49 protein-coding genes are annotated in these 57,671 nt (G+C 42.7%); 9 read left to right on the forward strand and 40 right to left on the reverse strand.

Annotated elements, in window-relative coordinates:
* The 5 genes from ACKI5J_RS02665 to ACKI5J_RS02685 all read left to right on the forward strand — a co-directional run.
* Positions 1–197 (forward strand): hypothetical protein (locus ACKI5J_RS02665; protein WP_407426236.1); only part of this gene is annotated, 197 nt, incomplete at its 5' end.
* Positions 188–448: a hypothetical protein gene (locus tag ACKI5J_RS02670; RefSeq protein WP_407426238.1), complete on the forward strand. Its 261-nt coding sequence runs from the start codon at positions 188–190 to the stop codon at positions 446–448. The genes ACKI5J_RS02665 and ACKI5J_RS02670, both read left to right, overlap by 10 nt.
* A 261-nt stretch (positions 449–709) precedes the next feature.
* Positions 710–3,082 (forward strand): ATP-binding protein, encoded by a 2,373-nt coding sequence (locus ACKI5J_RS02675; protein ID WP_407426240.1) that lies wholly within the window; start codon positions 710–712, stop codon positions 3,080–3,082.
* Between the two features lie 93 nt (positions 3,083–3,175).
* The gene (locus ACKI5J_RS02680; protein ID WP_407426242.1) at positions 3,176–3,592 is read left to right on the forward strand and encodes an organic hydroperoxide resistance protein; all 417 of its coding nucleotides are present in this window, start codon (positions 3,176–3,178) and stop codon (positions 3,590–3,592) included.
* A gap of 87 nt (positions 3,593–3,679) precedes the next feature.
* Complete coding sequence (locus ACKI5J_RS02685) at positions 3,680–4,456, forward strand: leucyl/phenylalanyl-tRNA--protein transferase (RefSeq protein WP_407426244.1); 777 nt, start codon at positions 3,680–3,682, stop codon at positions 4,454–4,456.
* Between the two features lie 10 nt (positions 4,457–4,466).
* On the opposite strand, the gene ACKI5J_RS02690 is transcribed toward ACKI5J_RS02685, so the two are convergent.
* From ACKI5J_RS02690 to ACKI5J_RS02840, 31 genes are all read right to left on the reverse strand, one after another.
* Positions 4,467–5,480 (reverse strand): GNAT family N-acetyltransferase, encoded by a 1,014-nt coding sequence (locus ACKI5J_RS02690; protein ID WP_407426246.1) that lies wholly within the window; start codon positions 5,478–5,480, stop codon positions 4,467–4,469.
* A gap of 157 nt (positions 5,481–5,637) precedes the next feature.
* Positions 5,638–7,545, reverse strand: a complete 1,908-nt coding sequence (locus ACKI5J_RS02695; RefSeq protein WP_407426248.1) for a polysaccharide biosynthesis protein — start codon at positions 7,543–7,545, stop codon at positions 5,638–5,640.
* A gap of 255 nt (positions 7,546–7,800) precedes the next feature.
* A complete protein-coding gene (locus ACKI5J_RS02700; RefSeq protein ID WP_407426250.1) occupies positions 7,801–8,952 on the reverse strand; it encodes a glycosyltransferase family 4 protein in 1,152 nt (383 codons plus the stop codon).
* A gap of 96 nt (positions 8,953–9,048) precedes the next feature.
* Entirely contained in the window at positions 9,049–10,293 is a 1,245-nt protein-coding gene (locus tag ACKI5J_RS02705) for a polysaccharide lyase family 1 protein (RefSeq protein ID WP_407426252.1), read from the reverse strand.
* A 429-nt stretch (positions 10,294–10,722) separates the two neighbouring features.
* Entirely contained in the window at positions 10,723–11,820 is a 1,098-nt protein-coding gene (locus tag ACKI5J_RS02710) for an NAD-dependent epimerase (RefSeq protein ID WP_407426254.1), read from the reverse strand.
* A gap of 76 nt (positions 11,821–11,896) precedes the next feature.
* Positions 11,897–13,729 carry an asparagine synthase (glutamine-hydrolyzing) gene (gene asnB, locus ACKI5J_RS02715; RefSeq protein WP_407426256.1) on the reverse strand — a complete coding sequence of 611 codons (1,833 nt, stop codon included), beginning with the start codon at positions 13,727–13,729 and terminating at the stop codon, positions 11,897–11,899.
* 10 nt (positions 13,730–13,739) lie between these two features.
* Positions 13,740–14,843, reverse strand: a complete 1,104-nt coding sequence (locus ACKI5J_RS02720; RefSeq protein WP_407426257.1) for a glycosyltransferase family 4 protein — start codon at positions 14,841–14,843, stop codon at positions 13,740–13,742.
* A gap of 24 nt (positions 14,844–14,867) precedes the next feature.
* Positions 14,868–16,706 (reverse strand): asparagine synthase (glutamine-hydrolyzing), encoded by a 1,839-nt coding sequence (gene asnB / locus ACKI5J_RS02725; protein ID WP_407426259.1) that lies wholly within the window; start codon positions 16,704–16,706, stop codon positions 14,868–14,870.
* Positions 16,707–16,766: 60 nt separating this feature from the next.
* Positions 16,767–17,819 (reverse strand): glycosyltransferase, encoded by a 1,053-nt coding sequence (locus ACKI5J_RS02730; protein ID WP_407426261.1) that lies wholly within the window; start codon positions 17,817–17,819, stop codon positions 16,767–16,769.
* Positions 17,820–17,836: 17 nt separating this feature from the next.
* On the reverse strand, positions 17,837–18,610 hold the full coding sequence (locus ACKI5J_RS02735) for a glycosyltransferase family 2 protein (protein ID WP_407426263.1): 774 nt from the start codon (positions 18,608–18,610) through the stop codon (positions 17,837–17,839).
* Positions 18,611–18,620: 10 nt separating this feature from the next.
* Positions 18,621–19,820 carry a hypothetical protein gene (locus ACKI5J_RS02740; RefSeq protein WP_407426265.1) on the reverse strand — a complete coding sequence of 400 codons (1,200 nt, stop codon included), beginning with the start codon at positions 19,818–19,820 and terminating at the stop codon, positions 18,621–18,623.
* 31 nt (positions 19,821–19,851) lie between these two features.
* Positions 19,852–20,445 (reverse strand): sugar transferase, encoded by a 594-nt coding sequence (locus tag ACKI5J_RS02745; protein ID WP_407426267.1) that lies wholly within the window; start codon positions 20,443–20,445, stop codon positions 19,852–19,854.
* Positions 20,446–20,460: 15 nt separating this feature from the next.
* Entirely contained in the window at positions 20,461–21,756 is a 1,296-nt protein-coding gene (locus ACKI5J_RS02750; protein ID WP_407426268.1) for a DegT/DnrJ/EryC1/StrS family aminotransferase, read from the reverse strand.
* A gap of 50 nt (positions 21,757–21,806) precedes the next feature.
* A complete protein-coding gene (locus ACKI5J_RS02755) occupies positions 21,807–22,901 on the reverse strand; it encodes a glycosyltransferase (protein ID WP_407426270.1) in 1,095 nt (364 codons plus the stop codon).
* A gap of 44 nt (positions 22,902–22,945) precedes the next feature.
* Complete coding sequence (locus ACKI5J_RS02760) at positions 22,946–23,806, reverse strand: glycosyltransferase family 2 protein (protein ID WP_407426272.1); 861 nt, start codon at positions 23,804–23,806, stop codon at positions 22,946–22,948.
* A complete protein-coding gene (locus ACKI5J_RS02765) occupies positions 23,807–24,976 on the reverse strand; it encodes a DegT/DnrJ/EryC1/StrS family aminotransferase (protein ID WP_407426274.1) in 1,170 nt (389 codons plus the stop codon).
* Entirely contained in the window at positions 24,973–26,415 is a 1,443-nt protein-coding gene (locus tag ACKI5J_RS02770) for a lipopolysaccharide biosynthesis protein (protein ID WP_407426276.1), read from the reverse strand. Before ACKI5J_RS02770 ends, ACKI5J_RS02765 begins: the two co-directional genes overlap by 4 nt.
* 15 nt (positions 26,416–26,430) lie before the next feature.
* Positions 26,431–27,477: an SDR family oxidoreductase gene (locus ACKI5J_RS02775; protein WP_407426278.1), complete on the reverse strand. Its 1,047-nt coding sequence runs from the start codon at positions 27,475–27,477 to the stop codon at positions 26,431–26,433.
* 16 nt (positions 27,478–27,493) lie between these two features.
* Positions 27,494–28,795, reverse strand: coding sequence for a nucleotide sugar dehydrogenase (locus tag ACKI5J_RS02780; protein ID WP_407426280.1), 1,302 nt, complete (start codon positions 28,793–28,795; stop codon positions 27,494–27,496).
* A gap of 202 nt (positions 28,796–28,997) precedes the next feature.
* On the reverse strand, positions 28,998–31,289 hold the full coding sequence (locus ACKI5J_RS02785) for a GumC family protein (RefSeq protein WP_407426282.1): 2,292 nt from the start codon (positions 31,287–31,289) through the stop codon (positions 28,998–29,000).
* Between the two features lie 43 nt (positions 31,290–31,332).
* On the reverse strand, positions 31,333–32,103 hold the full coding sequence (locus ACKI5J_RS02790; protein ID WP_407426284.1) for a polysaccharide biosynthesis/export family protein: 771 nt from the start codon (positions 32,101–32,103) through the stop codon (positions 31,333–31,335).
* Between the two features lie 264 nt (positions 32,104–32,367).
* Positions 32,368–33,024 carry an acetyltransferase gene (locus ACKI5J_RS02795; protein ID WP_407426286.1) on the reverse strand — a complete coding sequence of 219 codons (657 nt, stop codon included), beginning with the start codon at positions 33,022–33,024 and terminating at the stop codon, positions 32,368–32,370.
* A gap of 321 nt (positions 33,025–33,345) precedes the next feature.
* The gene (locus ACKI5J_RS02800; protein ID WP_407426288.1) at positions 33,346–34,932 is read right to left on the reverse strand and encodes a sodium:solute symporter; all 1,587 of its coding nucleotides are present in this window, start codon (positions 34,930–34,932) and stop codon (positions 33,346–33,348) included.
* Positions 34,933–34,972: 40 nt separating this feature from the next.
* The gene (locus ACKI5J_RS02805) at positions 34,973–36,127 is read right to left on the reverse strand and encodes a four-carbon acid sugar kinase family protein (RefSeq protein ID WP_407426290.1); all 1,155 of its coding nucleotides are present in this window, start codon (positions 36,125–36,127) and stop codon (positions 34,973–34,975) included.
* A gap of 3 nt (positions 36,128–36,130) precedes the next feature.
* Positions 36,131–37,165 carry a 4-hydroxythreonine-4-phosphate dehydrogenase PdxA gene (gene pdxA, locus ACKI5J_RS02810; RefSeq protein ID WP_407426292.1) on the reverse strand — a complete coding sequence of 345 codons (1,035 nt, stop codon included), beginning with the start codon at positions 37,163–37,165 and terminating at the stop codon, positions 36,131–36,133.
* Positions 37,166–37,167: 2 nt separating this feature from the next.
* Complete coding sequence (locus tag ACKI5J_RS02815; RefSeq protein ID WP_407426294.1) at positions 37,168–38,088, reverse strand: dihydrodipicolinate synthase family protein; 921 nt, start codon at positions 38,086–38,088, stop codon at positions 37,168–37,170.
* A 1-nt stretch (position 38,089) separates the two neighbouring features.
* Positions 38,090–39,247 carry an iron-containing alcohol dehydrogenase gene (locus tag ACKI5J_RS02820; protein ID WP_407426296.1) on the reverse strand — a complete coding sequence of 386 codons (1,158 nt, stop codon included), beginning with the start codon at positions 39,245–39,247 and terminating at the stop codon, positions 38,090–38,092.
* A 75-nt stretch (positions 39,248–39,322) separates the two neighbouring features.
* A complete protein-coding gene (locus tag ACKI5J_RS02825; RefSeq protein WP_407426298.1) occupies positions 39,323–40,324 on the reverse strand; it encodes a LacI family DNA-binding transcriptional regulator in 1,002 nt (333 codons plus the stop codon).
* Positions 40,325–40,410: 86 nt separating this feature from the next.
* Positions 40,411–42,252, reverse strand: coding sequence for an exo-alpha-sialidase (locus ACKI5J_RS02830; protein WP_407426300.1), 1,842 nt, complete (start codon positions 42,250–42,252; stop codon positions 40,411–40,413).
* Positions 42,253–42,261: 9 nt separating this feature from the next.
* Positions 42,262–43,677, reverse strand: coding sequence for a RagB/SusD family nutrient uptake outer membrane protein (locus ACKI5J_RS02835; protein WP_407426302.1), 1,416 nt, complete (start codon positions 43,675–43,677; stop codon positions 42,262–42,264).
* Between the two features lie 47 nt (positions 43,678–43,724).
* A complete protein-coding gene (locus ACKI5J_RS02840) occupies positions 43,725–47,012 on the reverse strand; it encodes a SusC/RagA family TonB-linked outer membrane protein (protein WP_407426304.1) in 3,288 nt (1,095 codons plus the stop codon).
* Between the two features lie 24 nt (positions 47,013–47,036).
* Between ACKI5J_RS02840 and ACKI5J_RS02845 the strand changes: the two genes are divergently transcribed.
* Positions 47,037–47,207 carry a hypothetical protein gene (locus ACKI5J_RS02845; RefSeq protein ID WP_407426306.1) on the forward strand — a complete coding sequence of 57 codons (171 nt, stop codon included), beginning with the start codon at positions 47,037–47,039 and terminating at the stop codon, positions 47,205–47,207.
* 187 nt (positions 47,208–47,394) lie between these two features.
* Here ACKI5J_RS02845 and ACKI5J_RS02850 read toward each other — a convergent pair whose 3' ends face one another.
* The 3 genes from ACKI5J_RS02850 to ligD all read right to left on the reverse strand — a co-directional run bounded on the left by ACKI5J_RS02850 (position 47,395) and on the right by ligD (position 51,366).
* Positions 47,395–47,775, reverse strand: coding sequence for an SPW repeat protein (locus tag ACKI5J_RS02850; RefSeq protein ID WP_407426308.1), 381 nt, complete (start codon positions 47,773–47,775; stop codon positions 47,395–47,397).
* A gap of 94 nt (positions 47,776–47,869) precedes the next feature.
* The gene (locus ACKI5J_RS02855) at positions 47,870–48,628 is read right to left on the reverse strand and encodes a DUF72 domain-containing protein (protein ID WP_407426310.1); all 759 of its coding nucleotides are present in this window, start codon (positions 48,626–48,628) and stop codon (positions 47,870–47,872) included.
* A gap of 11 nt (positions 48,629–48,639) precedes the next feature.
* Positions 48,640–51,366, reverse strand: coding sequence for a DNA ligase D (gene ligD / locus ACKI5J_RS02860; protein ID WP_407426312.1), 2,727 nt, complete (start codon positions 51,364–51,366; stop codon positions 48,640–48,642).
* 90 nt (positions 51,367–51,456) lie between these two features.
* On the opposite strand from ligD, the gene ACKI5J_RS02865 reads away from it, so the two are divergent.
* Positions 51,457–52,473: a TIGR03885 family FMN-dependent LLM class oxidoreductase gene (locus tag ACKI5J_RS02865; RefSeq protein WP_407426314.1), complete on the forward strand. Its 1,017-nt coding sequence runs from the start codon at positions 51,457–51,459 to the stop codon at positions 52,471–52,473.
* 65 nt (positions 52,474–52,538) lie between these two features.
* Here the strand turns inward: ACKI5J_RS02865 and ACKI5J_RS02870 are convergent, their stop codons facing one another.
* Genes ACKI5J_RS02870 through ACKI5J_RS02880 form a run of 3 tightly spaced genes read right to left on the reverse strand, consistent with a single transcriptional unit; the run spans position 52,539 to position 53,744 of the window.
* Positions 52,539–53,195: a hypothetical protein gene (locus ACKI5J_RS02870; protein WP_407426316.1), complete on the reverse strand. Its 657-nt coding sequence runs from the start codon at positions 53,193–53,195 to the stop codon at positions 52,539–52,541.
* Between the two features lie 38 nt (positions 53,196–53,233).
* Positions 53,234–53,419 carry a DUF3606 domain-containing protein gene (locus tag ACKI5J_RS02875; protein ID WP_407426318.1) on the reverse strand — a complete coding sequence of 62 codons (186 nt, stop codon included), beginning with the start codon at positions 53,417–53,419 and terminating at the stop codon, positions 53,234–53,236.
* A gap of 37 nt (positions 53,420–53,456) precedes the next feature.
* Positions 53,457–53,744 (reverse strand): hypothetical protein, encoded by a 288-nt coding sequence (locus ACKI5J_RS02880; RefSeq protein ID WP_407426320.1) that lies wholly within the window; start codon positions 53,742–53,744, stop codon positions 53,457–53,459.
* Positions 53,745–53,893: 149 nt separating this feature from the next.
* Between ACKI5J_RS02880 and ACKI5J_RS02885 the strand changes: the two genes are divergently transcribed.
* On the forward strand, positions 53,894–54,634 hold the full coding sequence (locus ACKI5J_RS02885) for a YqjF family protein (protein WP_407426322.1): 741 nt from the start codon (positions 53,894–53,896) through the stop codon (positions 54,632–54,634).
* On the opposite strand, the gene ACKI5J_RS02890 is transcribed toward ACKI5J_RS02885, so the two are convergent.
* A complete protein-coding gene (locus ACKI5J_RS02890; RefSeq protein WP_407426324.1) occupies positions 54,622–55,500 on the reverse strand; it encodes a DUF1080 domain-containing protein in 879 nt (292 codons plus the stop codon). The genes ACKI5J_RS02885 and ACKI5J_RS02890 overlap by 13 nt on opposite strands.
* 89 nt (positions 55,501–55,589) lie before the next feature.
* On the opposite strand from ACKI5J_RS02890, the gene ACKI5J_RS02895 reads away from it, so the two are divergent.
* Complete coding sequence (locus tag ACKI5J_RS02895; protein ID WP_407426326.1) at positions 55,590–56,183, forward strand: HPP family protein; 594 nt, start codon at positions 55,590–55,592, stop codon at positions 56,181–56,183.
* Between the two features lie 120 nt (positions 56,184–56,303).
* Here the strand turns inward: ACKI5J_RS02895 and ACKI5J_RS02900 are convergent, their stop codons facing one another.
* Both ACKI5J_RS02900 and ACKI5J_RS02905 read right to left on the reverse strand, forming a co-directional pair.
* Complete coding sequence (locus ACKI5J_RS02900) at positions 56,304–56,582, reverse strand: hypothetical protein (RefSeq protein ID WP_407426327.1); 279 nt, start codon at positions 56,580–56,582, stop codon at positions 56,304–56,306.
* 100 nt (positions 56,583–56,682) lie between these two features.
* Positions 56,683–57,666 (reverse strand): alpha/beta hydrolase, encoded by a 984-nt coding sequence (locus ACKI5J_RS02905; protein ID WP_407426329.1) that lies wholly within the window; start codon positions 57,664–57,666, stop codon positions 56,683–56,685.
* Positions 57,667–57,671 lie beyond the last annotated feature (5 nt).

Below are 57,671 nucleotides of genomic sequence, written 5' to 3' on the forward strand. Positions count from 1 at the left end.
CACTTAGCCTTGCGCTTTGCGTTCCCTTGTTCGTTTTGGGACTGCAAAGATGGGAACTTTTTGCAGTCCCTGCAAGTCTTTGGGGCTTTTATTTTCACCTGAAGGCACTTTTTAGCGATACTGCGGCAGCAGCACCTTTGAAATCAGAAGCTTACAAAGTGAAACGGGCGAAAACAATTTTTAGGGCATGTTTGTAAAGGGTGCCAAAAGGCAGGATAAGGTGGCCATAAGGCTACATCGTTTCTGCCTGTCCGCCAGGCTGCCTTTCTACAGGTTGGTTACCCGCATGCCTTTCTCACAGCTTATGCCTTCCTTTACTCAAGCTCCTATCCGTCCCGCCCTAAGTCCATACCAGCTCCCTACCAACTTCGCCTCTTCTTCGGATTTTCCCGAAGCTGGTACGAAACTGGTACGAAGTTGGTACGAAGTTGGTGCGTTACTGACTTAACCATGATCCGAACATGTCCCGCCCTTATATAGCTATGTCCCGCCCCGATATCGCTATGGTCATACCCGTGACCTCATCAAAGCTCTCCGTACCAAGCAGAATTTAGTGCAACTCACAACGTGTGTGAAAGAGTTAAAAACACCCATTTGGGCTAAATAGCTTCCCTATCGGGCCGACATCTGGTAATCAATTGATTATAAACATTATTATGAGAACTAAATTTGCATTAAGTATCACACAATGGTATTTTTACCCACAACAATGATACGTGCCTTCTTGTCGTCACTTCGCTCTCTAATCATCCTTGTAGTTCTCCTTGTTTCAACAACAGTATACGCAGGTAAACCTGCAAGAGCTGTTGACGGTCTCCTCGACTTAAGGAAGGAGAAATTTGACTCATCGGTTGAACTAAAGGGTCAATGGAGATTTTATTGGAAAAAACTCGTATCCCCCGAAACCAATGCGAACCCCGACAGCTCAACGCTTGTTGAGTTCCCGTTCCTTTGGCATGGATACTTTCTAAAAGGCGAAGAACTTCCTTCTTTCGGATACGCTACGTATAAGCTGACCATACTCCTACCTGAGTCCTCTTCCCCTTTAAGCATAGCCGTCCCGGATATGTACTCCGCTTACCGACTATACTTAAATCAGCATCTTGTTGCTGAAAATGGCCAAGTCGGAACTACCAAAGAAGATTTTATTCCTTACTGGCAAACGCATACCGTCAACATTCCCCCAAATGCTGATACCATCCATCTTACCTTACAGATTGCCAACTTTGAGCATAGCAAGGGCGGAATCAGTAATGATATCGAGATCGGAAAAGCCGACTTCATGGCGCTGCGGAAATTACAATTTACAGCTATAGATCTTCTCTTAACGGGATGCCTGCTGATGAGCGGGCTTTACTTTCTTGGCCTTTTCATTATGGGCAACCGAGACAAAGCCATTCTCATGTTTGCCCTTTATTCGATTGTGTTCAGTTACAGGATCCTGGGAATCGGTGACTATACGCTGCACTCTATTTTACCGGGAATTAACTGGCACATCACTATTCGACTAGAGTACATCAGCCTGTTCGCGGGGATAGGAATCTTCTCACTTTATACCTGCTACCTATATCCAGAAGCTTCGAATTTACGAATGGTGCGTTTTATATACATTCTGTGCTTTTTATTTGCCTTTGCGTCTCTGGTTCTGCCGCCGCTCTATTTTACTCAACTAATAAATCCATTTCTGTTGCTGATGGCGTTTTGCCTTGTATATGTACCTTATATATATACGAAAGCTTATCTGAAAAAATTACCAGGGTCGGTTTATGCGTTAATGAGCACTATTGCCATTGTTACTGTGTTTGGCATATCCCTGCTCTTCTACTGGGGCCTGGCTCCCAAACTACAGCTGCTCAATTTTCTGTGTTATATAGCCTTTTTCTTTTTGCAATCCCTGGTTCTGTCGCACAGAGTTTCTTTCCAATTGAAGAAAGCCCGGGTTGAAGCCGAACAAGGGCTCGTTTCCAAATCTGAGTTTCTGAGCACGATGAGTCATGAAATCAGAACTCCTTTAAATTCGGTGATAGGAATGAGCCATCTGCTGTTGAAGACCAAGCCAAGAAAAGATCAAATCGAGCATTTAGATGTGATGCTGTTCTCGGCAAACAATCTTCTTTCGATTGTGAACGACATCCTGGATTATAGCAAGATTGAGGCGGGAAAGATTTCCTTCGAAGAGATTGAAATGGACGCCCCCGCCATCGTTAAAAATATTATTATCAGTCTTCAGGCTTCAGCACAGGACAAAGGCATTGAATTGACCCTGGACTGTGATCCAGACCTGCGCCATAAATTGATCGGCGACCCCACTCGCCTTTCTCAGGTAATTACGAACCTGGTTCATAATGCCATCAAGTTTACGCATGTTGGTACCGTTCAGGTAAAAATTGGCGTAAAGGAACAGAATGAAACCAGTATGACTTTGAAGTTCCAGGTGAAAGACAGCGGTATCGGGATTTCGAAAGAAAAGCATAAGTTGATCTTTGAGCGCTTCACCCAGGCCGATTCATCAACCTCCAGAGGATTTGGAGGAACCGGGCTTGGTCTGGCTATTACAAAGAGAATTTTGGAACTGCAAAATTCCTCGCTTGAACTGAAGAGTGAAGAAGGAAAAGGATCTGAATTTTATTTCGTTCAAACATTTAGCAAGAGCTCGCTGAAGGAAACAGCTTTAATGAAAGGAACGCTTCCAAATGAAAGCCATAAACCGCTCAACGGAATTCATATCCTGCTCGTGGAAGATAATCAGATGAACGTGTTGGTTGCTCAATCGTTTCTAAAACGATGGGGAGCCACCATCGATGTTGCAGCCAACGGACTCGAGGCATTGCATAAATTAGACGAAGAAAAGCACCGCCTGATTTTAATGGACCTCCATATGCCCATCATGGACGGTTACGAAGCCACCACCAGGCTACGAAAGCGGGGTATTCAAATACCAATAATTGCACTCACCGCAAATTTGCCCAACGAAATTGACGAAAAGGTAAATGAGGTCGGTATCAACGACGTGGTAGTAAAGCCATTTCTTCCTGATGAATTATACCGTATTATACTACATCATATCAACCCATTGAATTAATACACATATTATAGTGCTCGTTATGTTTTGAAAGAAGCAAACAATTTCCACCTAAAATCTATATATTCTTATATCACATGATGAATATAAGAAATGGAGAAATTGTATACAGCGAAAGCCACAGCAACCGGAGGTCGAAACGGCCATGTCACATCTGCAGACGGAGCGCTTGACGCTGATGTGCGCCCCCCTAAGAGCATGGGTGGACCCGATGGTCATTATCTGAATCCTGAAACGATGTTCGCGGCGGGATATGCAGCCTGTTTTGACAGTGCGCTCAATCTGATCATAAGAGGCGAGAAGGTGCAAACCGGAACGACTTCAGTGACGGCGGAGGTTAGCATAGGAAAGCTTGATCAGGGAGGCTTCGGACTTTCAGTCGTGTTGGTTATCGGAATACCTGGAGTGGAAAAGTCTCTTGCTGAAGATCTTGCAAATAAGGCACATCAGGTTTGTCCTTACTCCAATGCGACTCGCGGAAATATAGAGGTTCAGCTGTCTGTTAAATAACAGCGTTACGGATTTTTCTCTCGATAACGCGAAAGATAACGCTGTTATTCAACATTTTTATTTTCCAAATTAACCCCAGGCTATCTGATGACAAGCTATTCGATTTCTGCGGCATTACGGTCTTCAGTAACCGGACCTGCCAGGGACCTTATTAGGCAATTCTTCGCTACAGGTTTGACCAAGGTGTTGAAAAACAGGGAAAACGTTCTCTTATGGTCATACAGTCAGTTCGAACTATCACCATTCCTTATTTATCAGGGTTATGTGCAAGGTAAGTATCCGTTACCTAGTACCCGACACAAAAATCAGGTCAATTGGTACGATCCGGAAGTAAGGGGTATTATACCAGTTGATCATTACAAAATCCGGAATGACCTGTTGAGAAGGTTGAAAAAGGAAAAGCGGTCTTCGGATGAAGAGAGAATTCAGATTAAGGTTAACGCCAATTTCAGAGACACCATTCTTTCATGTACCAAGCCGAGAGGCGTTAAGAATAATACATGGATAAGTAACGAGTATGTTGAAGCTGGGATTGTGCTTCACGATATGGGAATAGCACATAGTGTAGAAGCCTATCAGAATGGCATTCTTGTTGGCGGACTTGTCGGATTGTCTATAAACGGTTTTTTTGCGACGCTTAGCTTATTTCATACGGTTGATAATGCCAGTAAAATTGCATTTTGCTATCTATTGCAGAAACTTAAAGACGATGGCTTTAAGTTGCATCATTGTGGTGACGTAGATTCCTGGTTTACGCAATATGGTATGATTCCTATAGCGCGCGAGCCTTACAGAAAGGAGTTGATGCTTGCGGTTACACAGCCCGTAAGGTTTACTTCAAGCGTCCCGGCGCTTGTATTTTGAAGGTGCTTGCTTACCAATGTAGCAAGCATAAATTCGATATAAAGCCAATAAAAGTTTGGGCTCCGTTAAATGGACTGAATGTCCACTTGTTACTGTTTAGACATAGACGGGAAAAACCAAGTTTCCAATGGAATAGCTGATCCTGCTCAAAGTTAAGTCCTCCCCCAAGATTGTAATATCTCATGCCATGCTCTCTTCCGAATACACTCACTTGATCGATAAGAAACTTAGCTGGTGATTCGGAAAGATACTGTTCACGCGTTCCAATGAGATATCCCTGAATGACCCCATTAGTGAAGGTAACCATGCTTGCACAAATTGGTTCTGTACCCGAAAAAACGAAAAACAATTTAACATCGAAATCTTCTGACGCCATAAAGTCGAAGAAGTATTGTTCATTAAAAAGATATACATCGTCTGCACCTATCCGTCTCATGTTCTCCCAATATATCGAGATAAAAGTGTGGATGTCATCTGCTCCCCCTTCTTTTACATAGCATCCTTTTCGACGTAGCTTCTCAATACCTGCCCAGAGGCTTCGTCTATAGCTCTTTCGCTGTTCGTCAATGGAGATGGAAAGATCGATGGCCACCGACTTACCCTCTTTAAACTCACCACCAAGCCTCTCCAGTAGCCGTGTCTGATCGATGAATGGATGAAGTCTTGTTGTAACCGAGTGATATTCGCCATCCCGCAAAAATGTTAAAAACCCGGCATCAAAGGTTTCTAGTTCTTTAACGTCCCAGTCCTGAAAACGCTTGCTAGACACGGGGCCGGTGTAACCATAAGCCGCGCCGAGGGACTTATCGGAGAGGCCTTTCCTTCTTTTAACAAAAGGAAAGGCGATAAAGTCTCCCCCGTTTTCATAGATAAGCAGAATGGGTTCGCCACTTTTATCCAGTGAATGATAATACCAGGTATGATAAAAATCGTAGTGAAAAGAGCGATTGATTACATCTCTCCATTCGCTCTTTTGATCAATAGTTAATACATGGAGCCTATTTGATGCGGGATAAAAAAGCATGTGGTCCGTTACGTGTCCAACGTTAATTCATGACTAAGATCTACAGCAAATGTTAACTTATCAAGAACAAATAAGCCTTATTGACTATTTGGTTATTTAAGCATCACAGATTACCCATTATAAGAACGAAGTAAAAAAACATTTGGGGAAATGGATATTATTGAAGGAGTGCTTCCTCAGATTCTTTGTACAAGGAGTTTGTGCTTTTAAACTCCGGAACAATATCCTTCATTTTTCGAACTACAGCCTGATTAGTGGAGCTCCTTGAAGCCAATAATATCAATTCTTCCAATTCGTTTCGAATGTAATCGAACTCGTGATGTATTACTTTTGATATTTTGATCTTAACATTGTCCGTGGGGATATTGTGTTCTTCTTTATTGAGCAACTCTTCGTAGAGCTTTTCTCCCGGACGTAAACCGGTACATACTATTTGCACATCTTTTTCTGGTACGAGTCCTGCAAGCTTTATCATATTCACGGCCAGATCAAAGATTCTGACGGGTTTGCCCATGTCAAAGATGAATATCTCACCACCATTTCCAATAGCAGATGCCTCCAGTACGAGCTGTACAGCTTCGGGGATGGTCATGAAATAACGAGTGATATCCGGATGAGTAATTGTTATCGGGCCTCCATGTTCTATCTGGCTTTTAAAACGCGGCACCACTGATCCGTTTGATCCCAAGACATTTCCGAACCTCGTGGTGATGAATTTGGTGGTTGGTTGCCAATGACTAATTGATTGCGTGTACATTTCTGCAATTCTTTTTGAGGCACCCATAACATTCGTGGGGTTCACTGCTTTGTCTGTCGAAATCATTATAAATTTATCGACTCCGTACTCCACTGCCATATCAGCCAACATTTTCGTACCCAAAACATTCGTTATGATGGCTTCCATGGGATTAGATTCCATCATGGGAACATGCTTGCAGGCAGCTGCATGAAAAATCATTTCCGGTTGATACAAATCGAACATCTGCCTTAAACGCTTCTCATTTTGTATACTTCCCATACATACTCTGGTAAGTCCGCCCAGATAATTATCTTCTAACTCCATCTGTAGCTCATGGAGAGGGGTTTCTGCCTGATCAAATAATATGACGTATTTGGGATTGTAGGACAAAACTTGTCTTACAATTTCAGATCCGATGGAGCCGGCCGCACCGGTAACTAAGACGCGTTTCCCTCTCAATTGCTTGTATATATTGCCTTTGTTAAGGACAATGGGCTCCCTCTCAAGCAAATCCTCGATACGTAACGCCCTGAACTGATTTAAACTAAGTCTGCCATCTAGCCACTGTCTGGAGGGAGGAACAGATACTACCTTTATACCTTCTTCTATACATCGCTCTATGGCCTTATGCATGCCTTCCACATCCGGGTGATTTTCCATTACAACGAGCTTGCCTACCGAAAACTTCAATTTCAAAAGTCCTATTTGTGAAGATGCATAAACCTTTTTTCGCTCAATGGATTTGTTCACCTTATCCAGTTTGTCATCAACAAAGCCCAAAACTTTCAAGTCAGACTCAGCACCCGACTCTAAAGCATTTTTGATGAGTATAGAGGCACTATCCGAACCATAGATCAACACAACTTCCTTCCTCTGCTCCAACTGAAAGTCCTTTCTCAAAAATTCAAACAGGTGCTTTATGCTGATACGGAAAATGATCAGCAGCGATGTCGATATGAAAAAATTGAAGATGAGCGCTACATCCAGCCACTGTTCAATCAGATACAGTTTCGGCAGCACAAGCAGTTTACTCGTTGCCCCAAAAAGAGTACTCGTTATGGTGACAGCCATAAATACCCGAAATATATCGTCAGTGCTTGAGTATCGGATGATCCCTGTATGTACACGCATTGTGACGAAGACCAGAATAGCGATTAAACTATACAACCCTACATACGATATGGATGCTGAGGTGAATATCTCCTTATACTCGAACCTGTTAGCCATGAGGAACGAAACTAAAAGTGCCCACGTAACGATGAGTTGGTCTACCATCAAAATGAGCCAGCGAGAGTACGCTTTCTCTGAGAGAAACATTTTTTTCATAATCTTGTAAGATTTCGTCGTGATTACTAGAAAAGGTATAAATCCTCTCCCGGAGGTCATTGAATATGACTCCTCCTGGCGGACAGTTTATGTAGGATTGGTTATTTAAATGGATGTGAGAAGGATGTACTTCAAGGAGTACCTGTGTTATTTTCAATAGAAAGAGAAACAGCCGATCGCTGCGACGTCTACTTTGCACCCTTTAGAATACCTGATGTTTCATTGGTGCTAAACTGTTAACCTAAATGAGGTTAGTCAGGCATCGGTTAGTATCTTGAGCATTTGTTGATTAACAATGTCAACGTCAAATTTTTCCTGTGCGTATTTCCTCCCGTTTAGGCCGAACCTTAAAATGTCGTTCTTATTTTTTATAAAATGCTCCATTCTTTGTACGAGAGAATTAACATCCTTTACCGGAATCAGAAATCCATTAGGAAATTCTTTGTCATTAGACACCGTTTCACGGCATCCTACTGAGTTAGTGGTTATCACAGCCCTGCCCATGGCCATTGCTTCCAGGATACAACGGGGTACCCCTTCACCATAATATGAGGGTAAGACTACAACAGATGAATCCCTTATACACCCTCTTATGTCGTTTACCTCTCCAAGATATTCCAACACTTCACCTGCCTGTATTTTGCTAAACAGCTCTTCGTCTATGGAATCGATATTATTATCGAAAGGCCCCACCAATCTGAATCTTACATGTGGATACCGAAAGCCGATCTCTTTGGCGGCCTCATAGAATTCCCTTATGCCTTTGGCATTGATCAGCCTTGAAACCATTAGAAAACTGACGTTGCCTTCCCCTGGCTCTGAATAATCATAATGAGCCAGATCAACTCCGGATCCGTTTACAATAAACACCTGTCCGGCATACTTGTTATTAATGATCTTGAAGTTATGAAGTGTATGACGGTCGTCTGGATTTTGAAGAATAATCCGAATCTTTTCACTGTGCTTCAGTGCCTGCTTAAGAAGGTTTCTAGTGATTTTATTTACAAGCGTCTTTGTACCATTATTATCGAAATTGTTTCCTAACCCCGTTAACATAGGTGCGATACGCTTAATTCCTAAATATCTTGCCATTAAAGAGCCGTAAATAACAGGTTTGAAAGCATAAGGAAAGAATACAGCAGGCTTGACTTTTTTTAAAACGGTAAACAGACTGGAGATATACTTTATATCTGACCAGATTGAAACATTACTCGACTCTAGTTCATTTTCGTAGACCGTTACTCCCATGTTAACTAATCTGGACTTGATATCCTTATTTTGGATTTTAGGAGTAAAAACATGCACCTCATTCTGGACCATCAGCGCTTCCATTAGCTTTCCTCTGAAGTCAAGCAGTGATCGCGAAGAATCACATGCTATTAAGACCCTGTTTTTATTGTGTTCCATAATAAATATCAGACGCGAGTTAACTGTATAAGCTATTAAAGCTACCTGATATAGATAAGGCAGCTTTAATAGCAAGAAAAAATCTCAGGTTATGGTTTATAATGTAGCACCGGCGCCTTTTGAAACAACAGCAGGCACGCTGGATGCAGGTATTAGTGCAGATTTATATTCGTACGGTGGAAGCCATTTAGATTCATTTGTCGTCAGGTTATTCTTACCGGAATTTACATAAACATTTGTTGCTGCTCCGCTTATGTATCCTGCTGTATAACCATTGTATGTAGTTGTAATCGGCTTATTGCAATTGCTAAAGTAATTGTTATCGGTACGTACAGTTCCCTTTTCTAAGGCAGAAATAGAGTATCCATTATTATTCTCGTTATAATTATTGAAGTAATGAACGTGGCCGTATCTCATATCAGGTGAACGCTCGCTGATATTATAAAAATGGTTATTGTACATTGTAACACGCAGGTTGTCATAATCCGCGCTGTTCCAACCAATCAAACATGCGACATGATTATCATGAAATTTGTTCCAGGATATGGTGACATAATCTGCCTTTTTTCCTACATCTAATAGACCATCGTAATATTCCCACCCGTGATTCCTGTCAGACGACAAATCACAATGATCTACCCAGATATGGTGCGCCTTTTCTTTTATAATTATATTGGAGTACCCCACAACTTTTCTGATAGTCATATTGCGTATGATAACATTACTCTCACCATAAATCAATAAGCTCACTCCTTCAAGGGAGGATCCCCTTAATCCTGTTATCGTTTTATTAGATCTAACATTAATATACCCTGTTCCTTTTATGTTTCCGGAGACCTGAATAATAAGGGGATTATAATCGGCCACCGCTTTCTTCAAATCGCTGAAGCTAGATACTGTGACAGTCCTTCCACCTTTTCCTCCTGTTGTTTTTCCATCTACAGAGGCGTACCCTATGATAGTTGAATTACTGACCGGAGAATCAGCGCCTTCGGACGGCATGGGTAAAGCTGCAACCGTGTTTCCGATAGAATACGTGTATTTTCTTCCATTCGTCTGGGGGTTGCTGTTATCAGAAGTAGAAAAATATAACGTATTTCCCCAATGGCTGAACATCCCCTTCCCTGTATTTCTGATATTTCTATGCAAGGAATGAGCTGGACCGAGTTCCTTACCGTCTTCAAAAATTCTCAATATGGAGACATTCGGCTGAGAATCAGAATCTCCTGGCGTTTTGAAATCACGGTCTAAAGCAATAGCATATCCGCCATCCGAATAAGCTTTAGCTAAATCTAGAGCTAGTACACTTGATCCCCCGGTGGCATTAACCGCAGATATCATTGCCTTCTCTGTTGAAACCGGAGTACTGACGGACTCTTTACTGCATTGGCTGAATAGTAAAACTGCTAATAAAAGACAGCTCATTAGTAATTTGCTCTTTAAATTTAATTTGTTTTTCATTTTTCGTAAGTACATTTCTTTTAACGACTCTTTAAACGAGCGCTACGAGAAAAAGATACTTACGAAAGATTTGGTTATTTCGGCTTAGTTTTTAAGGAGTATATTAATGCTTAGGAAAGAAAAAAATAACTATAGATTAATCACTATCAATATTGTAACAAAATGCCCACATATTATAGTATATGTTTGAGAAGTAAAATTTGTTAATCGGACACTTCCCTGACATTGCCTAATCTGAAATATTATTTTTTTTCATTTTCAAACCAGTTTACTGGAAATTTAACACTTTTTAACATCTCCGAACAGCGTTTAGTGGGCATTGGCAAATGTGTCAGACTTCTTTGTTAGGATGGGAACACCACCATAAAAGCTATTGTACCATCTGATAAAGCGGCCGACGCCCTCTTCAACAGATACCTCAGGCTTATAGTGTAAACTTTGCTCCAGATTTGTGATATCGGCCCAGGTATCCGCTACATCACCATCCTGGAGAGGTAGAAATCTTTTGACGGCTATCTTTCCCAGATTTTTTTCAATCTCATTTATAAAAGTCATCAGGCTAACCGACTTCCCCCTACCGATATTGAATATTCGATAAGGCACTGAATTGCTGCATGAAAGCCCTTTGTCATCGTTATCTTGTCCCCTTCTTTTTTCTGGGTTGTCAATCACCCGAACCACTCCCTCGATAATATCATCAATAAAAGTAAAATCCCTTTTCATATCCCCGTGATTGTATACATCAATAGGCTTGCCCTCGGTAATCGCCTTTGTAAATCTGAAAAGCGCCATATCCGGCCTTCCCCAGGGGCCGTAGACCGTAAAAAACCTTAAGCCTGTTGTTGGCAGATTAAATAAATGGCTGTATGAATGAGCCATTAATTCGTTGCTTTTTTTAGAGGCCGCATATAAAGATACAGGGCTATCAACTTGATCGTTCTCTGCAAAAGGCATTTCTTTATTCAACCCGTAAACACTGGAAGAACTTGCATATACCAGATGCTTTATAGCATTAAACCTACAGCACTCTAAGACATTCAGAAATCCTTTGATATTAGATTCTACATAAGCAAATGGGTTAATCAGACTGTATCTGACTCCTGCTTGTGCCGCGAGGTTAGCTACTACATCGAAGTCGTAAACCTCAAACAAAGCTGCTAACTGCCTACTGTCGGTCAGATCCAGTTTCAAAAATTGATAATTGCCGTTGGTTTGACTTACCTGCGCTTTTCCATATTCAATCTGATTTTTCGATATGCCATGCTCGAGAAGCCTTCCATATTTCAGGTCGACGTCGTAATAATCATTTATGTTGTCTATTCCGACAACTTCATCACCACGATCAAGCAATCGTTTAACTAAATGAAACCCAATAAATCCGGCAGAGCCCGTTACTAAAACTCTCATATTATTTTATGTTATCTGAACTTATGCATGATGAGTCGTTGCAAAATATTTAGCTGCATCAGCCTTTAGCTGTTCGTTAAAGGTTGGTGTGCCATACCTCCAAAGAAAAAATACAAAAGAGAATTTTAGCCCTTTTTTCGTCAGATATCTTTACCTTTCTATCGACTAGCTTTTCAACAAACGACCTGCTGATAAACTCCGGATATAAAGCCCCTGGCGAGCGCAAATATGAATGTACTATGTCCTTTAGTTCATTATCCATCCAACCCTTTAATGGCACTTCAAATCCCCGCTTTGGCTGATTTATGAGACTTTTTGGCAAGTATTTCTTCGCCAGGTCACGAAGAAGGCTCTTTGTTCTTATATTTCTGATCTTAAAGTCGTCGCAAATGGAAGGGGCAAATTCTAATATGTCCTTAGAAAGAAAAGGACTCCTCCCTTCAAGAGAATGGGCCATCGTTGCAATGTCCATCTTCGGAAGCAGCCCGCTAAATAATATAGTTTGAAAATCCATTAATAACAGCTTCTTCAGCGACGAAATGGGAAGACCTGTGATACGTAAAAGATCAGTACTGATATCAGATAGCGGTGGCCTTCTAATAAATTCTGATTCAAAACCTACCATCATATCAGATGAGGCTGAACTATACATCTGCAACGAGTTCTTAAAGCTGCCGAATTTCAAAAGCCTGTACAGATAATTGTAGTTGCTCATTTTCTCATTGGCAAGCGGCAACAGCTGCAATAACCCATTTGACAATCCCCTGCTTAAATCACTTCTATTAAAGAAATTAATATGTTTAAATGGTACGTACCTCCTGTATCCACCGAACAGTTCGTCGGCGCCATCGCCGTTCAGGACAACAGTAATATGTTTTTTTGCCGCCTTTGCAACGTAATAACTAGGAATTGCTGAATTATCACAATAGGGTTCTCCGTAATTAATCAGGATAGATTCAATATCGTTCCTGAGATCCGAGAAAGAGATATCGACAACGGTATGGTTAGTATTATATTTTTCGGATACCTCCCGGGCCAGGCACGACTCATCATAAGCGCCCTCCATTCTCACGGTAAAGGTTTTTAACCTGGAAGAGTATCCTGAGGCAATTGCAGTGACCAGGCCACTGTCGATTCCTCCACTTAAAAAAGAGCCCACGTCCAGATCAGAACTATAAATTCGCCTTTTTATGCCTAACTGTAGTCGCTCATCTACCCCCCTAATAGCATCCTGATAAGACAAGTGGTTTTCATTTTTATAATAATCAGAGATATCGAACCATTTAGTAACAGAGCTTTCAAATGTCTGGGTGTCGATTTTTAAATAGCTTCCGTTCTCTACTTCGGTTATGTCTTTGTAAGGCGTTGATTTTCTGTAATGGTAGCCCAGATATAGGTAATCTGCAATGGAATTATAGTCGATCTGGGGTCTTAAAACTTTATAGATGGTCTTCAGTTCAGAAGAAAAGGCCAGGGTATCAAGTCTTTTATAAAGATATAACGGTTTTTTTCCGGCCCTGTCCCTGGCTAAATATAATTGCCGATGGACAGAATCGTACAAAGCAAAAGCAAACATACCATCGAATTCATCGAGCATCTTCATCCCAAGAATTTCAAACAAGAGAAGAATAGTTAAAGTATCAGAATGCGAGAAGGCCTGAAGTCCGTACTTGGCTCTAAGCTCATTATGATTATATATTTCGCCATTGAATACAATATATAAGCCGTTGTGACACATAGGCTGCGCTCCCATAGGGCTTAAGTCCTGAATGGCAAGACGGGTATGAAACATTTGCAGATTGTCAATCTCCAATTTATTCTGTTCATCCGGACCACGATGGTACAATCCGTTTAGAATTAGATGGCTGTCTGTAGTCTGGTGATTTAGGGTACCGAATATTCCGCACATTTTCTGGCTGTTATGAAGGTATTATTTCCATTTTTGGTAGTGTTTTCAGAGACAGCTGCTTGTTGATGACCTTTAGCCATTGATCCATGACTATGGATTCTGCGAAATTATCTTTAACAAAGTTTCTGCCGCGGGTGCCAAAGAGCTCACGCTCTTCGGCATCCATGCGCATCACCTCTGACATTTTCCTCGCTAATTCATCAACGTTTCCCTGCTGAAAACTAAGACCGGATTTAGCTGACTCAATCAAACTTTTTACGCCACCTACATCGGGGCCAATAACAATTTTTTTGTTGGCCATTGCTTCAAGGATTGCATTAGGCATGCTCTCAGTAAAAGACGAGACAACAAAGGCATCTGCATGATAGAGACAACTTCCAGTGTCAGATCTGAAACCGAGTAACTGAACCTTATCTTCGATATGCAGGTCCTGCAACATCTGGAGAGGCCAGGTTTGATTAAATAAATGGCCAACAACAATAAGCCTGAAATCTCGGTCTTTGATAATTGAAACGGCCTTAAATAACGTAGGGTAATCTTTTTCGCTCCGAAAATGAGCAACGCAGATCCATTCGAAGACATCGTCCTTAACTCGCTCCGATTGCTCTGTAAAGGAAGGTATCGTAATCGCATTGTTTATGACGACGCCGCCTTTTTTCACAAGTGAAAGCTGCTCAAAGCGCAGTCTTGATGATTCGGCATTGAAGACCACCACATCATCCAAAACCAGCGATAACTTAAATGGGACGTACCACTTGCCAGGAATTTCTGCAGCCCTTATCGAAGAAATGAGCTTAAACTTAAATCTGAGCTTCAACAGCCTTGCGAAGATTATTCCAATAAACATAAACGCGATTGTTATGTCAGGATTAAATGCTTTCACCTTTTGATTAAGCTCCTTCAGGTTAGAAAAAGGATTGGCTTTCCAGCTTTTTAAATAGAAAACTTTAATGTCGGCAGCCGTTAGATCGATGGTATAATCGTTTTGCGGTAACAAGGAAATAATGGCAATATCAAAACCTGCCGACTTAAGAAACGACGCCAGTTTAACCATCTGGGTCTCTGCTCCCGCTTTGCTCAGTGCAGGAGTTACGAATAAAATTCTTTTGCTCATCTATAACGGGTAATGAAAATTAAATCACATGACTGCTTCTGGTAAGAGCTTATTATCATAAACTTTCAACCACTGTTTAAGTACAAGTAGTTTCCAAATTTGAGGATAGCGGTTCCACTTTCCCGTCATATGTTCATTGATGATTTCGAGCGTTCTTCTAACGTTAATTCCGGGAATAGATTTTAACTCGCGTTCTGAAAGGTTATCCAATACATATTCTTTTAGTTCGTCTCTAAACCATTCTTTAAAGGGCATAGTAAAGCCTGCCTTGGGCCGATTGAACATTTGAGCAGGTACGTATTCAAATAATATTTCCTTCAATATTCGCTTTTGTGTGGTTCCGGTATATTTATATTTAGTAGGCAAATTGCGGCTGAACTCCATTACCCGGTAGTCCATAAGAGGTGATCTGGATTCCAGGGAAAATGCCATTGAAGCCCTGTCGACCTTGGTATTGATATCCTCATTCAAGTAAGTTTTAATATCAAAATCCGAAAGGTTTTCCAGCAGATTTTTTTGTTTATTAGTCAATATATCACGGAACGAATTTTCTAAACCCAAGTCGGGCTCTAATACCCAGGAGTTTTCCATTCCCCCAAACATCTTCACATACAACACCTCTATATCTTTCAAGGAAATACCCATCCCGATGAGCTTATGAACATAGTTGGGTGAAAGATTGATACAAGCTGCAAAAAACCGACGGGCGGACAGTGGTAACCCGAAGATTGGGGAGATATTATTAAACCATTTATATCGGGTATATCCGATGAAGCCCTCGTCTCCCCCGTCGCCACTCAATGCAACTGTCACGTGATCTTTTGTATACTTACTTAATAACAAGGAAGGAATAGCACTGGAGTCTGCAAAGGGCTCGTCGTAATACCGCGAAAAATTCTCGATAAGATTGATGCCCATATCGTAATTACATTCGATGGTATGATGTTCAGTACCGAGATGAGAGGCAACCATCGATGCATATTTACTTTCGTCAAAGTCCTTTTCATTGAATTTAATGGAAAAGGTCATTACATTATTCGTCATTTGTGAAGCCAAAGCAGCTATTAATGAAGAATCTATACCGCCGGAAAGAAAGATACCCAAAGGCACATCAGCGTTCATCCTGATTTTAACAGCATCTGTAAGAAGATCCTTAAGCTCCGTCTTTGCATCATTGAAACTTCCCTGAAATTTATTAGTCCAGGAGTAGTCCAGGTCCCAATATTTTTGGGTTTCAAGAACCCCCGTAGTGCAATGAAATTTAAACGAGTGGCCAGCCGGGAGCTTTTTAACCTCCTTCCAGATAGAACGTGGTTCGGGAACATACCCCCAGATTAAATATTCACGTATAGCCTGCTGATCCACAGTAACATCATTGCGGAGCGCTATTTGGGACGGTTGACTTGCAAATTCGAACTCGGTTTCGTTGTGGCAATAATAAAACGGCTTTTTCCCCAGTCTGTCCCTGGCACCAAACAGAACGCGTTCCCGCGAGTCGTAAATAGTGAATGCAAACATTCCATTGAACTTCTGTACACAGGAACTCCCGTATTCCAGATATGCGGCACAGATAACTTCGGTATCGGAAGTGGTGTAAAAAGAATATCCTTTCTTCTTGAGTTCTGCTTTTATATCAAGGAAATTATATATTTCGCCATTAAATACAATTAGCAGATGCTTATAGGAAAATGGTTGATTAGATCGGGGGTCAAGATCTATTATCGCTAAACGATTATGGCCAAGAACGACGTCATCGGTATAGCAGATTGCCGAAAAATCCGGTCCCCTAAAACTTGCTTTATTAAGTTTTTCCCTGATGACATCTTCACCATACTTAATGGTAGAACCATATATACCACACATATTTAAAGCTTAATTAGTTCGTTGATAGTTTAGTTGATTGGCTAATTGAAATATGGAGCTTCATGAAAGCAGGTTTTCGTAAGAGGCTGCTATCTTGTTGATCCCAAACCTGTCAATAATGTCTTCCTTGATTGCTTTTGAATTCCAGGATGCGTTACAAGCTTTGACAGTATGCTCCTTAAATGACTGTAGATCTCCCTGATCAATTATATAACCGTTAAATCCCGGTCTGATAATCAATGGAATTCCACTAACATTAAATGATACGACGGGAACGCCAACCGATAAAGATTCGATGACTACGTTTGGAAAGCCCTCTGTAAAAGAAGTCAATACCATCAGATCATATTCTGAAATCACTTTTGTTATATGCTGAACTACACCCGCCAGTTTTACACGGTTTGCGACCCCTAATGAATGTATCTTTTCCTGAAGCTCAGCCTTTACAGGGCCATCACCAACTATGGTCAGGGTATATTCAAAAGGCAGAGCGCTAAAAATATCCAGCAACCTGAACAAGCCTTTCTCTTTTGCTAATCGCGCAACTACGATAAGGTGCTTGCCGGGCCGATTGGTGCTACACTTTATAATGGGTGTCGATAAAACTGGATTGGGTATCACTACCAGCTTGTCATCGGGAATGTGGTAATTTCGGATAAGCGAACTTTTTACTTCTTCAGACTGACATATTCCGAACTTAATCCTTCTGTATATTGTGGGAACAAAGAGATCTATAATCCGTGATTTAAACCCGCTGTATGGCAGGATAATTTCTAAGACATTGGACTCCCGGGCAACAAGAGTGGGTATGCGGCAAAATATAGACACAATGGACAAAAGGGCTGTGATGTGGCTTCCTGTGGTAAAAACAGCATGAGGATTCTCTGATCTTACCAAATTGAGGATTCTGGAAAACGAAAGTGAGACTCTGATTGAATTTAACCGAATAACCCGTACTCCCTCTATTTCAGGCGAAAAGAAAGGGTTTCGGGAGTCTAAAACAATCAGCGTGACTTTATATTTTGATTTATCAAGATATTGCGATAAAAGCCAATACACCCGTTCGGATCCTCCGGCCTGCAGAGAGCTGACTATAAAAAATATTGTTTTCATTTAAGGTTGTGCCTCGATTAAACAAATGCCTTCTGCATCATGTAGTAACATAGATACTTCGTATTAATAACCAGGTATTCTCTAAGATTATATTTCCTTAAGTCGGCGCCGAACTCGTCTAAATAAACTGAATATCCCTTTTTCATATACTCCGAATTCTTTATAATACCAAGCCTGTTCGACAATCTATCATCACCTTCATCGTCATATGATCGAACAGGAGTACTATCATAAAAAACTTTGTAGCCACTTTTCGCAATTGATAGCCAGGTTATACTTTCAAAACCCCTAAGATCCCTTAATAGAAATTCCTTTAACACTTCAGACCTGCAAATGGGCAGATATTCTCCTACACTGCAACTTAACAGGTCTTTGTATATTTTGAAGCCCCTAAAAGAGGGATCATATAACAGGCTTCCGTTTCTTAATAGTCTGGTGCCGGAAAAGAGTAAATCGAACTCATTCTTTTGTACCAGATCTATGAGGTATGCTAGTGCTCCATCCTCCAAAAGGTCATCAGAGTCCAGCAGAACAATATATTGATTCCTGGAATTCAATATGCCAGTGTTTTTTGCTGCGGCTACACCGCTATTTTCGCTATGTTTAACCAGCCTGATTCGATTTTCAGCAACTAGCGACCTCAACTCATCTTCGGTGCCGTCAGTTGATCCGTCATCAACTACCACTATTTCGGTCGAGGTATTATCTTCCATTTGCTTTAATACGCTGTTAATGGCCCTCCTGACTTTGTAGGCGCGATTAAAGGTTGGAATTACAAAGGATAAAAGCATCTTCAAAAGTTTAGGCTGGAACGTGGATCATTTTCATTTTATAGGAATGAAGCAGGCTGAAATACAAGAAAACCGTGGGACCATCGGCACTTATTAACCATGCATTATGAGACAGGGCATTTATTGATACTGCCAAAAATGAAAAACATAAACAAACTATTAACGAATTCTCCCGAACCTTTATATTTTGTATGACCAGTTTTAGCACTTTCAGTACTTTAAAGTACAAGGCTATAAGCAGGCCGATGCCCAGGAACGGCCCTAAATAAGTCACGAACATAAGATATGCATTATGAGAGGTCAGTCCGGATGAAAACACATGGTTGCGATAGACGACCTCCTTCCAGGTTTTGCCGTAAAAAATCAATCCATATGGATAATTTCCTACTATCTTAATATTCTCCAGGGTAAGACCAGAACGGTTAAATCGGGCATCGTTCTCTTCGTTTTTGGTAACAATATTATTTTTTGTGTCCAGTGACTCTTTAACTACATAAGTATAAGAGCCATATCCTACGGCAAGTAGGATGCCGATAATAAAAACCGCTTTAAAGCCCTCATAAAACAGCAAAAACAGAAGTGAGGTAAACACGAAGGCAACAAAGACCGATCTGTTCATGCCCAGGAAGATTAATACACTGCAGGCTAGAAACACAATAGGTTTCCATATAAACGGCTTCCTGTATGTAAAGGAATAAATGAAGGCAAATGACACCAGGGCAGCCAGCTGATAACCAAAGGTAAATATGGTAGTAGAAATTCCGGATGGGCTCTGTAGTACTTGCTCTCCCATTATCAATTCCCGAATCTTGATACTTTCGGAAACGAAGAAGTGGTTTAAAACCATTATCAAAGCCGATAACAGAAGAAGTGAGAAAAAGATAAGGACAGAATACTGAAATCTGACAGCGTTGCTCCCGACGATAAAATTAAAATACACGGCGCAGATAAGGACAACAAAACTATATGCGAGAAACGACTTTAAATCGTGCTGTCCTACAGCATAATAAAAAAAAGCAGCAATGGTAAATAACATTACCTCCTTACGATAGAGAAACGCAATAGTCTTATCCCTGAAGAACAGAAAAAGGGGCGTTATGAAAACTGCTGGTGCTGGAATCCTGAAGAACCCGGTCATAAAAATGCCAAATGTCAGCGAATAGAGATAAAATCCCATCAGAACAAAAAGTATCAATCTTTTAAACGTCATGGTATATTCCTATATGCGCTATAGCTGTATCTCATTTTCTAACAACCTTGAAGAGGGTAATCGCTATTATCTTTAAATCAACCCAAAAGTTATTGTCATTGATATACTTAAGGTTTTGCTCTATTTTCAGCGGAATAATCGTATTTATATAAAAATGCTCCGGGTCATCAGATGTGGCCAAAATCTCACTTTCGTTATGGAACTGTATAGAGGCCCAGTCTGTTATGCCCGGTTTTACTGACAGAATACTGCATTGCCTTTTATCATAGAGATCTACATACTTCCTAACTTCCGGGCGTGGCCCCACTAAGCTCATATCGCCCGTCAGAACGTTGAGAAGCTGGGGTAGTTCATCCATTTTATATTTCCTTAACCAGTAACCACAGCTGGTTATTCTGGTATCGATGTTACTAATAGTCAGCAGGCCTGACTTCTCAGAACCTTTAAACATTGTTCTGAATTTATAGAGACTAAAGTCTTTGTTGTTAAGCCCTACTCTGGTTTGTTTGTAGAAAACCGGTCCCTTTGAATCTAATAAGACACATAGCGAGACCACAATAAAGACAGGGCTGAGCACTATCAGACCGATCACGGAAAGTGAGATATCGAAAGCTCGTTTTAACATACTATTGCTTTGATATTATGTGAACAGTATTCCTCTATTTTCTTTTAAATCACCTAAGGATCTGTGAGATTCGATATGAGGTTCTTTCGTCACCGTCTCATTCAGATGATACTGGACTTCATGAATAACGGAGTCTATGACAAACTTACTTTGCTCTTCTTCCAGCTGCGGATAAATAGGCAAAGAAATCTCGCATGCATACTGCCTGTAAGAATTAGGATAGTCATTGATAGAATAGCCCAGGTTTTTAAATAGTGTAAACATTGGCATCGGTATGAAGTGCACATTCACACAAATGCCTTTTTCCGTGAGATGCTCAATAATATGGTCGCGCTCTCTTTCGGTAATACCCCTTATTCTTAAAGGAAATATATGGTAACTCGACTCTCGTTCCTCATCTTGTAAAGGAGGAGGCACAAACCAATTAAACGCTTTGAACGCGCTGAAATATTTATAAGCTATTTCTTTACGGGAAGAAAGCAATTTGCGCTGATACTGCCTTATCTGAGCCAGCCCTATTGCAGCACAAATGTCGGGCATATTGAATTTCAAGCCCTGGAAAAGGATATCATATTTCCAGTTTCCAGCTCTGGATTTTGAATACGCATCCCTGTTCTGACCATTGAGTGAATAGATCTTCAGAAAATCATAGACCAGCTCATTATCAAAGTCTTCGGGGAGGTTTAAGCAAATACAGCCTCCTTCCGCAGTTGTAATGTTTTTAACCGCATGAAAGGAAAAGATACTGACATCAGCTTTAACTGATGCTGATTTCCCCTCATACACTGCTCCGATAGAATGCGCCGCATCTGAAATTAGTAATATCCGGCCGAGTTTCGATTGATTGGCACTCTCCGGCTTGAAGATATTTATTACTTCCGGATCATTTATAACAGCCATGATCGCATTATAGTCACAGGGCCAACCAGCAATATCGACTGGAATAATGACCTTAGTTTTGGATGTTATTGCCTGTTTTATCTTATCAACGTCAATGGTTAGATCATCAGAAATATCTACCATAACAGGTGTAGCACCGCAGTTCAAAACGCACAGAGCCGTGGCGCTATAAGTATATGCCGGCATGATCACTTCGTCCCCCTCCTTAACCCCAAACCACTTAAGCATTAAAATGGCACCCGACGTCCATGAGTTAACACAGACCGCTGCTTTTGTTCCAGTAAGTTTTACAACTTCGCACTCTAGCGCCTTCACCTTAGGACCTGTAGTAATCCATTTGGATTGCAGCGTATCGATCACTTCATTGATTACTGCCTCATCAATATAAGGTGGCGAAAATGGAATGTTCATATCAGAATATGTTTAGAGATATTTGAAATCATTTACAAACAGCATTGTGGTTATTCTGGGATCAGTGTTTTCCAGCTGGAGGAGATCCGCTCCGGTGAGTTGGCTATGTTGATTGATCTGCAGTTTTGAGATAGTCTGGTCCTGAGTGATGTATCCTGGAGTATTTTTAAAATTGATGTACTTAAAAGCTCAGGATTATTATTTTCAATCAGTAATCCATTCCAATTGTTCTTGATAATTTCCGACGGCCCATATTGGCAATCGACGGAAACACAGGGACATCCAAGACTCATCGCTTCGATCAAAGCATTTGGGTATCCCTCATTTCTCGAAGACAAAACAAATAATTCAGCCTGGGTATAGTAATCCTGAAGATTAGATTTAAATCCGACCAGCTTGATATGATCTTCCATCTTCAGATCATGAATCTGCTTAAGCAGCTTTTCGCGTTCTGAGCCTTCTCCCGATATAATCAGATCAACATCTTTCAGGTCCATTTTGCTATAGACATCAATCAACACATCAAATCCTTTGACATAATCCAACCGGCCCACGCTGAGAATAAATTTTCTGTCATAAACACGGTCCGTAGTGGCATGGCCAAATTGGTTGATCGGATTGTTTATAATCTTGTAATTGTTCAATTTCCTGAACATCCTGTTTTTTTTAAAAGATCCAATCATGCCCCCTGAGGGAACAACTATCGCCAAGGCCCGACTGTATGCGACATAGGAAATAAATGAGGTAAATAAGCCAAATGTATTTACAGTATGATCAGGAGTGGTTCTTTCGGACACCACATACGGTACCCTGCAAAGAATACAGGATATTCCGGTCCAGATGTTAACTGATGTAGTAAAAGAGATCACGCATCTCGGCCTTTCTTTTATCAGAAAATAGACAAACTTGACAAACGTAACAGCGGCAAACCATATTCTGGCGAGAATATCAGTTCTCGAATTTCTGCGCAACAGGGTTATCAGCTTAATATTCGAGTCTAAAGAATAGGCTTGTTCGGCAGCGTTCAAGCATACCACCACAACTTCAAGCCCTTGTTTATGAAAGTGATTACCTAAATTTACAATCACCCTCTCAGCGCCGCCGCCCTGCAGTGAATTGATAGCTAAGAAAACTTTTGTCCTCACTGTTTATGAAATAAACAACATATCCATCTCTATGTACCCTATTGCTAAAATATCGACCTCATTGTTTGGACCGCGTTTGTAAATCGAGTGTTCCGTACCTCGAATAAAAAATAGCGTCTGAGATAGAATATGAATAAGGCAAGCTTTTGGGAAAAATTATGATGGAAATTATTTATGATAATATTAAAATCACTTAGCTGTTTCTTCCTTAAGAACTCCGCACTTTTCATGCTCCAGACCCCACCTTTGTGCTTTCTGTAACAACTCATGACTTCCGGAATCACATAGATCTTTTTTCGGGAATGAAATGTTGCAAAAAGTTTTAAAAACTTGTCTGCTGCATTACAGTTCAGGTACCACTCCTGATCAAACAGATCTACAATACAGTCCTTTCTTACCACTAACGATGAAGTAGCTGTTTCAGCTTGCCTGTTAACAATGAGATCATTATAATCATATTCCAGCATAACAGGGTTAGGATTGACATATAGGAGATTGCCCGGGCTGTCAATTTCTTTATAATAGTGACAGCAGATAACGTAGTCGGGATTATCTTCCAAAAAGTCTACCTGTTTCTGGAGTTTGTTAGAGTTGGTCCAAAAATCATCTCCATCGCAAAATGCAATGTACTTTCCCTTAGCTGCTTTAATGGTTCTGATTGCATTATTGTTAGCTCCTACATTACTTGTTGATGTGATTAACTGTATTCTATCCGGATACTTCGATGCATATTCATCCAAGATAGCTCTTGTTCCGTCACTAGAACAATCCTCTCCAATTAATATCTCATACTTAAAATCAGTACGCTGCATTAAAAAGCCTTCAACGGCATTTGATATAAATTTTTCGTGATTATACGTTATGCAACATACGCTAATCATCACTTCAGGAGTATTTGGTTCCATCTATAAATTGATTTTGCTATCGCTTAAAATTGTTGCTATCTCTTTCTCTAACAGAATGGTTTCCGGCGATGCACTAATAACAGCCGAAGAGGCGTAGTTTTGAGTTCTTAACATGATTCTGGCAATCATTTCAGTGTCCGAAGAAGTAAGTGTGTGGTAGAGCGGTAAACAAACTACTCTCTTGACGACAGATTCGCAAACCGGTAAACTTGGCTTAGACACATAAGGCAGCGTTGCCAGCGATGGATAGAAATATCGCCTGCAATATATCTTTTCCTGTGCCAGAACCTCCATACATCTCAGCATTAATGCTTCGGAAGCGAACAGAACTGGGAAATAAGCAAAATTATAATCCCTCTCATCATTTAACTCCTGGAAACTCACATCCAAACCGCTGAGGATCTCCCTGTAGTGCAGATAGAGCTCCTTTCTTTTACTTAAAATCTCGTCAATGTGGTTAAGATTGCATAAACCCATGGCTGCATGAAACTCGCTATTCTTTCCATTAATACCCAGTTCAGCAAAGTCATCGGGACCATTGTGTCCAAAGTTTCTGATAAAAGCCATCTTCTTTAGCAGTTCAGGGCACTGGGTAAAAACGGCGCCGCCTTCAACCGTGTGAAAAAGTTTAGTGGCGTGGAAACTCGTTGTACTGATATCTCCATATTCGAAAACAGATCTGCCTTTATATTTAACTCCGAAGCAATGAGCGGCGTCATAGATAACCTTCAACCCATGACGTGCAGCAATGTCCTGAATGGCATCAATATTACAAGGAACGCCAAAAACATGGGTCGCCAGGATAGCGGAAGTTTCAGGAGTTATCGCTGCCTCTATATTTGCTGGATTAATATTGAATGTACCGGGTTTAATGTCTACAAAAACAGGATTGCATCCCTCCCATACTATGCTGCTGGTTGTGGCCACATAGGAGAACGGAGTGGTAATAATATCACCCTGTAGCCCAAGTGCCTTTATAGCAATCTGGAGAGCCATCGTGCCGTTCGAAATATATAACATATGATCCAGGTTGAGGTATCTCTTTAACCTCAGCTCCAACTCGTTGACCAGGGGACCGTTATTGGTGAGCCATTGACGTTCCCAAATACTATTGATGTAGCTGTCGTACTCCTTTATCTGCGGAAGGTACGGTTTGGTAACTGGTATCATAATTTTAGAATTAGTTGTCTGAAATCTGAGATTGCTGAAAGCTTGGTAGCGTTAGCACTGAATAGATAAATAATAATGTATATGGTGCTAACAAGTGTGATTCTGACCAGATCATTTGCCATCAAATCACTTACTAAATATCTATCGCCAAAGACACAAATGAAACCAGTTAAGATTGATAGAGAAATAGAGGGTAATAAGTCAATAATCTGTTCTTTAACAGGGTACCCGATAATTTTACCGCTATAGATCGAGTTGATATAATAGCCTATGAAACTGTAACCTAACTGGAAAAATAATAGCCCATAAATGCCGAGAGGGATGACACATATGATCCCGATTACACTGCTTACCTTCTTTATAACTTCCAGCTTTAAAAAAAGATCACTTCTCCCTTTTACTTTTAAAATATTCAGATTAAATGAATGAAGGGGATACATGATGCCTGCAGCACACAGAATTCTGAAATAGGGAACCGCTGGTAGCCATCGCTCTGTCAACAAAATCCGGAAAAGAGGTTCGGCAATTAATATTAAAATAATCAGCATAGGCGCATTCCAAAACACAACCTGCTTTAAAATTCGCTTATAAACCATCTTGAGTCTGTGGTTATCGTCAGAAATGGAAGCAAACATAGGGTAAGTCACCTTATTCATGGCGGCTGCTAAATTGCTGACGGGGAATTGACTCATTGAATCAGCTCTGGAATAAAATCCTAATTGCGTTGCAGAATAATATTTACCGATGATAATGACATAAATATTTTGGTAAAGCGTTTCAAGCAGACCCGACAAAGTCATTTTATATCCAAAATTAAAATGGCGTTTAAAGCTGTTTTTGTCAAAGATGAATTCTGGTCTCCAATCTGAAAACATCCAATGCATAAGAGCTAGCAAAAATGAACTGAACAAACTCATCCAAACTAAGCTCCACACTCCGAATCCGGCCTTTGCTATCACAATGCCGAGGATGCCCGAGCCGACAATTGCAGGAATCTGCATAAATGCCTGAATTTTAAAATTCATCATTTTAATAAAGCGCGTATTGTGAACACCGTAACTGGCGTTAATAATAAAAGAGATACCAGTAACTCGGATGATATCGACCAAAATATCTTGCTTGTAAAATGAGGCTATCAACGGTGCCACAAAGAAAAGCATTGCATAAACTACAACACTTCCCGCCAAATTAAATAGAAAGACGGTGGAGTAATCACTCTGATCAACCTCGGCAGACCGGATCAGAGAGGATGTAAGTCCACTATCCATCAAAGAACTTCCAACAGCTATAAACACATAGACCATTGCCACAAGTCCGAACTCTTCGGGTCCCAGTAAACGGGCTAAAACGATACCGATAACTAAGCTGACTAGTTTTGCTCCGAATTGCTGAATAAATGACCAACCGATCCCCGCAATTGCTGTCTCCCTAAAACTCATTTTACACCTTCGGAGTTAGAGCTCAACCAGCGGCGTAGTCCTCTCCGCTTCACCTTCTTTTATGAACCAGTCGACGGTCTCTCTCAATCCTGTTTCGAAACTGAAGAGAGGTCTGTAATGGAGTAATCTTTGCGCCTTTTCGATAGCTGCAAGTGAATGAGGGATATCCCCGGCCCGCTCAGGCCCATACTCCGGAAAAATATCGGCTATTTGCGGATCCAATTTTGACAATGTGGCCTTAATCTCTGCCACGAGTTCATTTAAGGTCGTCTGCTGTCCATATGCCACATTGTAAACTTCGTTGATGGCAGCACTTGAGTCTGTAAGTGCTGCTTTTATATTCATTTGAAGCACGTTATCGATGTAAGTGAAGTCCCTGGAGTAATTTCCGTCACCGTGTATTACCGGTTTGGTACCCTTCATCAACATCTTTATAAACCTGGGTATCACTGCCGAGTAGGCGCCTTCAGGGTTTTGTCTCGGACCAAAGACATTGAAATATCTCAGTCCTATTAACTCCATTTTATAAGTCTTGGAAAATACATCCGCATACAACTCATTAACATACTTGGTTACGGCATAGGGGGACAATGGTTTTCCTATTCTATCTTCGCTCTTAGGTAGTTCAGTGCTGTCGCCGTAAGTTGAGGACGATGCTGCATAGATGATGCGCATTACACCTTCATCCCGGCCAGCAACCAACATATTAATAAAGCCCGAAACGTTCACCTCATTACTCATCAAAGGGTCGTTTACTGAGCGGGGAACCGACCCCAAGGCAGCCTCATGAAACACAATATTTATATCCTTAACGGCATCTCTGCAGGTAGCTAAATCGCGGATGTCACCCTCCAGAAGTTCAAAATTTGGATATTGCCAAAAGCTGTCCAGATTCTTTCTGAACCCAGTGGAGAAGTTATCGAGCACGCGAACTTTGCCTGCGGAGTACTTAAGAAGGTACTCAACCAGGTGAGAGCCTATAAATCCGGCTCCCCCTGTTACCAAAAAGTTCAAAGTTGAAAGATCTTTATCCTCATGATGAGAAGACAGCTGCGTTTTCATAAATGTTTGGTTAGTTTTATAACCTTGCATGAACCATAGAATCAGGCAAGAAGGATTTAATGTCGTAAATCACAGCCTCTGCTTTGCACAATGCAGATATATCAAGGTCAATAAATTCCTTGTGTGCTACGGCAAGGAGCACAGCGTCATATCTTTTCGGTACGAAATCTCCGTTTTGGCAAATAATACCATATTCTTGCTTCACTTGCTTAGAGTCGGCCAGCGGATCATGTATGCATACCTTGACATGATATTCTTCCAGGCGTCTGATGATATCGATAACTTTGGTATTGCGTACATCAGGACAGTTCTCTTTGAACGTAAATCCCAATATCAACACCTCACTGTTGATCACATTCGTACCTTTTGATAGCATGCTCTTAACAAGTTGATCAGCTACATATGCACCCATACCGTCATTTACACGTCGGCCTGCCAGGATGATTTCGGGATAATAACCTATCTCCTGGGCCTTCTGAGCAAGGTAGTACGGGTCTACACCAATGCAATGTCCACCTACCAAACCAGGTCTGAAATTCAAGAAGTTCCACTTTGTGCCTGCCGCGTTTAAGACCTCTTGTGTATCTATACCGAGCTTATTGAATATCATCGCGAGTTCATTTACAAAGGCTATGTTGATATCACGCTGTGAGTTCTCGATAACTTTAGCAGCCTCTGCCACCTTTATCGATGATGCCTTGTATGTTCCGGCCGTAATTACAGAGCTGTATAGCTGATCAATTATATCCAACGAAGCTTCGGTCGATCCTGAGGTTATTTTACGTATCCTTGCTACAGTGTGTTCCTTATCACCAGGATTAATTCTTTCTGGAGAATAACCGACAAAGAAATTTTCGTTGAACGTCAGACTTGATTGCCTTTCCAGAATAGGTACACATTCATCCTCTGTTACACCTGGATAAACCGTTGACTCATATATAACAATATCTCCGTCTTTTAACACGCTGCCCACCAATGTGCTGGCATGCAAGAGCGGGGTAAGATCAGGTCGTCTGTTTCGATCCACAGGAGTTGGCACCGTTACAATAAACATATTGCAGCTCTCGAGATACTGCTTATCGGTTGTGCAAAATAGTCCGGTAAGTGATGTACAATCAAAGCTCAGAACACCCTGCAATCCCTCCTCGTCAATCTCCCGTGTGTGATCAAAAGCTGATTTCAACTCCGATATCCTTTTGCTATTGATGTCATAACCTACTACCTTGTAACGCTTAGCAAATTCTACGGCCAGCGGCAAACCAACGTAGCCAAGTCCGATAACCCCAATCTTTTTGTTTTTTACTATTTGAGAACTCATAATTATTGCAGCATAAGATTTCTGGATAAAATTTTGATATAGCTTCGCTGTTCCCACTTACATGAGGGCGATTGGAGAATGAACACATTGAAGTATATGGCTTCGCCACTTCCACTTACATGGATACTCAGCCTAAATGAAAAGTATTATTGGCAGCACACTGCGATATCAGGCAACATGAGCAGGAAACGCTCACTACAATTTAATTGGTTAGCTCCTTTTTCTTGGCGCTGTCGGCAACATACTGGTACCTGCCATAGCCATAAGCATTGCCATTCTCTCTTTTTGCATCGTTAAACACGACCTGCAAGTTTTTTAGCTTTTTATTTTCAGCAATATCACGTATAATTTCTAACTGGGAAATGTTGGTGAAATTATATCTCACCATATAGATGCTCGCATCTGTGTAAGGAGCAAGGCTGAATGCATCCGCAACTTGTCCGACCGGTGATGTATCAACGATCACGTAGTCAAATCGATTTCGGAGTTCCTGTATTAATCCCGCTATCTTATAACTCATCAATAACTCTGAAGGATTTTCAGAAATGCTTCCGCTACCAATTACAGACAAATAAGGCGACTCCTCTGATGGAATAATGATATCATCAAGCTGAACGTCATCGGCATTCAGATAATCACTCAATCCAGTCGTTGCAGTTACACCCATGTATCGCAATAAATCTGGTTTCCGGAAGTCAAACTCAAGCAAGACAACGGTCTTATTAATAAATGCCATTGACATCCCAAGATTGATACTAAAAAAAGTCTTTCCCTCGCCCTTCATACTGGAAGTAACTAAAAGTACCTGCGAGAAGTTATTGGGATTCATGAAACTAAGATTCATCCGTATATAGCGGAAAAGCTCCGAGATAGCCGTTCTGCTATCCTTCTTGATAATCAGCGCTTCCTCCTTCTTTTTTCTGCTCAGCTCCCCGAGTATACGAATGCCGTCGATTGACTTCACATCGGATATGTCCAATACTTTTGCGTTAATGGTATCTTTTAAATAAATCCCACATACTGGGAATATGATACCCGCTAAAAAAGAACACAAGTAAATTAAGTCAGACTTAGGACTTTCGGGTGTTGAGTTATAGGCAGGCTTATCTATGACCTGGGAATTCGGCACCGTAGATGATAATGATAGCGCGGTCTCCTCTCTCTTTTGTAGCAGGTAATGAAATAACCCTTCTTTAACCGCTTGAGCGCGGTTCCGTTCTAACAATCCTCTTTCCAGTACAGGCATCTTTTGAATTTCAGAAGTATATCTTGAATTGCTGGATACCAGACTATTCCGCTCCAGAACCAGGTTTCGTTTAACATTGGCAAGACTTTCCCTTATACTTGCTTTGATTCCAGTAAGCTGCTGATCTATTCCAAAAATTAGCGGGTTTTCGAGCCGCACACTCCTTAGCAAGCGCTGTTTTTCGAGCTGTAGGTCATTATACTTACTCATTAGAGACGTTAAGGTCGCATCCTGTACCGTCAATGAACTGGGTACCAAATTATTACTATTACCTTTGAAGCGGAGATACTTTTCTATTGAATTAATGACGCTGATCTGAACATCTGTAGCGGCCAGTCGTCGGCTGTAATCGCCGGAGTTCTGCACGCTGAACTGCGCGTCAGAGTTTAGATTGGTGACCATATTTTGTTGCTTATAGCTCTCTACATCCTGGGCAACACTACTTAAATCTTCGGACAAGTATTTGAGCCGGTTATCGATAAAGTTTATCGTGCTCCTGGCAATTATCCCCTTGTTATGCACGTTTTCCAGATTATATTTTTCAATCAACTTACTCATGATCTCAACGCCTCTCTGAGGAACTGCGTCCATCAGATTAAGTACGATTGTATTTGCGTCTTTAGCAATGGGCATAATAACAAGCTTACTTAAACTATAGCTTTCAGCCATGGTATGAAGATCCCGAAATTCAATATGTACCGGTTGATCAAACTTAGCAAAGGCCGGACCCTTAAAAACTGTAATGGTGTAATCCTTCCGTTTTATAGGGCTTCCAAACGCATAGGTTTTACTAAAGGTGCTGTCGTTTAAAACAAACCGATTTCTATCCAGTATTTCTAGTGAAATTTTATTTTTCGCATAGGCTTCCCTGCTAAGACTATCAACTTTTACCTCAACGGGTAGTGCATCCCCATAAAGTTCTCTATTCTTTAAAAAACCTTTTGTAAAGTATTTAGTTTCGAGTGAGAGGTCTTCCAAAACCTTTATCAAAAGGTCCTTCGAACGCAAAACTTCGATTTCATTCTGCACAGTGCTGAAGCTGTGAAACATATCCAAGTCGCTAAACGCAGATTCTTTTCCTTTTGCTTCAGAACCGTTACTTTCTTTGATGAGCAACGTACTGCTGATCTTATATTGAGGTGTAGACAGTATGAGATATACAGACGCTACACCAAGGCAGAATATGACAGATATTAGAAATACGTACCAGTATTTTAGGTATTTAAACAAGTCTTTCAAAATCTCCATCGTCTAGGTCAGTTAGGATAGTTTTAGATTAGGGTAGCCAACGCTAATTGTTGTATAGAAAGGCGGTTAACAACACGGTAAATGCTGAAATCGCTGACACCCAAACCGGCATTAATCGGTTACTGTTGCTATAAATCTTTTCTTTTGTTTTCTCGGCCTCCACGTATATTACATCATTCTGTTTCAAATAAAAATATGGTGAGTTTAATATGCTCTTCTTGTTAAGGTTTAGCCGAACCATGTTTCTGACGCCGTCAGCCTCTCTGATAACTAAGACATTTTCCCGCTTCCCGTATGGGGTCATATCTCCGGCTCTTCCCAGGGCCTCCAAAAGGTTGATCCGTTCGTCAGTAATCAAAAACGTTTCTGGTCTGTTAACTTCACCAATAACTGTAATCCGAAAATTCAAATATTTGACGTTAACAACCGGATCCTTGACATACTTGTTAACTTCTTTGGTCAGGGACTTTTGAGCTTCCTCAAGATTTAGTCCAGCTAGCTTAACAAAGCCTACCACGGGAAAATTGATCATACCGTCTTGATTTACTTTATAACCATCCTTCTCCAAATAACTGTTGCTCGCTCCTTGTCTGCCTGGATTAGCTATAAACAAGACATTTGATTCAGCACTGAGCGTATTTACCGAAATGTCAAGAATGTCATTTTGCTGAATAACCGGATTTACATTGTTGATCACCTTAGTTACTATTTCCGAGCTGTCGGACAAATCACTGAAGTATACGAGGTTTCGCTTCGAGCCGCATGAACTAAACAGGGTAATTAATAGAAAAACAGGAATGTATAAATATCTCATAAGATAATCCTCAACACCAATTAATATCAAAGTTATATACTTAAGGAACTAAAAAACCAAGGAAATAAGACTTGTATAGTCACATGTAGAAATCTTCAAGCATTTTCACAGACTGAGATAAATAAATTTACCACTAGTCATACTTGTAAAAATTTAATGCCCACTGAGTAATTATAATTCAAGAATAAATTCCGGCGTTTACTTAACATTATTAATAAAGGTCAATACTCCGCTTAATCAATAGTTAAGTATCTTTACCAACCATTAATGCAAATATTCATTTTTAATCCGCTGGGATGATATTGCTCTCTTAACTGTACTGCTATTTGTGTAAACCTCAAAGTCATTCGTATCATTGACGATGTTGGCTCCCACACCAATAATATTCGCTTTCCCGATTTTCAAATTCTGATTTACAGTAGAACTTAAACCCAGAAATGAGTTGTCTCCCACTCGTGCATCTCCGCCCATAAAACAGCCGGAAAGCATAACGTTATCTCCAATTTTGCAATGATGGGCAATATGAGCGGAAAAAAGAATACAGTTTGAACCAATGCTTACAAACGGCTGAATTACAGTACCCTCTCCAATAAAAACATTGTCTCCGCACGTCAGATCCATCCAAATTGTCGCTTTTGAGGATATATAGGTAATGCACGAATATCCGTTATCTTTCACTTTATGGTATATTCGTTCTCTTACAGAATTGTTGCCAACAGCAATAAAAATCTTATAGTCGTCGGGTGGATATATGGATGGTAATTCCTCGAAGTCTATGATTGGTAATTCGCGAACCGTCCTGCCTTCGGGCATAAATTCCTCCTCTATGCAAAAGGCAACAACCTCATAAGGTGAATCATTGGTTAACACAAAATGGACATAATCGGCCAACTTTCCGACGCCAAAAATAATTACTTTCATAAACGCTGCATTACTGGTTAGTAGTTTTTTCCTGCTGGATTAGAACACTAATATAAATACTTCATGCAGTAACAGAACGGCCGGATATTGATTGCTCTTTTAATTGAATACTTTCGAGAATTGCTTACTCAAAGTGCGAAGTTTGGTTCTCCTAATTTCGCTTAAGAATAACATGATTTTACATTCATGAATTTACCATACTATAATAAAGTAAAGTGGAATGGTTTAAGTAAATCCAGAGGAATAAAAAAAGTTAGGGACGATAGAATCCTATCGTCCCTAACTTTAACCAGGTGAACACAGCTTTTTGTCTATGCCTGTTTATTTTTGCACCTCAGCTTTTTCCTTTTCTAATCGTCTCTCCTCATTTCTGTTCTCTAACCAACCGCTATATAACAGCCTTTTGTCAATATTAGGTTTCGGAAAGAAATAGCTTGCCGCATAGCCGACAATGATTACAATAAGGTGGCTATAAACACCAAGCATCAATGTATTATGTGTAAAATTAAAGGCTCCCAGATCTAATAAAATGACTTTGTTATCGCCAATTCCAACCGCCGTTGAAGTAAGCACGGCATAAGCAGTAAAGACAATGCACACAATTATGGCAATAGTAATTCCCGGCGTGTTGGTACGCGTAGTAAACAGTCCGAGAAGAAAGATACCCACTATACCTCCTGAAAAGATAGCGTAGAGTGTGAATACAATGCCTAAAACTCCTTCATGACCTGCATTGACATACAGCATAGCGATCATCATCGAAATTAATCCGGAAAATACTACAGTCAGCTTAGAAGCTTTCAAATACTGCTTGTCTGTCTTACCCGGCGCCAACTTTTTATAGTAATCTTCTACGCACACCGCTGCTAGCGAATTCAGATCAGCGCTTAAGCTACAAATGGCTGCTGATATCATCGCTGAGAGAATCAAACCCACAACGCCTACAGGTAATTGGGTCATAATAAAATACGGAAAAACTGCGTCTGCCCTGATATCAGCAGGCACAGGCTGTTGTCGGTAAAAGACAAAAAGCGCCGTACCAATCAACATAAAGATCGTCCATATCGGAACAGTCAGCATGATACCCAGCATAGACGCCCTGATTGCCTCTTTATCTGTCTTAGCGGTTAAATAGCGTTGAACAACCGTTTGATCCGTTCCATACTTCTGGATGGCGTAGAAGGCACCATTTATAGCCATAACCAGGAAGGTTAATTTGGTAAGATCCCATTCGTAAGGACCAAAACCGGTTCTTCCATGTTCGGATGCTACTCTCCACACTTCCATGGGCCCCCCATCTACAGAATACAATAACACACCCATACAGATGATTCCGCTTATAAAGAGCATAAATCCCTGGAACACATCCAGCCAGATAACCGCTTCTATTCCCCCTAGCAGATTAACTAAGATAATGAGTGCTCCGACGATAAAAATAATGGTAAACGTGTTAGCATCAATCATCCTGTTCAGAGCGATTGCGAGCAGGAAAAAAACCGTCCCCATTCCCGAAAACTGCCGTAGCACAAAGGCAACGGAGCTATAATACCTCGCGAAGCTTCCAAAACGCTGTTCAAAGTACTCATAGGTGCTCAGGTTAATCACCTTTCGGTATAAGGGCACTATAAACCATATAACGCCTACCAAGACTATTGGTACCATTAATCCCTGTACCAATAAAATCCAGTTAGACGAATAGCCTGTACCTGGATAAGCAAGAAAAGTCACACTGCTTATAAGAGTCGCTAACAGAGAAATGCCTAATGCCCAGGAAGGAACTCTCCCCTTCGCTAGAAAATAATTATTCGTTGTGCGCTGTTTTTTGGAAAATCTTAATCCGAAACAAAGTGTTCCTATCAAGAATACAACGATAATTGCGTAATCTATCGGATGCATTGTCGAGTTCATATTTTAGTTATAATTGGTTGGTGATTGAGTTCTTACTTGGTTAGTACTGCCAGATCGATGACGGCCAGACGTAACTGCCAGGTTTTAAAGTGAGATGAATCCCTTCTTTCTCTTTAATCTTCATTCGTATGACTCCGGGTGACAGTTCCTGAACGGGAAAGAATTTATTATAGTTCAGCTTACTCATGATGACAGATGCAGTTTCTCCACCCTCTATAACGAGCTCATCAACGTCGACATACTGCATGGTATTTCGCACTACGTCTGCGATTACTTCTGATATAGAGCCATCCAGCTTACCCGCGTCAATCGAATTGATTTGGTCAACTGCGATGATAACCGAATCATTCGTCTCTAAGCAAGAAGTAACAGTGTCTTGCCATGCATTGATCAGTTTTGACCTGTCGACCGCCTCACAAAACATCTCCGCCGGCATATACGCGACCTTCTTTCCAGAGTCAAAGGCATTAGCGACCATGCTCCGACTCCCCTGAAAGGCACTTCCGCATACATACAAGATGCGCTTCCCTAAATTCAGTTGTTGCCTCGTGACGTCATTTTTCTTACCTAAATGTCTTAATAAAGCATGGAAGAAACTTGATCCGCCCGCCAGAACCGTATCATCGTCCAGTCGCGCTGCCCAATGGTCCAGATCTTCCTCATTGACAGCATTACCAATAATAAGCGATTTATGTGTAAAGTCATCTCCTATCGATATAACGTCGGTATCTTCCCGCTTTCCGTTTCCAATAAGATCTACAACGTTCGAAGATTTTACCCCGTCACGTGAATTCGTTGAAAACCTGGAGCGGTGCAATGGAGCCCCTTCAAAGTAATAGACTCCATCTTGTATTATTCGCTTCAGTGATGGGTTCGCAGGGACAAGCAACGCCCTTTTCTTGCCCGAAACGGCGATTTGCTCCAGAAGCTCTTCACTTACATTTCCTCTCAGAACAGAATCGATCTTTTTATAGATCAACTGAGGTTGTAGCTGCATTAACTCAGATGTTGTCTGTCTGATTATGGACCTTGCCTCTTCGGGTTCTTTTGACCGGGTATTAGTGGCAATGATCAGCACATCCGTTCCTGGTTCCGGTGCCACTATGGTGTTTATAACTACTTTCCAACCAAGCCTGACAGCAATCCCCCCTATTTCGGCGGCACCGGTAAAATCATCTGCAATAACGGCTATCATCTTCTATCGCTTATTTACTCCTACCATGTTGATTGCGTATTCTATCGCCAGGTTCATCGCGTCAGGACTTGCGATTCCTTTTCCGGCTATTTCCATCGCGGTTCCATGATCTACAGATGTCCTGATGATGGGAAGACCCAATGTGATATTTACACCTCTCACACTCTTCATTTGCTTTGCCGATTTATCCCAGTTAAAGCCAACAACTTTGAACGGAATATGCCCCTGGTCATGGTACATAGCCACAACGCCATCATATACACCGCCGATAGCCTTCGGGAATAATGTGTCGGCCGGCACTGGCCCCTCTACCTGGTAGCCTCGTTTTCTAGCCTCCTCAATCGCCGGAATAATTTCGTGCTCTTCCTCATCGCCGAACAGCCCCCCATCACTGGCGTGGGGGTTCAGGCCCGCAACACCTATCTTAGGCTGAGCGATACCCAGTTGCTGACAAGCTTTTACAATCAGATCTATGGTATCAAGAATTCGTTCCTTTTTTACGAGGTCGCAAGCCTGTCTTAAAGAAACATGCGTCGACACGTGAATTACCCTTAAATCGTCTTCCACCAGCAGCATTCCATATTTCTTCGTATTGGTGTAGTGCGCATAAATTTCGGTGTGACCGGAGAAAAAATGCCCTGCCAAATGTATAGACTCCTTATTGATAGGTCCTGTCACCGTTGCATCTATCTCCTTATCCATCGCCAGCTCAATAACTTTTACAACCGACCGGAAAGCCGCATCTCCGGCTGCTGTAGAATTTTGGCCCGTTACAATCTCAGCACTGTCATATTTCAGATCGTACACGTCGATAGTACCGAATTCAAACTTGGCATCATTTACAGCATAAACCGGATTAACATTCAGATTAAGCTTATAATGCGCTATTGTCTTCCGGCAAATCTCAGCGTCACCTACCAAAAGCGGATTGCAGCGTTCATATATCGAAGGCGAAGCCAAAGCTTTCACAGCCACTTCCGGACCAATACTCGCAGGATCACCCATGGTAATTCCTAAAACAGGTTTTTTAATAGTCATAGTTAAATGTTATTTATAGCATCAAGGCTGTCGTACTCAGCCAGCACCAATTCTTTGATTTTTTCTTCTTCCTGCGCCGTAATTCTGTAAAGAGGAGGCAACACAGATGTTCCGCATAATCCATACGCGTCCATCATGATTTTCAAAACAGGCAGCGACCTGCTCAATATCTTATCTTTCTGATAGATCGAGGAAACTCTATCAGCTTTCTCCTGAGCTGCCCATGATAAATCTGCTTGTTGAGCCCTGCCCGACTCATAAATGATACGGTACAAGCCTGGTGTAAGATTTCCTGTACTCGGAACCATACCATCAGCCCCCCAGGCCATTGCCTTATGAGACATCAGTGCCCAGCCCAAGAGATAAGAAAAGTCTTCTCTGTTTTTCCAGAGCTTAATCGCCTCTTCTACCCGTAGTTCCCCTTTTTCAGAATCTTTGAAACCCACGATATTCTGATGATGACTAAGTTTTTCCGCAACAGAAAGAGGAATAGAAAGATGGGTTGTAGCGGGAATATTGTAAACAATTAACGGGAGGGGCACTGCATCAGCCAGCTCCTCAAAATACCTGATCATCTGATCCTCGTCAACAGGATAGTAAGAGGGCATGGTCGAAACAAGTACATCTGCACCCAGATCAGAGAAGGCCTTTGCCTCCTCCAGCACCGAGGATAAACAATTCCCCGAAATTCCCGCATATACGGTTTTCCTTTTCTTTGCAGCCCGAACAGTTGCCTCCAGAAACTTTTTCCGCTCCTGGGGACAAATGGAGACAGATTCCCCCGTCGTCCCCAGCACAAACGGGTGCGCATCGTGCCCTATCAGGTGATCAGTTATCCGCTCTGCTGCTTCTAAATCTACTTTATATTTATCGGTAAAGGGGGTGATCATTGGAACCACTACCCCACTGTATTTCTTTTCCATCTTAAGAATTAAAAGCTGAGTGGTAAATATCAACAGCATCATCTCTTGTGATCTCCCTGACGCTGTTCTTTAAGAGTCGTTGCACCTTCATAGCATCCGTTGCCATGCTTTCAATAGCGTCCTCCGGTATACCTAAGTCCGAAAGCGAATGAGGCAATCCGCAATCCCGTATAAGCTCTTTTAAAAGCAATATACCTTTTCTTGCTGTCTCCATGGCGCTAGCCTGCGGCTCAGCGCCTAAGGCAAGTGCAACTTCGGCATACCTCTCGGGCGCAGCCGAAACACAGTACTCCATCACTGCCGGAAGCATGAGGGATACCGATAGACCATGTGCAATGTGAAAATCGGTTCCCAGCGGATATGCCAGAGCATGAGCTGCTGCCGTATTTACTGGTCCCAAACACATGCCACCATACATACTACCAAGGGCAATACTGGTTTTTGCTTCCAGATCATCCCCGTTGTCACATGCGCGCTTAAGGTTTTGGGCGACTAACCTAACGCCTTCCAACGCAAAAACATCGACGATCGGATGGGCGAATTTATTGGTATAGGCTTCCAGACAGTGTGAAAGCGCGTCAATACCCGTAGCAGCCGTAATATGGGTTGGAACAGAAAGCGTCAACACCGGATCAATATACGCCGCATCGGGAACCAGATAAGGACTTATGACCCCCACCTTGTTGCCTTCAGCATTCACAAAAAGAGCATTAGGAGACACTTCACTCCCGGTTCCTGCAGTTGTCGGAATACAGGCAAGATAGGTTTTCCGTTCTGCAAGCTTTCTGATTCCGGTTATCTCCTCCGTCGATTGTGTGTTTAATAGCTGGGCAGCAACGAGTTTTGCTGTGTCCATTACGCTTCCCCCTCCGATTCCTGCGACACTATCAGCACGGTAACTTCTGGCTTCTTCGAGAATCACTTCAAACTCCGCAAAGGTCGGCTCTGCTTTTAAGGTATTGCAAATCTTAACTTTTACCCCAAATGCTGTAAGCTCTTGAATACCGGAGCTTAGCTGATCCTCCAGGGTGTCAATAGACATGATAAAAAGTCTTTTTAAACCCAAGGTTTTAAAGTCATGAATAAACTGGTTAAGGCTGTTTTCTCCAAAAACCAGCGTCGGAGGATTTAATAGTGTGATAAGGTTACTATTCTTCATTATAAAGCGTCAATTCTATTAGGTGTTTGTCAAATGTAAACGTTTACATTGGTAAAGCAAAGAAAAACCTGAACTTTAAGAGCCACAGGATTTTCTGATCATGAGTTCAGTCTTCAATATGATGCTCGCAACAGCGCGGTCAGGCTTATTGATACGCTGAATTAAGAGTTCACATGACCGCTTACCAATCTCAAAGCCTGGCTGTCTTACCGCTGTTAAAGGTGGGTTTAACGAATTCGCCCAATACACATCATCAAAACCGACAATGGCCACATCCTCCGGGATACGCAGGCCCCGTCGGTTAATAGTGTCCAGCGCTCCCAACGTTATCAGGTTATTCGCAGTAAAGATTGCTGTAGGCGGATTCTCAAGCTCAAGAAGTCGCGCAGTCTGTTCTGCCCCGCTTTCATAGTCCGAATTACTGCTGACAATGATCTCTGGATCTATTTCGAGCTCATACTTTTTCATCGCTTCTTCATATCCTGCCATTCTTTCATGCGTGGTCGGCAGGAACGGTTTCCCGGTAACGTGTCCTATCCGCGTATGCCCCAAATTGATCAGATGCTGAACCGCATTAAATACCCCCTGTTGATTGTCCACCTTTACCAGGTCTACGTCAACATCCTTCATCCCTCTGTCAATACAAACAATTGGAAAACCGTCTGTCATCAAAGCTTTTATGTACACGTTTTTTTCATTAGATGGGGCCACAATGAACCCATCTACCGATTCAGACTTAAGAATATCTATATAGAGCTTCTCCTTCTTCTCATCCTGAGAGAAGTTTCCTATGATCACAACCGAATTGTGTGCATACGCATATTCCTCAATCCCACGGATGACATCAACATAAAACGGGTTCTGGATATCAGGAATCAGCAGGCCGATAATCCTGCTGTTCGTTTTTGTCGAGCGTAAGCGCTGGGCTACCCTGTTAGGTGTGTAATTCAACTTTTTGATAGCTGCCAGTACTTTCTGCTTGGTGTCTTCTTTAACAACCTCCTCAGAATTCAAAACTCTGGACACAGTTGCCACGGAGACACCCGCCATATCAGCTACATTTTTAAGACTCGACATAGATTATGTAATAGGAATTGGTTAAATCCAAATGTATTTCATTTTTATTATAAATGATAATGTCCGGCCTCCCTTAGTGAAAAAATTTAAAGTCCTGCTGTTTTAAATGATGGAATAAAGAAAGTTGCCGTATCTATCTTTGCTTCGGCATCTGGGAGATCATACTTTTGATCCGTCGGAGTATCTGCGGTTGGAAAACGAGTGGTATCTCCTGTCCGGAAGGCAACCCTTGCTACATGCTCCAGTGGCGCGAAAAAAGTATTCTCCGACAGTTTTTCGCCGTTTACACTAACCGTATACATACGCGCATCTGCGTCAAGCTCCACAACAATATCATATTGTTTTCCAGGCTGATAGTTTAACAGGCTCTTGTTTCGGTAGCCTGCTTTTAATCGGAATGAACCTTGTTCATCGAATGAAAGACGGATCCCCGGCGTACCCTTCTTATCCTGGAACTCAATGTCCAGCAGCCCCCTGTCATTCTGCTGTGGAATCACCGAAAATGACGCACGAAGCCTTTTGGTTTCCGGGATCAGTCTGGTAGCCTTAGCATAGTCGAAAGGATCTGCGTCCATAAGGGCAAGGACCCGGGCGCCATGCTGCATCTTCTCCATCTTTACGGGCGCTCTCATGGGACTGTAAACATTCCACAAATCCAGCTCCCGCCCCTCGGTCAGCTCCGCAAAAACATCATCTGCATGGTTAGCCGGTGTATCTGTTACCGGAAGGGGAACTGAAGATACCCATATATCCTCTTTATTTACACTATAGGTCAGCCACAGCTTATTGTCCGCCGGCGTTCCGTTGTTTTCCGAAATACCCCTTATGTACTGCGGTCCGTACGACTTATACTCCCCACCATACCGCATGGAAGTGATGTCTCCATGGACAAGCAAGAGATTGGTGTAGTCCAATCCATCCTCGCTGACGGAAACGGCGAGCGGCCATCTGAACTCTGATGGATTGTAAACCAGCGCAAATTTGCCGTCAGACGTACGTTGGCCCCAAATTTTCGCATTGCTGTTGACAAGCTTCGGAGCTCTAAGAGGCTGATATTCCCACGTTTTACCCTGATCCTTACTTATACTGGTTAATCCATTTTTCCATAGCCCCACTACTCTTGCATCTGGCAAGTGATAATAGCTAAATGCTTTGTACTCACCCTGGAGCTTGATAAGGGGATCCTCTTTATCTGATTCTTCAGCCCATTGCTGAACAACCAGATCGTTATTAAGAATCTCATTACAGGCTTCTACGAAACCTTTATCCTTGCTTGTCTTATAAAACGGATACTGAGAATTTTTTCCTGAAAATCCATGGTTGTACCGGATGAAATAAATGGGGCCAAATTTACCTCCCGGCAAAATTTCACGGATCACCCTTCCTATGCCGTCTCCGTCATTGGGTCCGTCCTTCGGAAAAAACGATATTCCATAGTAAGCCAGTGCGAAAAGTCTGCCCTTTTTGGAAGTATAAAAGCCCATGCGCTGGTGCATAACCGAATACAGGTCCTTTGCCACGTTATCCAAATCTGTTTTTTTTGTTCCATCGGGTACTTTGTAAGGTGGAAAGATGACGACAGGCTCAGACCATTTCTTACCATCTGCCGAGGTAAGCAGCAATGTCTGGCCGGGCGGTACGTGTTCACCCACAGGGTTACTCAAATACTCCAGATAGAAAGTATTATTCCAATAAGCAAGCATTGGGGCGTGATTATAAGTCCAGTTCCGTCCGTTCTCCTTATCTGGATGCGAGCGATCTGCCCGCATCACCTGAAGATTGTGAACGCCCAATGCCATAGGCAACCGACCATCATGATAGTCTACATTGACCTTTTCGGCTCCAGAATACCTTAAAGTATCCTGGGCCTGCAGGCTAAGCCAGCACGGACATAAAGCCGCACATAAAATCATTTTAGCTGTGTTCATCGTTTTGATTTAGTTGTATCCCGGATTTTGAGTTATGGCATTGTTCTGAATCCGGACATTATCAGGTACCGGCAGCAACAATTTTTCGGGGGTTACATTCTTCCCTTTAGCCGTAAGTACAGGGACTGCCCTTTCCGTTCTCTTGAGATCGAACCAGCGGTGAAACTCAATAGCCAGTTCCACTCTCCTCTCATGCTCTATTGCCAGATTAAGACTTGGATACAATGCGGATGGATAATCCGGAGTTCCATATAGTGGAAGACCGGCGCGGGCTCTCACCTCATTCAGATACTGCGGATCCTCTGTTGCTTCTGAGAGCATTAAAAGCACATCGGCATACCGGTAAACCATGAAGTTGTTATTGGCAAGAACGGTATTGCTCACCTTTGGCCCCGAAAGATCAGTCCACTTGATAGGATACTTCTGACTTTGGAACACTGCCCCATTCTGAAACCCAAGGGCAATACTTGCCTCTCGTCTGGGATCGCCAGGCTCGTATTCATTATACAGATCGTCTGATATCTGGTTCATACCTACCCCGTCAAAACCCAATAAATTAACGTTCGGATAATACGTCCTGTAATATTTACTGAACGTGCCGTTCGAAATACTACCGCCACCTACATATTGAATTTCAAAAATCGACTCTTTTGTATTTTTCACCGAAGGACCGAACACAGAAGCATATGTACTTAACAGACCATACTGGCTGTCATTATACACATTCATAAGTGCAGCTGCGGCTTTGGTTTTATCTTTAAGTGTCAGATACACCTCTCCAAGAGCCGTATACGCCGCACCTTTTGTTGCCCGGCCAACTGCTGTTTGGGGTAATTTATCTGCCGCAAATTGCAGATCCGTTAAGATTTGGTTATAAACTTCCGCCTGAGGACTGCGAAGCGTTGCATATGTTTCCGGCACAGTTAACGGCTTCGTAACCAATGGAACATCTCCCCATAGCCTCACCATATTAAAGTAATATAAACCTCTTAAAAAAGACATCTGCGCTTTGACCTGATCTTTATATGACGCGTCAAGACTGGACTGATCAACCTTTTCGATGACGATATTCAAATTATACATCGCCCGGTAGAAGGTCTGCCAGAAACTGTATACCAAGGTGTTATTCGTTTTCAAATTATAATCCTTGAATGCAAACTTGTCGGTCTGGTTTCCCGCAATGATATACAACGTAGTATTATCACCCATCATTTCGGAAGTATATGAAATCGGGCCTTCCGGATCATAAACTGAATATAAAGTCGAATATGCAGCGTTAACGGCCAGATCGATATCTTCACGCGTGTTATAAAAGTTGTCAGCGTTCGTATTAGATGCCGGAGCAAGGTCAAGGAACGACTCTTTGCAACCCGAAAGTGCCACCGGTAGAAGCAGCGCCAGCAATAATTTATGTAATTTATTCATGATTCTTTTTTTCTTAAGTACTCAAATTAAACCGAGAGAGAGAGCCACTAAAAACCGGCTTTAATACCGAAAGTGATTACCCGTGGTACTGGATAGGACCCATAGTCCATACCAACCATTGCTCCGGAGGGCATACTTGACGATACCGTCCCCGCATTGGCGGATGTGCCGTCCGGAGAATATGAGGTAGCCGCATAAGTAGTATTTTCCGGATCATAACCTGTGTACTTGCTAAACAAGGCTACGTTATCGGCATTCACATAAACCCGCAGACTTTTCGCAGGGGTGGCCTTCAACAATTTTGGCGACAAAGCATAAGAAAGGGTGATGTTCTTCACTCTTAAATACGAAGCATCTTCGACCCACAACGTGGAGAACGCAGATTGAAAGGCCTTCCTTACCATCGTAGGTCTCGGATTTACGCCATCTCCTGGCTCCGCTTCAGACTTATAGAAGTTGCTTGCACCTGCAAATAAATTACGCCCGCTATTCCAGTATCCGAGGAACCGGTAATTTTGATTGACGATCTCCCCGCCGTACGTGCCCTGCAACATAAACGATAATTCGAAACCTTTAAATGAAAAAGTATTGATGATACCCGCGGTAAAATCCGGCTGATAGTTTCCGATAACCGAGCGGTCATCTGTCGAGATGATGCCATCCCCATTAACGTCTTTGATTACAGGATCTCCGGGGACGGTACTTGCTTCATGAACACTATTGTCTATTTCTGCCTGGTTCCTGTACACACCAGTGAACGTGTAACCGAAGAAGTTCGATATGGGCTGACCTACTTCTGTCTTAACAGTCGTTTCGTTATCAGTAAAATAAATCGGTGCATTATTTACTCCAAGTTGAAGAACTTTATTCCGGTTCCTGGAAAAATTGAAATCAGTACTCCACTTAAATTCTCCAGTCAGATTTTTTGTGCTGATATTAAGCTCTACACCGCGATTCCTCATCTTACCGATATTGGTTAACTGAGTTGCGAATCCTGAAATATCCGGTATCGGAACATTAAGAAGCATGTCTTTAGTGATGGAATTATAATATTCGGCCGATATATTAATTCTGTTCGCAAGAAGTCCCAAATCAACTCCCAGGTTAAATTGGGTGGTTTTTTCCCATCTCAGATCCGGGTTATTCAAATTCAGTGTAATCAAACCGTTCGTGAGTGTATTACCCTGCCCATAATTGCTGGCACCCAGTAAACTGGTTGGACCGTAATTCGGAATCTGGTTATTCCCTGCCACACCATAGCTGGCGCGAAGCTTGAGTAGTGATACGGGCTTCACATCAGACAAAAAGGACTCGTCCGAAACAATCCATCCAGCGGACACAGATGGGAAATATCCCCATTTGTTATTGCTGCCAAACCTTGAACTTCCGTCGCGACGAATAGTTGAGGTTAAGTAATAGCGATTCTTAAAGTTATAATTTAGTCTTGCCAGATAGCTGATCATAGACCACTCGGAAAGTGTGGATGTTCCAGAAGTTACTGTTCCTGCATTCTGGGTTTGGACGAGGTCATTAGGATAGTTTGTAGCGGTAGATGAATGAAACTGATCCTGTTGCTTCTGGGCAGTGTATCCTGCCAGTAAATTAAAAGAATGATCATTTAACTGTTTGGTGTAGTTCAACGTATTCTCTGTTAACCAGTTGATCATGTAACCGCTCGACTCGGTACCCGTGGAGGCGGGCAGAGACTGATTGAACCCGTAGCCCTGGTTCTTCTTCAGAAAGTAGTTGTAACGGTTGTTCCCCAGGTTCCCGTTAACCGTGGTACGAAATTTAAGCCCGTCTATGATATTATATTCTGCATATGCTATGGCCAATGTGTTAAACGCTTTATTTTGCTTATCTGTAAAGCGGGTTGTCGCATATGGATGCCAGAGATTTACCGGATTATATTGTAAATACCGGTTCCACACGGAGTTGGGATCTACGATACCCAGATTGCCGTTCTCGTTGTAAAGTGGAAATACAGGATCACTCTGAAGTGCCAGACTGATAACGTCGCTCTTTCCCTTAGTCCCGTCGGTACGATCATATATACCTGTAAAGCTAAGATTCAAACCCAGTGTAATCTTCTTCGATACCTCCTGCTTGATGTTCGAGCGCAAAGACAGACGTTTATAATAATTGTTGTCCAAAATAGCGTCCTGATCCAGATAAGACCCCGAAAACAGGTATTGAGTTTTCTCGGTACCACCGGAAGCTGAAAGCTGGGCGCTTTTCATCGGTGCAACCCGATACATCACATCCTGCCAGTCTGTTCCCTTACCGAAAGAACCGGGGTCGGTGATAAACTCTTCCGGAATCTTATAGGTGGAAGCGTTTCCCCTGGCACTATTAGGATCTGATGCGCTCCTCCCACCTCCAAGGTCAACCCAGGAGTTGTTCTTTGCGGTAACGTAGTATTGAATCCATTGCTGGGCGTCCATCATATCCACTTTTCTGATCACTTCCTGTGTACCGTACTCAACATTCGCATTGATGGACGTCTGTCCTACTTTACCCAATTTAGTAGTCACCAGGATAACCCCACTTGCTCCACGCGATCCATAAATGGCTGCAGACGACGCATCCTTCAACACTTCTACCGATTCAATATCCTGCGAATTGATCATATTCAAATTGAAGTTCTCCAGTGGCACCCCATCTACTACGAACAATGGATTTGTACCTGCGGTTATCGAACTAACCCCCCGAACCCGGATGATAGGAGCAACGCCCGGAGCACCCTGCCCCTGGTTAATTGATACACCGGCAACCTGTCCGGCCAATGATTGCGCAACATTTGTATATGATCTGTCCTTAATCTTTTCGAAACCGATTGACGCTACCGAACCTGTAACTGACTTCTTTGACTGTGTGCCATAACCGACAACGACTACCTCATTCAGTGCTTTAACATCTTCGCTTAGCCTGACATTAATGTTGCTGCGGTTGTTCACAGGAATCTCCATTGTTCCAAAGCCCATATAACTGAAGATCAAGGTTGCTCCGGATGGGACCGTCAGCGAATAATGGCCGTTTGTATCTGTACTGGTGCCTATACTGGTACCTTTAACTTTGACACTGACCCCCGGCAGACTAACGCCCTCACCATCGGTCACTTTGCCGCTTACCCTGATATCTGCCTGGGAAGCCGTTATAAGATTTGGAGTTAAAGTTTTAGCAAGCGCATTGGAATGAGAAAACAAGGCTGAGGTCATCACACATGCAAGCAGTAGTTTGTGACCTGTTCTTCCGATGAATTGACTCTTGATATAAGTTTCAATCGAAGCCTCATGCTTTCGGTACTTAACAACAGAGCGGGAGAAAATATCCATTTCGATAAATTTTAATTGAGAAATATGAAAATTCAGACAAATGATATCCATACCGTTCATCAGTCTGGGATGCCGGCGAGGAATGGAACATATGAAATCTGCTTACCTGGAATCGCTGTAAGACAAGCAGCGAAAATTATGACTTCGTTATCATTTTATGACTTGGTTAGCCCGATCAAACTCAGGAGAGGTTAATAATTTGGTTAATTAATAATTGGTCAGCTGATGAAATGTAAACGATTACATTGCAAGGTAAAAGTTATTTATGAACTTTGCAAATATTGCAGGAGCAATTTTATATTATATGTGTTACAACGTTCGGAGGCACGAAAACAAAAAAAGAGCCCGGGGGCTCTTTAAATCTGGTGTTTATAAATCGGCACTAAGCATGATGCATGCCGCCATGCCCAAATGAATGCTGCGATGTTCTCTGCGTGCAAAGAGCCGCGCCAATTTCCAGTATACCTAAAATCAGATGCGGAAGATATACCTGATCGTTGAACCCCAAAAGCCAGGGAGAAGCCGCAAGGAACAGGCCTGCAATCAGGTCCATGGTCAAATGGGTACCCATTGATAAGGCCTTCATAGCGCCGCCCTCATAGTCAGTAACCAGCGACATCACAAGCATCAGTACACCGACAGCGACAGCACACCATTTGGCCGCTCCTACATCCGAAAATCCAAATAGCCACGGTGAGGCGATCAATAACACACCCATCACGTAGTCCAGTACAGCATGGGTTTTTCTCGTTATAAACTTCATAACAAATAGATTAAGTTAAACATAGGTTTTCTACTTAAACCATTCAAAGGATATGCCAAAAGGCGCTTTGTGCATTTAACCAGAGTATACAACTTTATTTCACAACCCGGTCATTTAAACTCTTGAGGTTACCTATCGCATTGCCCATGGTATTATTGAAATAGGCAAAAACGTCCCTCCCATCCGCTAACCACCCATTGATGTATTCCGCATACTCATCAAGAACATCATCCGGATAACTTCCCCTGTAACCTTTCTCAGGACCATGAAAGCGCAGGTACACAAAGTCCTGTTCCGGCTCACGAAACGGTGAGGCCGAATGAGCCATATCATGCATCACCAGGACAATACCCGACTCGTACAGCAAATCATACACTTCTTCTTTATACCATGATGGGTGTCTGAATTCTACCGCGATCCGCCAGGGAAGGTCTGCCGTTGCGTCTTTGAGATTAACCAAAAGAGCCTGCAACTGTCTGATGAGATCAACACCCGCACCCGGCGGAAACTGCACCAGCACACATCCCCGTTTTTCAGCCGCACTATCAACTACCTGAAAGAATCGAAACACGTCCTCCGGCTCGAAAATCAGGCCCTTGTTATGCGTTATTTCCTTCCAAAGTTTGAACGTAAACCTGAAGTTATCCGGCACCATATCCGCCCATTTGCTTACCGTTGCCGGCATCGGAAGCTTATAAAAGGAACTATTGATCTCTACGCTGCTAAAAAGTGACCCATAATAGCATAACCTGCTTTTATCCTGATAATCTGGCGGAAAGTGCTGCTTATTAGGTACAGGGAGAACGACGTTACTCGTCCCCGAATAAAACCGGCCTCTTGCTTGTGATAACACCCGACCGTCCATTAATCAAAAATACTTTTCATTTTTTTCAAAGTTTTCTCCAGATCAATGCCTTTTCCAAGCGCAACTTTAAACAGATCGCCTTCAACTTTCAAACGGTCCACCGTATTGAAAATGGTAAAATCCCGCATCTTCAAACCTGGTTTCACCTCATCCCAATGCAGCGGCATCGAAACAGTAGCGCCTACCTTTGGTCTTAGTGAATACGGCCCCGCAATCGTAGCGCCGGGTCGGTTTTGAAGAAAGTCCAGATACATCTTCCCTTTCCTGTTAGCGATCATGCGCTCCAGGCTGGTGAACTCCGGTATCTGCTTATGAACGATATTCACCAGCAGCCGGGCAAACATCTGAGACTGGTCATAGGTGTACTTGGCCTCCAGAGGAATGTAAATATGCATTCCGGTAGATCCGGAAGTCTTGCAGCAGGAAGGCACCCCTATCGCATCGAGCACCTTTTTTACTTCCAGAGCCGCTTCTATCACCTGATCGAAGGTATTTTTATCCGGATCAAGGTCTATCACACAATAATCAGGATTATCCGGCGACTGTACCCTGCTGAACCAGGGATTCATTTCAATACATCCCAGGGTTGCCATCCAGAGCAAGCTCGCTTCGTCCGTCCCAACCAGGTACTCCTTATCCTCACCATCGCTGGTGGTATATGGAAATGTTTTCGCCCATTCAGGAGCTTTTCCCTTAACGTCTTTCTGATAAAAGCTGGAAGCATGAATGCCGCCCGGAAATCGATTCAAAGACATTGGTCTGTCTTTTAGATACGGGAGGATGAATTCCGCTACCTGATAATAATAGTTAAACATATCCCGCTTGGTAACGTTGTCCTCCGGCCAATAGACCTTGCTCAGGTTAGTGAACTTCAGGTCATGACCGCAGATCTTTCTTACCTGGGTCTCATCCTTAGGATTCAGCAACGTCTTACGTTCCTTCTCCTTTGGTGGCTTTAGCGCCTTGAAGCTATCCGGTTCCTTTGGTTTTTCCTCCACCTCATCCACAATTTCCGGAGTATGAATGGTCGTTTCCCTTATTACCTCTTTCGCTTTCTTGTCCTCCCTCATGCCCTGAAAAGACGGATGCCTGAAAACGCCGTCGGTGGTCACTTCGCTGAACGCTACCTCGCAAACCAGCTCAGGTTTCAGCCATGTCGCTTTTGCTTTCGGCGGATTGGGTCGGAAGCGCGACGGCTTATTAACATCCGGCAGCTCCCTGAACGGCGACTCATCTGTAATCAGTGGCTTCATCTGAGCCATCATTTCCTTCTGCAGCTTATCAGAAAATCCGGTGCCTACTTTCCCCACATATTGAAGCGCTCCATCCTCGTAAACGCCGAGAAGGAGTGATGAAAATTGCTTTGATGTGCCTTCATTTTTCGTGAACCCTGCAATGACTACTTCCTGTCGCTTATGCACTTTCACTTTGAGCCATTCCTTCGAACGCACATCAGTCATATAGGTGCTATCCGACTTTTTCGCTATGATCCCCTCCAGGCCCATCCTCTCAGCAGCCGCGAAAAATTCCAGCCCGTTCGCCCTGAATACCTTACTCAGCCGTACACGGTCATCATCAGTTGGCATAACCTCCTCCAGAATCGCCTGTCGCTGGCTAAGAGGCAAACCTCTCAGGTCTTTTCCGTCATACCAAAGCAAGTCGAATACATAATACGCCAGATCTCCGTCCGCCTCGCTGCGCCAGTTCTGCAGATCACCAAAGTTAGAAACACCTTTTTCGTTCAATACGAGAATTTCACCGTCCAGCACGGCGTTGATTTTCCAACCCTTAAGAATCTTATAAATAGGATAAAAACGGTCGCTAAACGATTTATTATTACGAGACTGAAGTTCTACTTCCCCTTCGTTTACAAATGCCAGCGCCCTGTAGCCGTCCCATTTAACTTCATACTGCCAGCCTGGTGCATCAAACGGTTCGTCCACCAGCGATGCAAGCATAGGCTTTAGGTTTACAGGCATATCACTTGCGGGAAGCTTTTTCAAGATCTTCCCGACATCGATATCCTCTGTATTCTGGTCAGTATCTCCAGCGTCAGTTACCTCATCCGCAGGCTGGGCCGCTTCCTTTTTTTTCCTCGACTTCGGCTTCGCAACTTTTTCCTCCTGCCCGTTCTTCCAAACCTTGTCACCCGTTTCGGCCATAGATTCAATCGTCTTTCCGGATAGCACGGATTTATCCCGTTTAGTGATATCCTTTTTCGATGCGAAATCGTCATTATGCTTGATCAGCAGCCATGCGTTATCTCCCATTCCATGCGTTTTAACAAGAGCATATTCGCCTTCAAGCTTTTCTCCATATAGCTTAACCTTCAGCGATCCTTCTTTAAGTTGTTGCAGCAGATGTTTTTCCTGAGCTTTTTTACCGGATATCCTTTCAAGCGGCTCGTAAGTTCCTTCATCCCAAACGATTACTGTCCCGCCGCCATACTCTCCCTTAGGGATAATCCCCTCGAAAGTCCGGTAGTCATATGGATGGTCTTCCACCATCATTGCCAGACGTTTTATTTTGGGATCTGTAGAAGGGCCTTTAGGCACGGCCCAACTTTTCAGCACGCCTTGCATTTCCAGACGAAAGTCATAATGAAGGCGTGATGCATCATGTTTTTGAATAACAAAGCGCAATTTGGTTTTGTCTTTACTCTTGCCGGATTTAGGTTCGTCCGTCTTCGTAAAGTCGCGCTTCTCGACATATTTTTCCAGGCTCATAACAATTGATTCTGTAGTGCTAACAAGATCTTCCCATTAATGGTTTGGCTGACGACCGAAATACGCTAATCCGCTCCAAAAGCTGATATTTTGATAGATATCAGAAACCAACAAAACATCCTGTTGTTTATTCCCGAAAACAAAACCATGGCAGAAATCGGATATCATGCGTCGCACGAACAATTTAAGCCCGGCGAACTGCTTCGCTATGTGCAGCTCGCTGAACAGGCAGGATTTAAAGCCGTCAACTCTTCTGACCACTTTTTCCCCTGGAGTGAACGTCAAGGTGAAAGCGGGTTCGCCTTCGCATGGTTGGGGGCGGCCATGCAAGCCACCTCACTTCCTTTTAGCGTAGTGTGTGCGCCGGGCCAGCGCTATCATCCCGCCATCGTTGCCCAGGCGACAGCCACACTCGGGGAAATGTTTCCCGGTCGCTTCTCTTTATCACTTGGAAGTGGTGAGGCAATCAACGAAATCATTACGGGAGAAAAATGGCCCTCCAAATCCGACAGAAATGCCCGCTTACTGGAAAGCGCGCTGATTATCCAGTCCCTCCTCCAGGGCGAAACGGTTTTTCACCAGGGTCTTGTAACCGTAGAGAACGCGCGGCTCTATACCTTGCCCCAAATTCAGCCTCTCGTTCTTGGAGCAGCGATAACTGCGGAAACCGCGGGTTGGGTAGGAAGCTGGGCACAAGGGCTAATCACTATTTCCAAACCAATCGATGAACTTGAACAGGTTGTAAAGGCCTTCAGGGATAATGGGGGACAGAAAAAACCCATGTACTTAAAAGTCCAGCTTTCCTATGCGAAATCGGATGAAGATGCTCTTTCCGGTGCATATGATCAGTGGCGGACGAATATCTTTCAGGGAAGTGTACTGGCCAATCTGCGTTCGGTTGAAGAATTTGATGCAGCAGCCGAACTCGTGCAACCCGAACAGCTTTTCGAGAAAGTAAATATCTCCTCAGACCTTCATAAACACATGGAGTGGATAAAACAGTACCAGTCACTGGGCTTCGAAAGAATCATACTGCACAACGTGAACCGCGGGCAGGAGGTTTTCATACAAGACTTTGGTAAATATGTGTTGCCTGCATTCGGCTGATATAAAAGCAAAGCCCGTAAACAATGAATCGTTTACGGGCTTTGCGCTAAGATTTAATTGTCTAACTACTGGGCATTTACCTGGATGAGTCCGTCCTTCTGCATTCGCTCATAGATAGACTTAACATACCCTTTCAGGAAATCATCCATACTTGAAGGATCATAGGTTTTTGATTGAGCTGCCCATATCAGTTCCTCTGTTTTCGCGTTATACAGGTTAGTCTCCAGGTAGTAAACATCAGTTTCGTCATAATATCCCGGATCATACAGGTAGGGATACCAGTTGCTATAGTAACTCCAGAACCGATTATAATAGCCATACCTTAAACCTGGATCCCATACCGGACCGCCGCCGACGTATCTGCTCTCCGACTCTTTCTTCAATAACGCAATGGTCAGGATGCCATCGGCCTGCGTTTCCTGAATCTTGCTTAAGACCAACTCCCGCTTTACTCCGGTGCGGTTGCTAAATGTTGGCGGAAAGACGTCCATGCTTTTAACAACTGTCAGGCCTTTCTCCTGAAGCTTGTTTTGCAGTCCGGTTTCAACGGCTTGCTTCGCAGGAATATTACTGGTCATTGCTGCTACAAACAATGTTCTAAATCCCGAAGCTGTAGCATCCGGTTTTCGCCAGGAACTGCTGATCATGGTAGAGGTGCTACTACACGCCCCGGTTACCAGGGCTCCCGCAATTAGCAGGAGAAGGTTCAATCGTAAATTCATAGCTAAATAATTTAAATAGATGTTTTGATCTGCAGTTTTCAGCCCTTTTCTTTCTGAAGATAAGCTTCAACCGCTTCCCGGCTATTTCCTGCCTGCTTAATCGCTTCGCGAACCGTTTCTCTGCTTACGCCGAACTTTTCTTCCAGGTAAGACAATTCATAGCTTTCTTCCCCCGACACTTTACTGGTGTCTCTTCCGTCTCGGATACTTTTATTGTCGCTCATATCGGATTAATTTAGTTTGATATAATTTGTATGGTGTTCAGGTAGCATTCACGCCGGTCTCGAAACCAGCATCGCCTTGCCGATGGCGTTCAATAAGCCGACCAATCTCATTTATCTGCTTGCTATCAATTGACCAATTATTTTCCGTTGATAACGCCCAGATTCCTGATCCAGACTTCTCGATGATGATCGGATTGTTGTCATAAAGTTTGCGGTCTTCGTTATCACGATCGATTGAAAAACGATGCTTGTCATGATCCATTTGCTCCACATAAAGCTTTTCCTCTATCCCGTTTAGTGGGTAGCTTATCACAAATCTTTCCATAGATGAATGTTTCTTATTTAACAAAGTCAAATAAGAAGGGTTTTCTCAATCTCGATTTCGGTTAGTGATAGCACACCTGCACCTCACTTAGCAAAAACAATCAGGCAAAAGAGATTATTATTAATCAGGAACTTTTTTACAGCAGGCGCATGACACATAAACAGATTCTTCAGGCGGCAAATTACAGGCAGTTTCCGAAACCAGCATCGCCTTGGCTGATGTACCAGGAGTGGTTCCGGGTCCTGTTTCTTCACATTCCGATCACCACCGGGACACTGCTGCCCCACATCCCTAAGGGGACAACCCCAGACCTTTACAACGGACAAGCCTGGCTCTCCATACTGGCATTTACCGTCAGAAACGCCCACCCCCGGTTTGCTCCTCCTTTACCATACTTGTCAAACTTTCATGAGATTAATCTGCGAACTTACGTACGCTTCGAAAAGAACGATAGGCCCGGTATTGTGTTCCTTGATATCAACGCTTCCAAAAAGCTGCCCTCACTTCTCGGAAGAGCATACGGTCTGCCCTACCGTTACGCTAACATATATCGGTGTAAAAGATCTCAACAGCATCTGATAACCTCAAAAAAAGCCGACGGATGTAATATGGATCTTAATTATACGCCCTCCATGCTCCTCCATGAGAAAAATCCACTGGATGTATGGTTGACCGAACGCTATATAGCGTATCAACGCCTAACAGCCGGTATATACAGCTATCCCATACAACACCGGGAATGGCAGCTCAGGGACATTCAGATCGAAGGAGAGCTACGCTATAATTTCGGTGGGCTTGAGCTAACAAAGGAGGATGTCCAACTCGCGCACTATGCGGATAATATACAAGTATTAATATGGAACAGGATGCATAACGATTATTCGAAATAAGACGCATATGCAGCCGGGATCTTATCAATATCCCGTATCCTGATATCCTTGTAAAAAACCTCTGCTGCCTCACTTTGGAGCTGAATTTTACCACTTATAAGCGGCTTGCTAAGATCTCCGTCACGATAGGCGGACTTCGAAAGCGCCATTACCACCTGTCCGTTAACGATATGGAGGCTTTTGTCTTCAAAGCAGATAAGCTCCAGATCGTTCCACTCGTCCATCGGGCGCTCATAGTTACCACTCGCCTGACAGAAATTATTGTTCCCATGCTTGATGGATCCCATCCTTACCTCCGGTGCGTTACGATTATAAACAAGCGTATCTTTACCATCTGGTTTCGCGGCCCTGGCGCTGATCTGCGAATTGGCAATGCACCAGAAGTCGCCGTGACTGCGTTCTATTACCTGAAACTCCTGAGAAAGCATCCAGGACCTGAAGTAGTCTGCACCGCACTCTCCCTGAGAATGATAAAGGATTCCCGAGTCCATCGGTTCATTCAACCTCGGTTCCCATTTTTTACTGCCCCACTTAACCTTCACCTTCAGATGATAGTTCTTAAAATCCTCTTTAGTAAAGACACAGCCGTAGATCTCTCCGCTGATTCTGAGCACAGGTACTCCCTCCTGATGAACGACAGAAAAAACATTTGCCTCGTTCTTGCCATATCCAATCGGAGGCAAAGGCTTACCCGCCCCGTCGGTAGGAACTTTACCGTTATAAGCTGTTGTATGCCGGTAGCTCAGGTAGGTATCCCAGCCAGTCAGGGAGCCATCAAAAAGAGACCGCCATTCATCGCGGGGTTGATAAGAGCTTAAAGTCAAGACTGCCGCCACGACAGCGATGAGGCTTAGGAAATATTTCATAATCGGTTTTATGTAAATATAAAATATCATCCCTGATTTTTGAGAGAAAAGAAGCAATTTTGCCGGACCATCATACACAATACCCCTTAATGAAAAAACACATCAGAAAGCACGTAAGAAGAGCGCGGTATATTTTCTATAAAGAAACCCTTATCAACTACAAAGAGCATTTCTGGACGTTTATAGGCTCTTTCGCAGGAATTGGCTTAATCGGACTTCTTCACGATAAAGCATTCAGCCCCAGCGACAACCTGTTCCTCGTAGGTTCATTCGGAGCGTCGGCAGTTTTGGTATTCGGCATTATCAACAGTCCCCTGGCTCAACCCAGAAACCTGATCGGCGGACACGTCTTATGTGCTATCGTAGGAGTTACCGTCCACAAACTATTGCCTCATGATATCTGGCTTGCATCAGCATTATCAGTATCCCTGTCGATAGTCCTGATGCAGATATCAAAGACCCTTCACCCTCCCGGCGGGGCTACGGCTCTCATCGCCAATATAGGCTCTGAAAAAATCACATCCTTAGGCTATTGGTATATTCTGAATCCGATACTTTCGGGAGTGTTGGTGCTCCTGCTTGTCGCTCTGCTTTTCAACAACATGACCTCTCACCGGAGCTATCCCAACAATAAAAAGTGGTATCAGGTATGGAGACGATACAAGAAGAGGCAGTTTCAATAACCGCCTCTTCTTGTATTTCGTACTGATGACCTGATTTATAAATAATATCTTCTTCATTTCGTGATTGGAATTTTCATTCTTCTCTATCGCCGGTCCATTTAATGTAACTCCTTGAAGCGATTAATCTGACAGGGAAGCGCTACCGAATGGAGAATCGGAAAACAACCGATACGCGCTGGCGCGATCCGTCGTCGCAAAATAAATCACAGATGCAATGCCCAACAGTACAATTAAAATATCAAAGACGGTCGTTGATGTAAACGAAGGCAGCGAGTCATTAAATTTCGCTTTTCTGTCTTCGTAGTTATTGCTGGTGTTGTAGAGATAGATCCACAGAGAAGAAACATAAATATTAGTGATCAAAGATATGTATGCTAAACCTTTTAATATTGGCTTCACTATTTTGTTTTTTTAGGTACGGATACAAAATTCAAGAACAAAACTTTCTTTTTTACATCCCCATAAACACCACCATGTTAGACCCAAACTTTGGGTTCTTCTATTTCTTACTAAAAACTCCGTTCAGAAACCGGGCTATATGATCCACTGTTGGCGTGAACCAGGGTTCGAACAAACAAAATGAATGCGGAGCCCCTTCAAAGGTGAAGACTTCCGAATAGACACCATTCCCATCCAGCACCTTCCGGAAGTCGTCCCTGCCGGCATGCATCCGGTCTACCGAGCTATTTAGAAAGAGAACTGGTGCCTTATTATTTCCCGCATGCGTTAGTGGCGAGGCGTCTTTCCAAAGTTCTGGGTTCTCTGCCTTGCTATACCCGAACCAATAACTCGCCGCCGAAGTCGACTTGCGGTCGTCTCCCTCACCCGATTCAGGGTGAACAAAAGAAAGCGTACCATCGATATCCACTATCGCCTGAACGTCTGAAGAATGCCCCTTGCTGCATTCCCCTCCTTCAAACCTCGATATGCCACTGGTAGTGCCCACAAATGCCGCAAGCTCTCCTCCTGCTGAAAAACCTAAAATCGCGATCTGGCTACTGTCTATATTGAACCTTCGCGCGTTAGCACGTACCCAGCGTATCGCTGCCTTTACGTCGTGTACGGCGGCCGGATACAGCGCCTCCGTTGATAGGCGGTATTCTACTGTGAAGCTTGTAAAGCCAGCCGCCGCCAGATGCTGCGCCAACGGAATATGCTGAGTTCTGTTGCCCGAACGCCAGCCGCCACCATGAACGATCAGCACCGCCGGATAGCCTCCGGACTTCCAGGCTTTGGGCTGAAAAACATCCACTTTAAGATCCCTTTTTCCGGGATTACAATAGGTGAGACCGCGACTCTCTTTAACTGAAGAGAATTTCTTTTCTCCCACTATCTTAATATTAGGATGCTGCTTAGAGGTGCTCCGATAAGCAGAAAAAGTGGTATAGGAGGTATCAGGCTGACCCGTAAGTCCCTTCGTATTTTGTGCTAAGGAACAAGGTATATACAGCAGGCTAAGTAGAAAAACAGAATAAAATTTCATAATAA

This window comes from Arcticibacter sp. (genome assembly GCF_045629565.1).
Lineage (GTDB): Bacteria > Bacteroidota > Bacteroidia > Sphingobacteriales > Sphingobacteriaceae > Arcticibacter.

Bases quoted from the DNA above. Each gene is read 5' to 3' on its own strand.
- ACKI5J_RS02670 (WP_407426238.1), top strand. From the start codon at position 188: ATGTTTGTAAAGGGTGCCAAAAGGCAGGATAAGGTGGCCATAAGGCTA.
- ACKI5J_RS02675 (WP_407426240.1), top strand. From the start codon at position 710: ATGATACGTGCCTTCTTGTCGTCACTTCGCTCTCTAATCATCCTTGTA.
- ACKI5J_RS02680 (WP_407426242.1), top strand. From the start codon at position 3,176: ATGGAGAAATTGTATACAGCGAAAGCCACAGCAACCGGAGGTCGAAAC.
- ACKI5J_RS02685 (WP_407426244.1), top strand. From the start codon at position 3,680: ATGACAAGCTATTCGATTTCTGCGGCATTACGGTCTTCAGTAACCGGA.
- ACKI5J_RS02690 (WP_407426246.1), bottom strand. From the start codon at position 5,480: ATGCTTTTTTATCCCGCATCAAATAGGCTCCATGTATTAACTATTGAT.
- ACKI5J_RS02695 (WP_407426248.1), bottom strand. From the start codon at position 7,545: ATGAAAAAAATGTTTCTCTCAGAGAAAGCGTACTCTCGCTGGCTCATT.
- ACKI5J_RS02700 (WP_407426250.1), bottom strand. From the start codon at position 8,952: ATGGAACACAATAAAAACAGGGTCTTAATAGCATGTGATTCTTCGCGA.
- ACKI5J_RS02705 (WP_407426252.1), bottom strand. From the start codon at position 10,293: ATGATATCTGCGGTTAATGCCACCGGGGGATCAAGTGTACTAGCTCTA.
- ACKI5J_RS02710 (WP_407426254.1), bottom strand. From the start codon at position 11,820: ATGAGAGTTTTAGTAACGGGCTCTGCCGGATTTATTGGGTTTCATTTA.
- asnB (WP_407426256.1), bottom strand. From the start codon at position 13,729: ATGTGCGGAATATTCGGTACCCTAAATCACCAGACTACAGACAGCCAT.
- ACKI5J_RS02720 (WP_407426257.1), bottom strand. From the start codon at position 14,843: ATGAGCAAAAGAATTTTATTCGTAACTCCTGCACTGAGCAAAGCGGGA.
- asnB (WP_407426259.1), bottom strand. From the start codon at position 16,706: ATGTGTGGTATATATGGTTCTACCATTAAGTATGGTGAAGATGTCATC.
- ACKI5J_RS02730 (WP_407426261.1), bottom strand. From the start codon at position 17,819: ATGAAAACAATATTTTTTATAGTCAGCTCTCTGCAGGCCGGAGGATCC.
- ACKI5J_RS02735 (WP_407426263.1), bottom strand. From the start codon at position 18,610: ATGCTTTTATCCTTTGTAATTCCAACCTTTAATCGCGCCTACAAAGTC.
- ACKI5J_RS02740 (WP_407426265.1), bottom strand. From the start codon at position 19,820: ATGACGTTTAAAAGATTGATACTTTTTGTTCTGATGGGATTTTATCTC.
- ACKI5J_RS02745 (WP_407426267.1), bottom strand. From the start codon at position 20,445: ATGTTAAAACGAGCTTTCGATATCTCACTTTCCGTGATCGGTCTGATA.
- ACKI5J_RS02750 (WP_407426268.1), bottom strand. From the start codon at position 21,756: ATGAACATTCCATTTTCGCCACCTTATATTGATGAGGCAGTAATCAAT.
- ACKI5J_RS02760 (WP_407426272.1), bottom strand. From the start codon at position 23,806: ATGGAACCAAATACTCCTGAAGTGATGATTAGCGTATGTTGCATAACG.
- ACKI5J_RS02765 (WP_407426274.1), bottom strand. From the start codon at position 24,976: ATGATACCAGTTACCAAACCGTACCTTCCGCAGATAAAGGAGTACGAC.
- ACKI5J_RS02770 (WP_407426276.1), bottom strand. From the start codon at position 26,415: ATGAGTTTTAGGGAGACAGCAATTGCGGGGATCGGTTGGTCATTTATT.
- ACKI5J_RS02775 (WP_407426278.1), bottom strand. From the start codon at position 27,477: ATGAAAACGCAGCTGTCTTCTCATCATGAGGATAAAGATCTTTCAACT.
- ACKI5J_RS02780 (WP_407426280.1), bottom strand. From the start codon at position 28,795: ATGAGTTCTCAAATAGTAAAAAACAAAAAGATTGGGGTTATCGGACTT.
- ACKI5J_RS02785 (WP_407426282.1), bottom strand. From the start codon at position 31,289: ATGGAGATTTTGAAAGACTTGTTTAAATACCTAAAATACTGGTACGTA.
- ACKI5J_RS02790 (WP_407426284.1), bottom strand. From the start codon at position 32,103: ATGAGATATTTATACATTCCTGTTTTTCTATTAATTACCCTGTTTAGT.
- ACKI5J_RS02795 (WP_407426286.1), bottom strand. From the start codon at position 33,024: ATGAAAGTAATTATTTTTGGCGTCGGAAAGTTGGCCGATTATGTCCAT.
- ACKI5J_RS02800 (WP_407426288.1), bottom strand. From the start codon at position 34,932: ATGAACTCGACAATGCATCCGATAGATTACGCAATTATCGTTGTATTC.
- ACKI5J_RS02805 (WP_407426290.1), bottom strand. From the start codon at position 36,127: ATGATAGCCGTTATTGCAGATGATTTTACCGGTGCCGCCGAAATAGGG.
- pdxA (WP_407426292.1), bottom strand. From the start codon at position 37,165: ATGACTATTAAAAAACCTGTTTTAGGAATTACCATGGGTGATCCTGCG.
- ACKI5J_RS02815 (WP_407426294.1), bottom strand. From the start codon at position 38,088: ATGGAAAAGAAATACAGTGGGGTAGTGGTTCCAATGATCACCCCCTTT.
- ACKI5J_RS02820 (WP_407426296.1), bottom strand. From the start codon at position 39,247: ATGAAGAATAGTAACCTTATCACACTATTAAATCCTCCGACGCTGGTT.
- ACKI5J_RS02825 (WP_407426298.1), bottom strand. From the start codon at position 40,324: ATGTCGAGTCTTAAAAATGTAGCTGATATGGCGGGTGTCTCCGTGGCA.
- ACKI5J_RS02830 (WP_407426300.1), bottom strand. From the start codon at position 42,252: ATGAACACAGCTAAAATGATTTTATGTGCGGCTTTATGTCCGTGCTGG.
- ACKI5J_RS02835 (WP_407426302.1), bottom strand. From the start codon at position 43,677: ATGAATAAATTACATAAATTATTGCTGGCGCTGCTTCTACCGGTGGCA.
- ACKI5J_RS02840 (WP_407426304.1), bottom strand. From the start codon at position 47,012: ATGGATATTTTCTCCCGCTCTGTTGTTAAGTACCGAAAGCATGAGGCT.
- ACKI5J_RS02845 (WP_407426306.1), top strand. From the start codon at position 47,037: ATGAAAATTCAGACAAATGATATCCATACCGTTCATCAGTCTGGGATG.
- ACKI5J_RS02850 (WP_407426308.1), bottom strand. From the start codon at position 47,775: ATGAAGTTTATAACGAGAAAAACCCATGCTGTACTGGACTACGTGATG.
- ligD (WP_407426312.1), bottom strand. From the start codon at position 51,366: ATGAGCCTGGAAAAATATGTCGAGAAGCGCGACTTTACGAAGACGGAC.
- ACKI5J_RS02870 (WP_407426316.1), bottom strand. From the start codon at position 53,195: ATGAATTTACGATTGAACCTTCTCCTGCTAATTGCGGGAGCCCTGGTA.
- ACKI5J_RS02875 (WP_407426318.1), bottom strand. From the start codon at position 53,419: ATGAGCGACAATAAAAGTATCCGAGACGGAAGAGACACCAGTAAAGTG.
- ACKI5J_RS02880 (WP_407426320.1), bottom strand. From the start codon at position 53,744: ATGGAAAGATTTGTGATAAGCTACCCACTAAACGGGATAGAGGAAAAG.
- ACKI5J_RS02885 (WP_407426322.1), top strand. From the start codon at position 53,894: ATGACACATAAACAGATTCTTCAGGCGGCAAATTACAGGCAGTTTCCG.
- ACKI5J_RS02890 (WP_407426324.1), bottom strand. From the start codon at position 55,500: ATGAAATATTTCCTAAGCCTCATCGCTGTCGTGGCGGCAGTCTTGACT.
- ACKI5J_RS02895 (WP_407426326.1), top strand. From the start codon at position 55,590: ATGAAAAAACACATCAGAAAGCACGTAAGAAGAGCGCGGTATATTTTC.
- ACKI5J_RS02905 (WP_407426329.1), bottom strand. From the start codon at position 57,666: ATGAAATTTTATTCTGTTTTTCTACTTAGCCTGCTGTATATACCTTGT.